General features: G+C 39.1%; 49 protein-coding genes, 1 other RNA gene, 1 pseudogene and 1 other annotated feature (2 of these 52 running past the window's edge). Of the genes and pseudogenes, 2 read left to right on the top strand and 49 right to left on the bottom strand.

Annotation, left to right across the window (positions count from 1 at the left end; translation table 11 throughout):
- From gltB to queA, 34 genes and pseudogenes are all read right to left on the bottom strand, one after another.
- Positions 1-2,600, bottom strand: the 5' portion of a protein-coding gene (gene gltB / locus BM102_RS06395; protein ID WP_090480158.1) for a glutamate synthase large subunit. The gene continues 1,927 nt to the left of window position 1, outside the view; 2,600 of the gene's 4,527 nt are visible here — the first part of the coding sequence; it begins with the start codon at positions 2,598-2,600; its stop codon lies off the left edge, out of view.
- Between the two features lie 148 nt (positions 2,601-2,748).
- On the bottom strand, positions 2,749-3,615 hold the full coding sequence (sdaAA, locus tag BM102_RS06390; RefSeq protein WP_090480153.1) for an L-serine ammonia-lyase, iron-sulfur-dependent, subunit alpha: 867 nt from the start codon (positions 3,613-3,615) through the stop codon (positions 2,749-2,751).
- A 10-nt stretch (positions 3,616-3,625) separates the two neighbouring features.
- The gene (gene sdaAB / locus BM102_RS06385) at positions 3,626-4,285 is read right to left on the bottom strand and encodes an L-serine ammonia-lyase, iron-sulfur-dependent subunit beta (RefSeq protein WP_090480150.1); all 660 of its coding nucleotides are present in this window, start codon (positions 4,283-4,285) and stop codon (positions 3,626-3,628) included.
- Between the two features lie 11 nt (positions 4,286-4,296).
- Positions 4,297-5,295 carry an asparaginase gene (locus BM102_RS06380; protein ID WP_044933997.1) on the bottom strand — a complete coding sequence of 333 codons (999 nt, stop codon included), beginning with the start codon at positions 5,293-5,295 and terminating at the stop codon, positions 4,297-4,299.
- An 82-nt stretch (positions 5,296-5,377) separates the two neighbouring features.
- Complete coding sequence (locus BM102_RS06375) at positions 5,378-7,291, bottom strand: NAD(+) synthase (RefSeq protein WP_090480146.1); 1,914 nt, start codon at positions 7,289-7,291, stop codon at positions 5,378-5,380.
- Positions 7,288-8,004, bottom strand: a complete 717-nt coding sequence (locus BM102_RS06370; RefSeq protein ID WP_090480143.1) for a gamma-glutamyl-gamma-aminobutyrate hydrolase family protein — start codon at positions 8,002-8,004, stop codon at positions 7,288-7,290. The genes BM102_RS06375 and BM102_RS06370 overlap by 4 nt, the downstream gene beginning before the upstream one ends.
- A 64-nt stretch (positions 8,005-8,068) precedes the next feature.
- Positions 8,069-8,656 (bottom strand): cytidylate kinase-like family protein, encoded by a 588-nt coding sequence (locus tag BM102_RS06365; protein WP_090480140.1) that lies wholly within the window; start codon positions 8,654-8,656, stop codon positions 8,069-8,071.
- 9 nt (positions 8,657-8,665) lie between these two features.
- Complete coding sequence (locus BM102_RS06360; protein WP_074790579.1) at positions 8,666-9,406, bottom strand: amino acid ABC transporter ATP-binding protein; 741 nt, start codon at positions 9,404-9,406, stop codon at positions 8,666-8,668.
- Positions 9,396-10,067, bottom strand: coding sequence for an amino acid ABC transporter permease (locus tag BM102_RS06355; RefSeq protein ID WP_033153923.1), 672 nt, complete (start codon positions 10,065-10,067; stop codon positions 9,396-9,398). The genes BM102_RS06360 and BM102_RS06355 overlap by 11 nt, the downstream gene beginning before the upstream one ends.
- A 72-nt stretch (positions 10,068-10,139) precedes the next feature.
- A complete protein-coding gene (locus tag BM102_RS06350) occupies positions 10,140-10,940 on the bottom strand; it encodes a transporter substrate-binding domain-containing protein (RefSeq protein ID WP_044933991.1) in 801 nt (266 codons plus the stop codon).
- A 191-nt stretch (positions 10,941-11,131) separates the two neighbouring features.
- Entirely contained in the window at positions 11,132-11,698 is a 567-nt protein-coding gene (locus BM102_RS06345) for a biotin transporter BioY (RefSeq protein ID WP_090480138.1), read from the bottom strand.
- A gap of 99 nt (positions 11,699-11,797) precedes the next feature.
- Positions 11,798-12,361 carry an anthranilate synthase component II gene (locus BM102_RS06340; RefSeq protein WP_090480136.1) on the bottom strand — a complete coding sequence of 188 codons (564 nt, stop codon included), beginning with the start codon at positions 12,359-12,361 and terminating at the stop codon, positions 11,798-11,800.
- On the bottom strand, positions 12,358-13,854 hold the full coding sequence (gene trpE, locus BM102_RS06335; protein WP_090480133.1) for an anthranilate synthase component I: 1,497 nt from the start codon (positions 13,852-13,854) through the stop codon (positions 12,358-12,360). Before trpE ends, BM102_RS06340 begins: the two co-directional genes overlap by 4 nt.
- Positions 13,844-14,620, bottom strand: coding sequence for a tryptophan synthase subunit alpha (gene trpA / locus BM102_RS06330; protein ID WP_090480131.1), 777 nt, complete (start codon positions 14,618-14,620; stop codon positions 13,844-13,846). Before trpA ends, trpE begins: the two co-directional genes overlap by 11 nt.
- The gene (gene trpB / locus BM102_RS06325) at positions 14,613-15,842 is read right to left on the bottom strand and encodes a tryptophan synthase subunit beta (RefSeq protein WP_242942909.1); all 1,230 of its coding nucleotides are present in this window, start codon (positions 15,840-15,842) and stop codon (positions 14,613-14,615) included. The genes trpA and trpB overlap by 8 nt, the downstream gene beginning before the upstream one ends.
- Positions 15,837-16,406 (bottom strand): annotated as a pseudogene (locus BM102_RS14700) (phosphoribosylanthranilate isomerase); the annotation flags it as partial. The pseudogene BM102_RS14700 and the gene trpB, both read right to left, overlap by 6 nt.
- Entirely contained in the window at positions 16,393-17,187 is a 795-nt protein-coding gene (gene trpC, locus BM102_RS06320; RefSeq protein ID WP_090480125.1) for an indole-3-glycerol phosphate synthase TrpC, read from the bottom strand. The pseudogene BM102_RS14700 and the gene trpC, both read right to left, overlap by 14 nt.
- Positions 17,153-18,220, bottom strand: coding sequence for an anthranilate phosphoribosyltransferase (gene trpD / locus BM102_RS06315; protein ID WP_090480122.1), 1,068 nt, complete (start codon positions 18,218-18,220; stop codon positions 17,153-17,155). Before trpD ends, trpC begins: the two co-directional genes overlap by 35 nt.
- 144 nt (positions 18,221-18,364) lie before the next feature.
- Positions 18,365-18,608, bottom strand: a binding site (T-box leader).
- 51 nt (positions 18,609-18,659) lie between these two features.
- A complete protein-coding gene (locus BM102_RS06310) occupies positions 18,660-19,415 on the bottom strand; it encodes a DUF4097 family beta strand repeat-containing protein (RefSeq protein ID WP_090480120.1) in 756 nt (251 codons plus the stop codon).
- A 3-nt stretch (positions 19,416-19,418) separates the two neighbouring features.
- On the bottom strand, positions 19,419-20,384 hold the full coding sequence (locus BM102_RS06305) for a permease prefix domain 1-containing protein (RefSeq protein WP_090480117.1): 966 nt from the start codon (positions 20,382-20,384) through the stop codon (positions 19,419-19,421).
- A 10-nt stretch (positions 20,385-20,394) separates the two neighbouring features.
- Positions 20,395-20,733, bottom strand: coding sequence for a PadR family transcriptional regulator (locus BM102_RS06300; RefSeq protein ID WP_090480115.1), 339 nt, complete (start codon positions 20,731-20,733; stop codon positions 20,395-20,397).
- An 830-nt stretch (positions 20,734-21,563) separates the two neighbouring features.
- The gene (gene ftsZ / locus BM102_RS06295; RefSeq protein ID WP_044934923.1) at positions 21,564-22,799 is read right to left on the bottom strand and encodes a cell division protein FtsZ; all 1,236 of its coding nucleotides are present in this window, start codon (positions 22,797-22,799) and stop codon (positions 21,564-21,566) included.
- A 139-nt stretch (positions 22,800-22,938) separates the two neighbouring features.
- Positions 22,939-23,703, bottom strand: coding sequence for a cell division protein FtsQ/DivIB (locus BM102_RS06290; protein ID WP_143085467.1), 765 nt, complete (start codon positions 23,701-23,703; stop codon positions 22,939-22,941).
- Positions 23,690-24,847, bottom strand: a complete 1,158-nt coding sequence (locus tag BM102_RS06285; protein ID WP_044933971.1) for an FtsW/RodA/SpoVE family cell cycle protein — start codon at positions 24,845-24,847, stop codon at positions 23,690-23,692. The genes BM102_RS06290 and BM102_RS06285 overlap by 14 nt, the downstream gene beginning before the upstream one ends.
- 18 nt (positions 24,848-24,865) lie before the next feature.
- Positions 24,866-25,813, bottom strand: coding sequence for a phospho-N-acetylmuramoyl-pentapeptide-transferase (mraY, locus tag BM102_RS06280; RefSeq protein WP_044933969.1), 948 nt, complete (start codon positions 25,811-25,813; stop codon positions 24,866-24,868).
- A gap of 42 nt (positions 25,814-25,855) precedes the next feature.
- Positions 25,856-27,889, bottom strand: coding sequence for a peptidoglycan D,D-transpeptidase FtsI family protein (locus BM102_RS06275; RefSeq protein WP_090480109.1), 2,034 nt, complete (start codon positions 27,887-27,889; stop codon positions 25,856-25,858).
- A 15-nt stretch (positions 27,890-27,904) separates the two neighbouring features.
- Positions 27,905-28,402 carry a hypothetical protein gene (locus BM102_RS06270; RefSeq protein WP_044933965.1) on the bottom strand — a complete coding sequence of 166 codons (498 nt, stop codon included), beginning with the start codon at positions 28,400-28,402 and terminating at the stop codon, positions 27,905-27,907.
- 64 nt (positions 28,403-28,466) lie between these two features.
- On the bottom strand, positions 28,467-29,408 hold the full coding sequence (gene rsmH, locus BM102_RS06265) for a 16S rRNA (cytosine(1402)-N(4))-methyltransferase RsmH (RefSeq protein ID WP_044933963.1): 942 nt from the start codon (positions 29,406-29,408) through the stop codon (positions 28,467-28,469).
- A 7-nt stretch (positions 29,409-29,415) separates the two neighbouring features.
- Entirely contained in the window at positions 29,416-29,847 is a 432-nt protein-coding gene (mraZ, locus tag BM102_RS06260; RefSeq protein ID WP_090480106.1) for a division/cell wall cluster transcriptional repressor MraZ, read from the bottom strand.
- A 244-nt stretch (positions 29,848-30,091) separates the two neighbouring features.
- Positions 30,092-30,973: a prolipoprotein diacylglyceryl transferase gene (lgt, locus tag BM102_RS06255; protein WP_090480104.1), complete on the bottom strand. Its 882-nt coding sequence runs from the start codon at positions 30,971-30,973 to the stop codon at positions 30,092-30,094.
- 21 nt (positions 30,974-30,994) lie between these two features.
- On the bottom strand, positions 30,995-31,342 hold the full coding sequence (locus tag BM102_RS06250) for a PilZ domain-containing protein (protein ID WP_044933957.1): 348 nt from the start codon (positions 31,340-31,342) through the stop codon (positions 30,995-30,997).
- A gap of 30 nt (positions 31,343-31,372) precedes the next feature.
- Positions 31,373-33,733, bottom strand: coding sequence for a phenylalanine--tRNA ligase subunit beta (gene pheT, locus BM102_RS06245; protein WP_090480102.1), 2,361 nt, complete (start codon positions 33,731-33,733; stop codon positions 31,373-31,375).
- 15 nt (positions 33,734-33,748) lie between these two features.
- The gene (gene pheS, locus BM102_RS06240; protein ID WP_049960231.1) at positions 33,749-34,804 is read right to left on the bottom strand and encodes a phenylalanine--tRNA ligase subunit alpha; all 1,056 of its coding nucleotides are present in this window, start codon (positions 34,802-34,804) and stop codon (positions 33,749-33,751) included.
- A 96-nt stretch (positions 34,805-34,900) separates the two neighbouring features.
- Complete coding sequence (queA, locus tag BM102_RS06235; RefSeq protein WP_044933954.1) at positions 34,901-35,938, bottom strand: tRNA preQ1(34) S-adenosylmethionine ribosyltransferase-isomerase QueA; 1,038 nt, start codon at positions 35,936-35,938, stop codon at positions 34,901-34,903.
- 185 nt (positions 35,939-36,123) lie between these two features.
- Here queA and BM102_RS06225 point away from each other — a divergent pair, with 185 nt between their 5' ends.
- Positions 36,124-37,932 (top strand): methyl-accepting chemotaxis protein, encoded by a 1,809-nt coding sequence (locus BM102_RS06225; RefSeq protein WP_090480098.1) that lies wholly within the window; start codon positions 36,124-36,126, stop codon positions 37,930-37,932.
- A gap of 35 nt (positions 37,933-37,967) precedes the next feature.
- Here the strand turns inward: BM102_RS06225 and BM102_RS06220 are convergent, their stop codons facing one another.
- The 3 genes from BM102_RS06220 to pckA all read right to left on the bottom strand — a co-directional run bounded on the left by BM102_RS06220 (position 37,968) and on the right by pckA (position 40,881).
- Positions 37,968-38,822: a YihY/virulence factor BrkB family protein gene (locus BM102_RS06220; protein ID WP_090480096.1), complete on the bottom strand. Its 855-nt coding sequence runs from the start codon at positions 38,820-38,822 to the stop codon at positions 37,968-37,970.
- A gap of 126 nt (positions 38,823-38,948) precedes the next feature.
- A non-coding RNA gene (gene ssrS / locus BM102_RS06215) (6S RNA) lies at positions 38,949-39,131 on the bottom strand.
- Between the two features lie 136 nt (positions 39,132-39,267).
- Positions 39,268-40,881 carry a phosphoenolpyruvate carboxykinase (ATP) gene (pckA, locus tag BM102_RS06210; protein WP_090480091.1) on the bottom strand — a complete coding sequence of 538 codons (1,614 nt, stop codon included), beginning with the start codon at positions 40,879-40,881 and terminating at the stop codon, positions 39,268-39,270.
- 314 nt (positions 40,882-41,195) lie between these two features.
- On the opposite strand from pckA, the gene BM102_RS06205 reads away from it, so the two are divergent.
- Entirely contained in the window at positions 41,196-42,569 is a 1,374-nt protein-coding gene (locus BM102_RS06205) for a citrate/2-methylcitrate synthase (RefSeq protein ID WP_044933941.1), read from the top strand.
- A 39-nt stretch (positions 42,570-42,608) separates the two neighbouring features.
- On the opposite strand, the gene BM102_RS06200 is transcribed toward BM102_RS06205, so the two are convergent.
- The 12 genes from BM102_RS06200 to BM102_RS06145 form a co-directional block, all read right to left on the bottom strand.
- On the bottom strand, positions 42,609-43,298 hold the full coding sequence (locus BM102_RS06200; protein WP_090480088.1) for a hypothetical protein: 690 nt from the start codon (positions 43,296-43,298) through the stop codon (positions 42,609-42,611).
- 805 nt (positions 43,299-44,103) lie between these two features.
- Entirely contained in the window at positions 44,104-45,465 is a 1,362-nt protein-coding gene (gdhA, locus tag BM102_RS06195) for an NADP-specific glutamate dehydrogenase (protein ID WP_074790623.1), read from the bottom strand.
- 122 nt (positions 45,466-45,587) lie between these two features.
- Positions 45,588-46,688, bottom strand: coding sequence for an AI-2E family transporter (locus BM102_RS06190; protein WP_090480085.1), 1,101 nt, complete (start codon positions 46,686-46,688; stop codon positions 45,588-45,590).
- 90 nt (positions 46,689-46,778) lie between these two features.
- Complete coding sequence (locus tag BM102_RS06185; RefSeq protein ID WP_090480083.1) at positions 46,779-48,233, bottom strand: DUF4340 domain-containing protein; 1,455 nt, start codon at positions 48,231-48,233, stop codon at positions 46,779-46,781.
- Between the two features lie 13 nt (positions 48,234-48,246).
- A complete protein-coding gene (locus BM102_RS06180; RefSeq protein ID WP_090480080.1) occupies positions 48,247-49,713 on the bottom strand; it encodes a GldG family protein in 1,467 nt (488 codons plus the stop codon).
- A complete protein-coding gene (locus BM102_RS06175; protein WP_044933935.1) occupies positions 49,713-50,579 on the bottom strand; it encodes an ABC transporter permease in 867 nt (288 codons plus the stop codon). Before BM102_RS06175 ends, BM102_RS06180 begins: the two co-directional genes overlap by 1 nt.
- Position 50,580: 1 nt before the next feature.
- Positions 50,581-51,582 carry an ABC transporter ATP-binding protein gene (locus BM102_RS06170; RefSeq protein WP_090480075.1) on the bottom strand — a complete coding sequence of 334 codons (1,002 nt, stop codon included), beginning with the start codon at positions 51,580-51,582 and terminating at the stop codon, positions 50,581-50,583.
- A 129-nt stretch (positions 51,583-51,711) separates the two neighbouring features.
- Complete coding sequence (gene purB, locus BM102_RS06165; RefSeq protein WP_044933931.1) at positions 51,712-53,163, bottom strand: adenylosuccinate lyase; 1,452 nt, start codon at positions 53,161-53,163, stop codon at positions 51,712-51,714.
- Between the two features lie 46 nt (positions 53,164-53,209).
- Positions 53,210-54,655, bottom strand: coding sequence for an amidophosphoribosyltransferase (gene purF, locus BM102_RS06160; RefSeq protein WP_090480073.1), 1,446 nt, complete (start codon positions 54,653-54,655; stop codon positions 53,210-53,212).
- 37 nt (positions 54,656-54,692) lie between these two features.
- A complete protein-coding gene (locus BM102_RS06155; RefSeq protein ID WP_033153895.1) occupies positions 54,693-55,559 on the bottom strand; it encodes a phosphoribosylaminoimidazolesuccinocarboxamide synthase in 867 nt (288 codons plus the stop codon).
- Between the two features lie 68 nt (positions 55,560-55,627).
- On the bottom strand, positions 55,628-57,172 hold the full coding sequence (gene gpmI, locus BM102_RS06150; RefSeq protein WP_044933925.1) for a 2,3-bisphosphoglycerate-independent phosphoglycerate mutase: 1,545 nt from the start codon (positions 57,170-57,172) through the stop codon (positions 55,628-55,630).
- Between the two features lie 42 nt (positions 57,173-57,214).
- Positions 57,215-57,671 carry the end of a CapA family protein gene (locus BM102_RS06145; protein ID WP_090480070.1) on the bottom strand. The gene runs 923 nt beyond the window's last position, so only the last 457 of its 1,380 coding nucleotides appear in the window; its start codon lies off the right edge, out of view; it ends in the stop codon at positions 57,215-57,217.

The following is a 57,671-nucleotide window of genomic DNA, read 5'->3' as shown; positions in this document are numbered from 1 at the left end:
AATCGCTTTACGATTGAATCCACTGACTCAACTTCATCGATGCTGATTCCCTTCTTAGGGTATTTAAAGTCTATAAGGCCACGAAGATTTCGAACCGCATCTTCATCGTTAATTAAAGCTGTATACTCTTTGAATGTATTATAGTCACCTGTTCTTGTAGCAAGCTGAAGTAAATGAATGGTAGCAGGATTATATAAGTGTTCCTCTGCTCCCGCTCTCATCTTATGTACACCCTTCGAATCAAGTGTCTTATCAACAGACAATCCAAGTGGATCAAATGCCATAGAATGCTGTCTTTCCACATCAGCCTGAATATCCTCAATAGTGATTCCACCAATACGGCTGATTGTGCCAGTGAAATACTTATCGATTACATCGGAGCTGATTCCTATTGCCTCAAAAATCTTTGCACCTTGATATGACTGTACAGTAGAAATACCCATCTTTGATGCAATCTTAATGATGCCTGTAATAATAGCCTCGTTGTATGAATCAATGGCTGCATGTACATCCTTCTGCAACTGCCCCTTCTCCACGAGTTCTTCGATTGTTTCCTGGGCAAGATATGGGTTAATTGCAGATGCACCATAACCAAGCAAGGTTGCAAAATGATGCACTTCTCTTGGCTCGCCCGACTCGAGAATAAGTGAAAGGCTTGTTCTCTTTTTGGTCTGTACCAAGTGATGCTGCACTGCTGCTACCGCAAGAAGTGATGGTATTGCAACATGATTCTCATCCACACCTCTATCAGATAGGATGATAATATTTGCACCCTCTCTATTTACTCTATCTACCTCTACATACAGGTGCTCAATAGCCTTAGCCAATGATGTATTTTTATAATATGTGATAGGTACAGTCTCAGCCTTAAGTCCTGGCACCTTCATAGATTTAATCTTCATCAAATCTGTCACTGTAAGAATAGGGTTGTTAATCTGCAACATATTGCAGTTTTCTTCCTTTTCCTCTAATACATTGCCAGCTGTACCGATGTATACAGTTGTTGCTGTAACAATCTCCTCACGGATTGAATCGATTGGTGGATTTGTTACCTGGGCAAAAAGCTGCTTGAAGTAGTTAAATAATGGCTGATGCTGATTTGAAAGAACTGCAAGCGGAGTATCAATACCCATAGCAGCTGTGCTCTCAACACCATTAAGGGCCATTGGAAGAATTGATTCCTTCACCTCACCATATCCATATCCAAAAGCCTTTTGAAGTCTGTCACGCTCTTCCTGTGAATGCTTTGGAACAGGCTCGTTAGGAATCTTGATATCAGCTAAATGAGCAAGATTTGCATCGAGCCACTGACCATAAGGCTGGCTGTTAGCATATTTCTCCTTTAGCTTTGCATCATCAATAAGCTTACCTGCTACAGTATCAACAAGAAGCATTTTTCCTGGACGAAGTCTATCCTTCTTAATTATTCTCTCCTCCTCAACAGGAAGTACACCCACTTCTGAAGAAAGAATTAGATAATCGTCGTTTGTAATATAATAGCGGCTTGGGCGAAGACCATTTCTATCAAGGACAGCACCCATAATATCGCCATCAGAAAACAGGATAGACGCTGGGCCATCCCATGGCTCCATCATTGTTGAATAATACTGATAAAAATCTCGTCTTGCCTGGTCCATAGCCTTATTTTTATACCAAGGCTCAGGAATAGTAATCATTACCGCAAGAGGAAGTGGCATGCCATTCATTACCAAAAACTCTAACGCATTATCAAGCATTGCGGAGTCGGATCCTGCCTGATTACAAACTGGTGTAATCTTTGACATTTCTGGCTCAAGCACCTGAGAAACCATTGTCTCCTCACGGGAAAGCATTTTATCTGCGTTACCCTTGATAGTATTAATCTCACCATTATGAACTATAAATCTATTTGGATGCGCTCTCTCCCAAGATGGATTTGTATTAGTAGAGAAACGAGAATGTACTGTTGCAATTGCAGACTCGTAATCTGGATCCTCAAGATCTTCGAAAAACAGTCTGAGCTGATTAACTAGAAACATTCCCTTATATACAATAGTTCTACTAGAAAGAGATGCTACATAAGTATCCTCTGCTGTCTGTTCAAATACACGTCTTGCCACATACAGTCTTCTATCGAAATCCAATCCTTTTTCGCAGTCTGCAGGCTTTTTAATAAATGCCTGGCAGATATATGGCATGCAGTCTAAGGCCATCTTTCCTAATATTTCAGATTTAGTAGGAACTTTACGCCATCCTAAGAATTCAAGTCCTTCCTTCTCGACACTGATTTCAAACATCTTCATTGCCTGTTTTCTCTTCAACTCATCCTGAGGGAAGAAAAACATACCAATTCCATATTCTCGCTCATTGCCGATTGCAATCTTTTCTTTTTCACAAACCTTCTTGAAAAATTTATGAGATATCTGAAGTAGGATTCCAACACCATCGCCAGTCTCACCTGATGCATCCTTGCCAGCTCGATGCTCCAAGTTTTCTACAATCTTTAATGCATCTGACACAGTCTGATGGGTCTTGATTCCCTTAATAGATACAACTGCACCTATACCACAGTTGTCATGCTCAAAAGATGGGTCATAAAGACCTTGCATTTGATTACCCATGTTAGCTACTCCTTCCACATAGTAGTTTTAATAAACAAAAAAAGAAAAGGCATCTAAAGAGACTCCCCATAAGGGAATTTCTTTAGACGCCTTTGTCTTGAGAAAAAATATACAACTAATTAAAAGATAATGCAAGCACTTTTTTAATTTAATGTGCTAAAGCATCCTTAATTTTCTGTCCAGTTACTGTTCCAGCGACTCCACCTTTACCAGTTTCCTTTATATTAGGATTCATATCTTTACCTACAGCACTCATAGCATCAAACACTTCATCTGCAGGAATTCGACTTTCAATACCAGCCATAGTAAGTTCTGCTGATGTAACTGCATTCATAGCACCACAAACATTTCGCTTAACGCATGGAACCTCTACTAGGCCTGCCACTGGATCACAAGCAAGACCAAGAAGATTTTTTAAAGCAAGTGCTGCCGCATTAGCACTCTTTCTGCCATTACCTCCCTGAAGATATACAAGGCCCGCTGCTGCCATTGAGCTGGCTGCTCCGATTTCCGCCTGACAGCCACCTTCAGCACCGGCAAGTGATGCTCTGGCTGCTATTACCTCACCAACTCCTGCTGCTACAAAAAGAGCCTCTGTCATCTTTTCATCAGTAAGTCCTAATTTCTCCTGAGCTGCTATAAATACTGCTGGAACAACTCCACATGAACCGGCTGTAGGTGCAGCTACAATTCGCTTCATACATGCATTACCCTCAGCAACACGAAGAGCCAATTCCATAACACGGCCTGCAAAATCTCCAACTAAAGCATTACCACTGTCAAGGTATTCTCTAAGAAGACCTGCCTCACCGCCTACTAAGCCGCTGTTGCTTTTCACTGTCTTGTCGTAATTAAGGGCAGACTCCTTCATTGCTGTGTACATGCGCTTCATATTTTCAAAGGATTCTTCCTCTGAAACTGCGCGTTCTTTGCAATCGTCCTGCTGAACTATCTTCCAGAAATGAACTCCGCTATTCTCTTCTAATTTACAAATCTCTTCTACTGAATCAAACATCTATAATCCTCTACTCTGGACAGTAATATGAAACCTTCATAATACCTTCTAGTTTTTCTAATTCCTTGATTGTGCTATCTGGTACACACTCATCACACTCAATTACCATAACAGCTTCTCCACCACGCTTTTTACGATAGAGCTGCATAGTGGCAATATTAATATGTTCTATACCAAGAAGTCTTGTAACCTCAGTAATGTATCCTGGCTTATCAACATTATGAACTATAAGTGTAGGGCTTTCTCCGGAGAAGTTGGCCTTCACGCCATCAAGCATAACTACCTGAATACGTCCACCACCGATGGATGATGCCACTACCTCCAAGCTGTGACCTGAAACGCCATGCATAATCACCTTTGCTGTGTTTGGATGAACATCTCCCAAGTCAGCTGCCTGTATTGTATATTTAAAGCCCATCTCCTGTGCCACTGTAAAGCTATCTGGCAAACGCTCATCATCGCAGGCCATTCCTAGCAAACCACCTACGATAGCCTTGTCAGTACCGTGACCTTTGCCTGTTTCAGCAAAAGAACCGTGCAAATAAATCTCCGCACTTTCGATTTTTTCTGCCATAAGCTTATTACAAACATTTCCAATTTTGGCTGCTCCTGCTGTGTGAGAGCTGGAAGGACCTACCATAACCGGTCCAATAATATCAAATAGATTCATTAAAAAATCTCCTAATAATTTTTAAGCTCACCGGCAATATTTAAAGAAAAATAATCCTTTATTTCAGATGGATTACTGGTCTTTCCAAGAATCCACATGAGCTTTGTAAGGGCCGCTTCACTTGTCATATCCTGAGCCTGGAGTACTCCGCTTTCGAGAGCTCTCTTACCAGTCTCGTAAACATCCATCTTTGAGCCTTCGTATCTGCACTGAGTACCAACTACAACAGTCATACCATCAGCAATAACCTTCTCGATTGTGCTGATAAAATCATGCTTTAAAAATGGCATGCCACCAATTCCAAATGCCTCAATGTAAAGTCCCTTATATCCCTGCGCAGCGATTGATTCAACAAGGCTTCTATGAATGCCTGGGAACATTTTCAGCATACAAACTTCTGTAGAATAATTGTTTTCCAGGTGGAATACACCGTTTCTAACAGGGATTGTACTATCATCAATATTCATACCAAGTGAGCTGATTTCAGCTACATTGGGATAGTTGATGCTCTCAAAAGCATCAAAGCTAAGAGAACGAACCTTTGAAGCACGACAGCCAAGCATTACCTTACGATTGAATGCAACAAACACTCCTGCTCTGCCACTTGCTGCCATATGAATGGCGCATCGCAGGTTTTCCATAGCATCTGCAATTGGATTTGTAATAGAAAGCTGTGAGCCAGTAATTACAACCGGAATATTTATGTTTTGAAGCATAAAAGAAAGCATAGATGATGTGTATGCAAGTGTATCTGTTCCGTGGATTACAACAATGCCATCATAGTCATTACGTATACCACCAATATGCTCAGCAAGCTTGCTCCAATCCTCTGGAAAAATATTGGCACTATCAACAGCCATAAAATCTTCTATTTCAAAATTAATATCACCTGACACCACATGCAATTCACGCTTCATATCCTGAGTAGACAGCCCAGGTGCCAAACCACTTTCCTTCATAACCGAAGACAATGTTCCGCCAGTATTAATAATAAGTATGTTCCTGCTCAATGCTTTCTCTCCTTTTTCTTAGGAATATAGAATACACCTTTTAAAAAGCTTAGTCTAGATTTAACTACTGGTATTTATTCTCTTATTGTATCTCCTCTAACTCCTTCATCCAAATACTATAGCTTGCATCACTTGGCATTCTGAAATCGCCCCTTGGGGAAAGGGTAACTGTTCCCACTTTAGGAGCATCTGGCATACAGCTTCTTTTAAACTGCTGGCTAAAGAATCTCCTATAGAAGGTCCTCATCCACTTAAGTATAAATTCCCTGCTATAGTCCTCTGCAAAAGAAATAGTTGCAAGTCTATATATCTTCCTTGGAGTAAATCCGAAGCGTAACATATAATATAGGAAAAAGTCGTGCAGTTCATATGGTCCTACTAAATCTTCTGTCCTCTGTGCAATATTCCCCTTCTCATCAGGTGGAAGTAATTCAGGACTTACAGGTGTATCTAATATATCATTAAGAATCATTCTAAGATTTTCAGTTGCATTTCTTGATTCATAATCCACCAACCATCTTACGAGCGTCTTTGGAATAGATGCATTAACTGCATACATGGACATATGGTCTCCATTGTAAGTGGCCCATCCAAGAGCAAGCTCAGATAGGTCCCCTGTTCCAACAACGATTCCTCCGTACATATTAGCCTTATCCATTAAAATTTGTGTACGTTCCCTAGCCTGGGAGTTCTCATAGGTTACATCGTGAATGTTCTCACTCTGACCTATATCCTTGAAATGTTGCATTACACTGTCCTTAATAATAATCTCCTCAAGGGATGTGTGATACTCTAAAGCCAGCTTACAAGCATTATTGTATGTCCTATCCGTAGTTCCAAAGCATGGCATGGTTATAGCTCTAATACCTGACCTATCTAACCCTAATCTGTCAAATGCATGGACTGCTACTATAAGAGCTAAAGTAGAATCCAACCCTCCTGAGAGTCCAATCACAACATCTTTACAACCAATATGCTTTATTCGTGTGGCAAGTCCTACAGATTGCATTGTGAGGATTTCTTTACATCGATTGTTTAGATTGCTTTGTTCAATCGGTACGAAAGGAAGTTTTGCTGGGTCATGTTCTAATACTGTATTCTTTTTGGTTAAAACAAAATTAGCTTCTTCAACACATGTACCACTTTTAAAGGTATTCATTCTCCTTCTTTCATGTGCCAGTTTATCAACATCTATATCTGCAATAATCATATCGTTTTCAAATAGTTCAGATTCAGCAAGAACAGAACCATTTTCGACTATTATGTTATTTCCAGCAAATACCATATCCTGAGTAGATTCTCCTATTCCAGCATCCGCATATACGTATCCACAACACAAACTGCCAGATTTAGCTTTTATCAAATTTTTTCTATAATCTCTTTTTCCTATAACCTCGTCGCTAGCCGATAGATTAAAAATAATTGTAGCCCCGTTTTCTGCTAATCTAACAGACGGAGTGTCTGCAACCCACAGATCTTCGCAGATTTCTATACCAAATTTAAGGTTAGGCATGGATTCCAAAGAATAAATCTGATTACAACATATAAAGCATGACTTTTCCTTTCCAAAAGAAACCGATTCTTTAAAGTCAGCTTCTGCTGGAGTGAAATGTCTCATTTCATAAAACTCGCTGTAATTAGGTAGATTCTGTTTTGCAGTTCCTCCTATGACCTTTCCACAGTTAAGTACTACAGCTATGTTGTACAGCTTCTGTTTGATAACACATGGTAATCCAACAATAGCCACTATATCTAAATGCTTAGTTTCATAAGCAATATATTCAACAGCCTCCTTTGCACCTCTAAGTAGGGTATCCTGCAGAAATAAGTCTCCACAGGTATAGCCCGTAATACAAAGTTCAGGAAAGCAGATAATATTTACACCTCTATCAGCTGCCTCTTTTATCTTTTCCACAATCACATCTGCATTATGTTTTGTATCAGCCACTTTTATATCACATGTTGCACTTGCAACTTTAATAAATCCGTCAGTCATATTGTTCCCTTCCTTCTACATGCATCTACAAAAGCCTGCATAATCTTTTTACTGTCATCACTACTGTCATATGAAAATTCTGGATGCCACTGTACCGCAATTGCGAATTTCTGATTTTTAATCTCTATAGATTCCACTAGCCCATCCTCAGATATCGCCATAGCTTCAAGTCCATCTGCCAACTCTTTAATTGCTTGGTGATGATAGCTATTAACTCCATGTATACCTGCCCCAATAATGTTCGCCAATTTGGTATTTCCTCTTACGTCAATATTGTGAATCACATTATCATAAGGTGGCTTCATATGATGCTCTACATCACTTTTATACTCTGTAGGCAAATCCTGATATAGCGTACCGCCCAAATATGCATTTATAAATTGGATGCCTCTACATATTCCTAGTAACGGCTTATTATCCGATACGCATAAATCTAGCAAAAATCCTTCCATTACATCTCTTGTTTCGCAAGCCATTCCACACTTATCTGATATGACCTGACCATAAATTGTAGGATTAACATCATGTCCTCCAGTAAACAAGATTCCATCACATAATCCATAAGCGACCGTTAACTCGTCTTTATCTTGTGTAAAAGGAAGCATAATAGGGACTCCCCCTGATTTCTCTACCGCCTTCATGTATCCTGGAAGCATCCAATAGCTTTCCTTCTCATCATCATATAAAGGTATTAGTCCAATAATAGGTTTCATAATAATCTCCATAAAAATAGGCGCCTGCTATTTATTAGCAGACGCCTTTGTCTATTAAACAATATTAAAACTTCGCTGTATCACAAATGATATCAACGCATTTTTCAAGCCCAAGTGTTGAGCTCTTTAAGCACAAATCGTAGAACTGGGCATTGCCGAATTCTGTTCCAGTGTAGTGCTTGCAATATTTCTTTCTTGCCTTGTCCACGTTGTGAAGCTCCTCGCGAACCTTTTCCTCTGTGGTGCCTGGCATTTTCTCCATCATTCGCTTAACACGGAAGTGCTCTGTACCTGAAACGAATACATGAAGAGAATGATCAAATTCCTTAAGAATGATGTTGGCATTTCTGCCGACTATTACACAATTGCCTTTTTCAGCAACCTTTCTGATTGCTTCCTTTTGAGCATTGTAAAGACGCTCATCAAGTGGCTTATTGTAGAAGTCAAATAGACTCTGTCCCAAGCCAAACTCTCTTGGTACCTTCTCATCAAAGTATCTAACTTCTTCAGGACTAAGATTACCTGATTCGATTGCTGCTCTGATAATCATATCCTTATCACAGTAATAGTAGCCTAAACGCTCAGCTACCTCTTTACCGATTGTACCGCCTCCAGCACCAAACTGACGGCTGATTGTAATTATGTTTTTCATACGCCCCTCTTATAATACTTTATTTAAGAAATCGATGGTTCTAGCTTCCTTTGGATTAAGCAATACCTCTGAAGGTGTGCCTTCCTCGATGATGTAACCACCATCCATAAAAATTACTCTATCTGCTACTTCTCTAGCAAATCCCATTTCGTGAGTAACAATAACCATTGTCATGCCATCTGCAGCCAAATCCTTCATAACCTGAAGAACCTCTCCTACCATTTCTGGATCAAGAGCTGATGTTGGCTCATCGAAAAGCATAATATCTGGCTCCATGCATAGTGCACGAGCGATAGCAACACGCTGCTTCTGTCCACCTGAAAGCTGACTAGGGAAGCTTGATGCCTTGTCTTCAAGACCAACCTTTGCAAGCATCTTTTTAGCACGCTCCTCTGCCTCAGCCTTAGAACACTTCTTAAGCTGAACAGGTGCAAGTGTAAGGTTATCAAGTATGTTTAAGTTGTTGAAAAGATTGAAATGCTGGAATACCATTCCAATGTTTTCTCTAACTTTATTGATATTGATATGTTTATCTGTGATGTTGTTTCCGTCAACAACAATTGAGCCTGCAGTAACAGTCTCAAGTCTATTTAAGCAACGTAAGAATGTAGACTTACCAGATCCTGAAGGACCGATTACACAAACAACCTCGCCCTTAGTAACATCTGTAGAGATATCCTTTAATACCTCTAAGTCGCCATAGCACTTCTTAAGATTTTTAACACTGATTTTAATTTCTTTATCTGCCAACGTTTAATCTCCTTTCAAGAACCTTTGCACTACGTGAAAGGATTGTAATAACTATAAGATACATAACACCAACAATAGCCCATGTCTGGAATGACATGAATGTGTTTGCCTGTACGTTCTTTGCTGTGTTAACAAGTTCTGGGAAACCGATAACTGAAAGAATTGATGTATCCTTAAGTGTAATAATGAACTGGTTGATGAATGTAGGAATCATAGTCTTGATAGCCTGAGGTAATACGACTTTGCGCATAGCCTGACCATATGTAAGACCAAGAGATCTTGCAGCTTCCATCTGACCTTTATCAACAGACTGAATACCTGCTCTAATAATTTCTGCCATATAAGCACCACAGTTTAAAGCAAGACAGATTGTACCTGCTTGAAGTGCTGTCAAACTTACAGAGAAACCTCCAATGATGGTATTAAATAAGTAAGGAATACCAAAATATACAAAGAAGGCTAATACAATCATCGGAACTCCTCTGATTACATCAACGAAAATCTGTGAGATTACATTGCTTACTCTGTTCTTAACTACACCCATAATACCGAAAAGCATACCGATAATGCAGGCAAAGAATAAGCCTAGTAATGCAAGAAGCAATGTTCTGCCCATAGCAATTAGAAGCATAGGACCATAAACTGAAATAATAGTTAACATAAAAAATAAACCCTTTCTAACTGGTTTTATAAATAATAAGGGCAGGAAAACCCCTGCCCCTTTAATCTAATACTATTCGCCTAAGTACTTTGCAATGATTTCATCGTATGTACCGTTTGCCTTGATATTTGCAAGACCTGCATTAAACATATCAATAAGCTCCTGGTTGTCTGAGTTGAAAATTGCAAATCCGTATTCAGCAGGATCGTTACCAGTGTTCTCAAGAATCTTCATTGAGATACCAGTATCTTTAATATTGGAAGCCATAATTGGAGTGTCATCGAAGCAAGCTGCAACCTGACCACCTACAACTGCCTGATACATTGTAGGAGAATCCTCAAAGTATGTAACAGTGAAGCCATACTCACTTGAAAGGCTCTCAGCATAAGAAGCACTCATTGTACCTGTCTTAACTGCAACTGACTGTCCCTTTAAATCTTCAAAACCTGCAATATCAGAAGATGCCTCCACAGCCATAGACTGATTTGCATCATAATATCCATCAGAGAAAACCCATCCAGATGCCTTTCTTTCATCTGTAATAGAAGCACCTGCAATCATTCCATCAGCCTGTCCTGCCTGGCATGCTGCAATTGAAGCATCCCATCCAAGAGACTTAAGCTCGTAATCGAATCCCTGATCCTCAGCGATAGCTGCAAGGATATCTACATCAATACCTACGAAATCCCCATTGTCATCTGTGTACTCAAATGGCTTGAATGAAGTATCTGTAGCGATAACCCATTTCTTATCTGAACTAGTAGCAGCATCTGCACCTTGTTCAGTTGCGCCCTGTTCTGATGCGTTTCCACATCCAACCATTGCAAACATTGTTGCAAATGCCATTAATAATGCTAGTGACTTTTTCTTCATTTCAAAATCTCCTTCCTGAAAACTGTGTTAATAAACACAGAAATTATTTTAGCATTTTTGTAGCTTTAATGCACTACTATTGCTAATTTTAGAAAAAGCGCCTGCTAAACCTATAGCAGACGCCTTTGTCTTCGTTACGCAATAATATACCTTTTTTTAGAAAGGATTTCAACCCAAATTTATTTCATAACTTATTTAATTACTGGTCTAACTCTTCTTGCAAGTACAAGTGCAAGTGCAAGCTTTACTAAATCAGGAATGATGAATGGGAAAACACACCATGAAAGTGCTGTCATTGCCCCAATTGCACCAGCATCCCTAGAGTAAACAACCATGAACCAAACTGTTCCAAGTGCATAGCAAGCTGCAAGTCCAATGACAAGTGCTACGATTTCAACTACAAGTGTCTTCTTGAAGAACTTAGTAGCCACAATGTATACAAGACCTGTAAGTAAGAAACCAATAATGTAGCCACCTGTTGAACCAAGAACTACACCAATTCCCCCCGAAAAACCAGCAAATACTGGAGCACCTACTGCTCCGATTAAAATGTAAACCAATACTGAGAGTGTTCCTCTCTTGCCCCCAAGAAGGGAAAGCATAGCAAATACTGCAAATGTCTGTAGAGTAAATGGCACTGTTGTAGGAATGCTAATCCATGAGCATACTGCAATAAGTGCTGCTCCAAGAGCAATATATGCAATATCAAGTGTTTTAAATGCTGATTCTTTTGTTGTTAATGTGCTTGTGTTATCCATATTGCCTCCCTGTAATACTTTAATTTTTTCACCTGAATAACAATATCAAAACACTAGCTCATTGTCAACCATATATATTATTAAAGGTGACAATCTGCATTAAGCAATGAAGTTTTCAATCATATTTTTTCCATTAGAAGTCAAAATTGATTCTGGATGAAACTGTAATCCATATACTTCATATTCCTTATGAGCAACAGCCATAATCTCCCCATCTTTAGTAATTGCAACGGCTTTAAGCATCTCTGGTAAAGAGTCTTTATCTGCAGCTAACGAGTGATATCTGGCAACATCCACTGTATCTGGAAGCCCCTTAAATAACTTGCAGCTATTGTCAACCTGAACCTTTGATTGTTTACCATGCATTAATTCTTTTGCATAGGTAACATTTGCGCCAAAGGCTTCGCAGATAGCCTGATGTCCCAAACACACCCCCAGAATTGGTATCTTTCCTGCAAAATAGGTGACAATCTCCTCGCAAATTCCGGCTTCACTAGGCTTACCTGGTCCCGGTGAAATAATAATATGGCTAGGATTTAGTTTTTCAATATCGGAAATACGAATTTCATCATTTCGGCAAACCTTAATATCTGGCTCAATTTCCCCTACCAGCTGAAAAAGATTGTATGAAAAACTATCATAATTATCTATTAGTAAAATCATGCCAAACCTCCCTCAGCCAGGCTAACAGCATTTACTACAGCCTTTGCCTTATTGATACATTCAATTGCTTCGTTTTCTGGAACTGAATCATAGACAATGCCTGCTCCTGAACGAATACAAATTTTATCGTTCTTTTTATATACAAGTCTTATTGCTATGCACACATCAAGATTTCCTGAGAAATCTATATAGCCAAGGGCGCCTCCGTATATGCCACGTTTGCTCTGTTCTAGCTCTTCGATTATCTGGCAGGCTCTAAACTTTGGCGCACCTGACAATGTGCCTGCTGGTAGAATTGCGTCCACTGCATCAATAGCATCCTTATCATCTGCCAAGTGTCCAACAACTGTGGAACCTATATGCATTACATGGGAATACCTTTCTATTTCCATATATTTTTCCACATTTACAGAACCAATACTGCTTATTTTTCCAATATCATTTCTGCCCAAATCAACAAGCATATTATGTTCTGCACGTTCCTTATCATCTGCCAAAAGCTCTTTCTCAAGAGCTATGTCCTCTGCCTGATTTTTCCCTCTTGGTCTTGTTCCAGCAAGAGGAAATGTGCTCACCTGCTTTTGTTCTACCTTGACCAGTGTCTCTGGCGATGCACCAGCAATTTCGATATCATCACTTGAAAAATAAAACATGTATGGAGATGGATTGCTAGCTCTTAGAAGACGGTATGTATCAAACAGACTTCCCTCTGCTTTTGCTGTAAGAGGATTGGATAAAACGACCTGGAAAATATCACCTTCTTTTATGTAATTCTTTGCCTTTTTTACCATCTCACTGTACTCTTTATTAGTGAATTTAGGCTTGATATCCGTTATAAGCGAAAGAGGCTGAAATTGTTCTTTCTTTCCACTCTGCAATAGGCTTTTTATCTTTTCCAGTCGAGTTTTAGCTTCATTATATAAGCTTTCCAAATCATCCGATTCATCCAGCATTACGCCAGTAATCAAATAGATTTTTTGCTTGAAATTATCAAATACAATTACATCGTTAAAAAGCATCAAATCCATATCTTTAAAATCGTCTTCTCCATGATTTTCAAGCTTTAGCTTTGGCTCAGCATATTTGATGTAATCATATGAAAAATAACCTACTAATCCACCTGTAAAAGTTGGAAAATCCGATAACACTGGACTTTTATACATCCTAATAATTTCACGTAGTGTTTCACCTGGATGTGCAACTGTTTTTTCCTGAATTAGGATTTTACTGTCACCCTTATTTTCCTTTATTAATAGATGTCCGTCTTGGCAGGTCACCTCCAAATTAGGGTTGAATCCAAGAAACGAATATCTTCCCCAGGTCTCTGTCTGGCTTGCACTCTCCAATAAATAACACTGATGACTGGCAGCTTTCAGTATTCGTACCATCTCTATTGGTGTAAAACTATCTGAAAGCATTTCTATCATTACAGGTATTCTTCTATATTCGCCATTTTTAGCAAGCTCTTTAACCTGCTCTAAACTAGGATGCATGATATGCCTCCTTCATTGACTTAACAAACTCTCCCACATGTTTTGGAGCCTCTTTACCGTACTCCTCTACAACTCTAACAATTGCAGAACCAACAATTGCTCCATCCGATATATCAGCCATCTTTGCAGCCTGCTCTGGAGTTGATATACCAAATCCTACCGCACAAGGTACATCTGTGTTTTTTCTAACTCTATCAACTACTGTTTTGATGCCTTCATTAAGCTCACTTCTTGTACCTGTCACCCCAAGGCTGGAAACAATATAAATAAATCCCTTTGCTTCTTTTGTAATCATATCAATTCTATCCTCAGAAGTAGGTGCAACCATCGATATAAAGTCTACTCCATATTCAGATGCCACTCCTTCAAACTCTTCCTTCTCTTCGAAAGGAACATCCGGAAGGATGATGCCGTCAATTCCAACCTCCTGGCACTTGCAAAAAAATCTGTCTGAACCATAAGAAAAAACAACATTTGCATAAGTCATAAAGCAAAGCGGAATCTTCACTTCCTTTCTGACCTCTCTTACCATTTCAAATACATCATCGGTTGTGATTTTATTCTTCAAAGCTCTAATATTTGCACCCTGTATTACAGGACCTTCAGCAGTTGGATCAGAAAAAGGTATTCCAAGTTCAATCAAGTCTGCGCCGTTTATCTCTAGCTCCTTGATTATTTCTTTTGTTGTCTCTAAATCAGGATCTCCACATGTAATAAATGGAATAAATGCCTTTTTATTCTTGAATGCTTCTGAAATCTTACTCATGGATATCCTCCCCTCTGTAACGTGCAATTGCTGCACAATCCTTATCGCCTCTACCTGAAACAGTAACTATAATAATCTGGTCTTTTCCCATTGTTGGAGCAAGCTTCTTCGCATATGCGATAGCGTGACTTGACTCTATAGCAGCAATTATTCCCTCTGTCTTTGCAATATACTCAAAAGCATCAACAGCTTCGTCATCAGTTACTGGCACATATTTTGCGCGTCCAATATCGTGCAGATAAGCATGCTCTGGACCAACACCAGGATAATCAAGGCCTGCAGAAATAGAATATACAGGAGCAATCTGACCATATTCGTCCTGGCAGAAATATGATTTCATTCCATGGAAAATACCAACCTTTCCAGTATTTACAGTTGCTGCAGTTTCAAATGTATCTATTCCTCTACCTGCTGCCTCACAGCCTATCAGCTCCACATCCTTGTCATTGATATAGTGATAAAAACTTCCAATAGCATTGCTTCCACCACCTACGCAAGCAATGACAGCATCTGGAAGTCTTCCTTCTTTCTCAAGAATCTGAGCTCTGCTTTCCCTGGAAATAACTGCCTGGAAATCTCTAACAATTGTAGGAAATGGATGAGGTCCCATTACTGAACCAAGGCAATAATGAGTATCATCAATACGTGTTGTCCATTCTCTCATGGCCTCTGAAACTGCATCCTTCAATGTGGCAGTACCGCTTGTTACAGGGATAACTTCTGCTCCAAGAAGTCTCATTCTATATACATTAAGTGCCTGACGCTCAGTATCTTCCTTACCCATAAATACAACGCACTCCATTCCAAGAAGCGCCGCAGCTGTGGCGGTTGCCACACCATGCTGTCCAGCTCCTGTTTCTGCAATGATTCTTGTCTTGCCCATCTTTTTAGCAAGAAGAGCCTGTCCCAATACATTGTTAATTTTGTGGCTTCCAGTATGATTTAAATCCTCACGCTTAAGATAGATTTTTGCTCCGCCCAGGTCTTCAGTCATCTTCTTTGCGTAGTATAAAAGGCTTGGTCTTCCCGCATACTCATCAAGAAGCTCCTTCAACTCTCTATTAAACTCTGGATCATCCTTGTAGTGATTGTAAGCTTCCTCCAGCTCCATAACCGCATTCATAAGAGTCTCTGGAATATACTGGCCACCGTGAACACCAAATCTACCTTTGCTCTTTGCTGGAACCACATCCTCTCTTACCGCTTTTACGAATTGATCCATTTTGTATCCATCTTTAAGATGGTCTGTCTCAATACCAGAACTAACATCAACGCCATATGGTTTTACAGTATCAATTGCTTCAGCAACGTTCTCCTGGTTTAATCCGCCTGCAAGAATAAAAGGTCTATCTATATAGGTGAGAAGATTTAAATCCTTGATACGATTACCCTCTCCATTTCCTGCATCAAACATAATCATGTCTGCGCTGGACTTTTCTGCCTTTATAAGCTCCTCCGCAGATGTAACCTTGAAAGTTTTGATAACAGGAATGTTGTTATCCATAAGTGATTTAATGTAATCCTCATCCTCGTTTCCATGAAGCTGGGCCACATCAATAATGTTTTCTTCAAATAAGCTTTCAACTTCCTGCTCTGGTGCATCAACAAATACACCTACAGCTTTTATTTCAGGATTTAACATACTCTTTAACTTTTTTGCCTGCTTTCGACTAACGTTTCTTTTGCTTTTCTCACAAAAAACAAATCCAACATACTCAGGCTTAAGCTCATTTGCCTTTATGATATCTTCTTCTCTTGTAAGACCACATAGTTTAATTGTTGTCATCTTCATCACCTCTTAATTCTTTAAGCTTTCCCTTCTTGTCAGTTGCTTTCATAAGTGTTTCACCAATTAAAACTGCATCAACACCTGCTTCTTTCAGCTGAGATATATCCTCTGCTGTTTTAATTCCACTCTCTGATACAAATATCACCTTGTCATCTACAAGTGCTTTTAATCTCCTGCTATTTCCCGTATCTACTGAAAAATCCTTTAGGTTTCTGTTATTTACACCTATTATTCTAGCCCCTGCCTTTGCTGCCATCTTTACTTCAGCATCATCATGGGCCTCCACCAAAGCACTGATTCCAAGACTATCGCATATACGAATGTATTCTCTAATTTGCTCTTCTGTCAGGATGCTACAGATTAGAAGTACAGCGCTAGCGCCTAATACCTTTGCCTCGTATATCATGTACTCATCTACAGTGAAATCTTTTCTTATAATCGGAATTGAAACCGCATTTGCGATATCCTCTAGATACTTGTCACTTCCCAAAAACCACTTTGGTTCAGTCAAAACAGATATGCAATCAGCTCCTGCTTCTTCATATGCCCTGGCTATATCCAAATAGTCGAATTTCTCGGCTATGATTCCCTTTGAAGGGGATGCCTTTTTGCACTCACAAATGAAGCTCATACCTGGCATTGCCAATGCTTTTTCAAATTCAAAAGCTCCCCTTGGAAGAGTTAATGCCTCTGCTTTTATTTCTTCAAGTGACTTATTCTTTTTATTTTCTTCAACACGAAACCTAGCATGCTCCGCTAACTGCTCCAGTATGTTCATCGCTATTGTCCTCTGAAATCTTGTTGCTTAATAGTATGAATTTTTCCAATGTCTCAAGTGCTTTTCCAGAATCAATTATTTCTCCTGCAAGCTCTACTCCAGCTTTAAAACTTTCAGCTTTTCCACCGATGTAAAGAGCTGCTCCTGCATTAAGAAGAACTGCATTTCTTTTATGTCCCTTTACTCCATTTAAAATGTCCCTTGTAATCTTTGCATTTTCTTCTGGAGTACCACCCTTCAAATCTTCTTTAGCGCATTTTTCAAATCCAAAATCCTCTGGCTCAATGATGTAAGTTTTATACCATCCATCTCTAATCTCACAAATCTTTGTTGGACTGCTTAAAGAAATCTCATCTAGCTTATCCAGGCCATAAACTACCATGCCACGCTTAACCCCAAGGTTAATAAGTACCTGCGCAAGTGGCTCAACTAAATATTCGTCGTAAACCCCAAGCAACTGCATTGATGGAACAGCTGGATTTGTAAGAGGTCCCAGGATATTAAATACTGTTCTAAATCCAAGCTCTTTTCTAATTGCTCCTACGTATTTCATTGATGTGTGATACTTCTGAGCAAAGAAGAAACACATGCCTACTTCCTTAAGAAGTTCTACACATTTTTCTGGATCCTGGCTGATGTTTACTCCAAGAGCTTCCAAGCAATCAGCTGTACCAGATAGTGAAGAGGCCGCTCTGTTTCCATGCTTTGCTACCTTCATTCCACCGGCCGCTGCCACTAGTGCTGATGTTGTTGAAATGTTGAAGCTATGTGCATTGTCTCCACCTGTTCCAACAATCTCAAACACATCCATGCCTGTATCAACCTTAACAGCATGCTCTCTCATAGCAGCTGCACAGCCAGCAATTTCATCAGTTGTCTCCGCTCTTGCACTTTTTGTAGAAAGTGCAGCCAAAAAAGCCGCGTTCTGTGTTGGTGAGCTTTCACCATTCATAATCTCATTCATTACAGTGTAGGCTTCCTCGTATGTAAGGTCCCCCTTGTTTACAATTTTCTCAATCGCTTCCTTAATCATCTCTTCTCCTCCTTTTTTTTATTTCAGTTACGTTGACAAGCCTTGGTATTACTCCGTCACGAGATTGGTTCCTTGAGTAACACCAAGAGCTATTCAACTACTGAAATAAAAAAAGCCCTTGATAGAAACCATCTCGTAGTTTCCATCAAGGACGAAAATTCTTTTCCGCGGTGCCACCTTGAATTCATAGGATAATCCTATGCGCTTAACAGGATACCATCATATCCCTGGCAACTAACGTATGCCTTACGTCGTGCAATACTCTGACCAAAGTCATTTCCTCACGCCCTCAGGAGTCCATTCCCAAATTGCTATCATACCGCATCCCACCATCGCGGCTCTCTCCTATGAATCACAAAGAGGTACTCCTCTCCCTCATCGGTTTATTACTTTATTGTGTTGAAGTAATACTACCATTCCGTAATTCTGTTGTCAACAACTAATTTTTCCATCTAGATCCATTTACTTTGATGCTACCAAGCTCACAATCTAAATCAAAATCTACTTTATTTGCATCAGGAACTGTAATATCAATGTCTCCCATCTCACAGCTAGCTGTAATCTTTTCAAAATTTCCGTCAATATCAATGCTTCCCATATCAGCATCAAAAGTACCACTTGTTGCAGTAACATCATCCATTTCCACAGCTCCTGCATCTGTGGTTACCTTTACTGTGTCAAAAACAGATTTACTAACATCTATGTCGCCTGCATCTGCCTCTATAACAAAGTCATTTGCAGTTACCTCATTGATATCGATATCCCCAGCATCAGCATCAATCTTCAATGTATCGAAGTTAACTCCGTCAATATCAATATCTCCTGCGCTAGCAGTAATATCAGCTGTGTCAATCACTGTACCCTTAGGTAAAGTAATTTTGATGTAGCAATCTTTCAGGTTTCTTACATTAACAGAATATTTCTGCTCGATTGTTAAACATTCATCTTCCAATGTAACCTTTGGTTCAACATTCTTTTGATAGTTTGTATTTACCTTAAACTCATCACCATATTCAATATATAAATCTGCGGCATCTGCATCCACTTTTACAGTTGCTACACTGTATTTAGAAAAATCATATTCTGACTCTTCACTACGACCACTCGAAAAAGGAGCAAAACGAATAATGCAAGAGCCAACAACAATAATCAGAGTAACAATCCATATTATTAACTGAAATTTCTTTGTAGTCATTTCTTAATCCTCCTTTACAAGTGCAATCTTAAATACTTTATGAGCAATAGCTGCTATAACCCAAATTATCCATGTAGAACCCCAATTAAAGGTTGTGAAACTGATAATAAGATATAAGCATGTAACTATTGACCAATATGATTCCATAAGAATCTTTGCACCTTTGCTTACATATTCCACATCTTCCTCATTTCCATTTGACTTTATGTCTTTGCGAGCAACATTGCCTGCATCCAACAAAGTTTCAAAGCTGCTATTAATTATTCCGGAATAAACAAACAACCATACACCTATGCCAACCATGATAAATATAAAAGTTGCAAATATATCGATATCGAAAATCATAATTGGCACAACAGCGCATATGCACAAAGCACATCCAAGTGTTATTGCAGCTGCTGTAATAGGCTTAAACTCAGCTTTCTTTTCTTTAATCATATCTGTTGTAGCCATATCCATCTGGCATGGCTCTTTTCTAAGAAAACTGAAATCAGAACTAACAAAACTACTATAAATGAACAATCCTACACCAACTGCTATCCATACAAACCTCATAGCTGCGCCATAATTGTCGATATTCATAAAGCCCCAAACAGCATCTGTAACTATTGGCCAGCAAACGCATGTGATGCAAAGTAAAACGCCTGTAGCTACTAGAAGAGCTCTCTTTTTCTCACATCTAATGAACTCAAGTGCCTCATCCATTGATACAAATCTCTTAGGCTGCTGCTCTCTCTCGTGAACTTCCTCAACCTCTTTAGTAAGCCCTAAATCCTGAGCCAACTCATCAAGATTGCCAAACTCAGAAATAACTGTACCAACAGCAGTATTCTCATTAACACCCTCTGCAATAAGCTCGTTATACTTATCCTCCATCATTGAAAAAAGCTCAGCCTTTGCTTTTTTAACCTCAGGAGTGTTTGGCATACTACTAAACATTGCATCTAAATAGCTCTTAATTGTTTCCATATCTTCTCTCCTATTTTGAAATAAACTTTCCAACTACTTCTTTTGTAAGCTCCCACTCATCACATTTATCAATATAATACTCTTTACCTTTATCCGTGATTCTATAATAGGTCCTTTTCTTTCCATTTCCCTCAGGATCCGGATTAGCCACAAATGATTCGATAATACCATTCTTTTCCATTCTGGTAAAAGCAGAATACAGAGTCGTTTCTTTAATAACATATTTCTCTTCCGAAATACTCTTTATCTGCTTAGAAATCTCATAACCATAAGAAGGCTCCTTCATAAGAATGGAAAGTATCATGGTGTCATTGTAGCCTCTAATTACATCACTACTTATTTCACCCATATAATCCTCCTACGTCTATCGTACTATGTCTGCCGTACTACGTCTGTCGTAGTACGTTTGATGTAGTAAATATACTACGACTATCGAAGTAAGTCAACCCCTTTCACAAAAAAAATCCATCCCTCCATAGCAATGTACGTATATGACTTCCTACTTTATGTAACCGAGCGCCCTTACTTATTTACGCCGACAGCGCAAGGATTATAGTTTTTCTTAGCATCACAAGGGAGCATTAAGTGCGTGTCCTTTAATTGGTTTTGCACTTCGAAGCCACTGTAGGTAGAGGGCAGACACATGAAGTCTACGTATTAGTCTCCACACAAGGCTTAGGATAATTGCGCTCATACTCCGTTTGCCAAGAAAATTATGAAAGGGGATTTTGGATGCTTAGGCGCCGCCCTTTAACTCAGTCCGTTTCGTTGTCGGGCTCTCGGCGCCGTCCGTGGCGCCTCACGCCTATTCATCGCAAAATACCCCTTTCTAATTTTCTAGGCTCACTACAAATGTCGCGTCAATTATTCCTAAGCTTGTTGCGGAGATTAATACTCATAAATAGTGTGTGTCTGCCCACTCTACCAACAGAGGTGTTAGAAGTGCAAAGAATTTAAAGAACACGCACCATAAAAAATGCGACACGTGATGCTTAGAAAAACATAATCCGCAGACGATGCAAGTAAATAAGTAAGGGCGCTCGGTTACTACATAAAGTAGGAAGTCACTAGAATGATTAGGCTATGGAGGGATGGAATGTAGACCTGGCTGGGGTTGACTTGGGGCGTACGGGTAATAAAAAAGGCACTGCGTAATGCAGTGCCTGTAAGGTTTGATTATTATTTTTTGATTGAGTTCATGAAGTCTGGCATTTTGATGTTTAATTCAGGTACAGTGCTCTCTGTAGGTACAGTTGGAGCTGTTGGACGCTGAATTGGAGTTGTAGCAACAGGTGTAGGTGTAACAGGTCTGTTAACTACAGGAGGTGTATTTGTAACACCTGACTGGCTAGCTGGAGCAGCTGATCCTCTCATGCCTGCAAGTAAGTCAGCGCTTGACTGTCTAGGCTGTGAGCCATAAACCATACCTGTTGAGCTGCGGAATGCGCCTGTTGTAGCTGTGTTTGGCTCGCCAAGTCCAGTAGCGATAACTGTAACTGTAACTTCATCGTCCATTGTGTCATCTTCTGTAACACCGAGGATGATGTTAGCGTCAGCACCAGTCATATCCTGAACATAAGATGTAGCCTCTGATGTGTCGTTAAGTCCAACATCACCACAGATGTTGACGATGACATCAGTAGCACCCTGAATGCTTGTCTCAAGAAGAGGTGAAGCAACAGCCTGCTTAACAGCCTCAAGAGCTTTTTCGTCACCCTTAGCTGAACCGATACCAATATGTGCAAGACCCTTGTCCTTCATAACTGTCTGAACATCAGCGAAGTCAAGGTTAATAAGCGAATTCTTTGTGATAAGATCTGTGATACCCTGTACAGACTGGTGAAGTACCTGATCTGCAATACGGAAGCTCTCACCGATTCCCATGCTCTTGTTTGTGATTTCAACAAGCTTCTGGTTAGGAATTACGATAAGTGTATCAACATTTTCCTTTAATCTTTCAATACCATTTAAGGCATTGTTCATACGTGGCTTTCCTTCAAACTGGAAAGGCTTTGTAACGATACCTACAGTAAGGATACCCTGCTCCTTTGCAATTTTAGCAACAACTGGAGCTGCACCTGTACCAGTGCCGCCACCCATACCACAAGTAACGAATACCATATCTGCGCCCTTGATAGCTGCAGAAATATCCTCTGCACTCTCCTCTGCAGAACGCATGCCAACCTCTGGGTTAGCACCAGCACCCTTTCCACCTGTAGTCTTCTCACCTATAGCTAAAAGAGTAGGCGCTTTACATAAATCAAGTGCCTGCTTATCAGTGTTGATTCCAATGAACTCAACTCCCCCAATACCCTCTTCAACCATACGCTTTACTGCATTGTTGCCAGCTCCGCCGACACCAACAACAATGATTCTGACAGGAGCCCCTGTCTCGTCAGTCGTAATGTTAATCAAAACCATATCCTCCTTTTATTAAACCTCGAAGGGAGGTCGAAAATCTCTAATACCAAAAAAGCATACTATACTTGTACACTAATAACATATTATAGTTTTTCACCTTATTTCGCAACTGTTTTTTACCAAAAATTGCATTTTATTCGACCACCTCAGTATCTTTTTCGAATACAATATCTGTGTTTTGGGTTGAGTAATTCTCAAGATGTAGTGTACCTTGCAATCCTTCGATTTGTGGAAGAATCTTTAATGCGCGGTCTATCTTCTCTTCCAGGTAAACGCTACTTCCCAGTGAAATATTGTATGTGTCATATTTAAGCGTAATGTGGCTATTTTCATCATATGAAACCACATTAGGCATAATATCATTTTTTTGAAGAATCTTTATCAGCGATGTAAGATATCCTATTTGATCATCACCGATAGGGAGTGTCATTCCTACTTCTGGTTCCTCACAAGTAACTCCTTCGACCTGCATATATCCTCGGTCAATATAGCTCTCGCTGATTTCAGTAATGGAACCATCATAATTGAAATATATGTATTTGCCATCTTCTTGACTAATGTAGCCTAGAATTGGCTTTTCATTACAAACAATTGTAATGCTATGCATTCCTGTTATCTTTACATCAAATGACTCAATAAACTCAGCATCACCCTTTGGAAACAGCTTATTTTTCAAAAATGCATATATCGTATTAGTCGAATACTTGTCATCTAAAATATATTCTGAAACCTGATCAGAAGTATATAAATCAGTGCCTTCTACTGATACATCCGTTAAAGGACATAAGAAATAGGCTAAAATGCCAAGTATTACTAAGAGTAATATCAACGAAAATAAAATCTCAATAATAGCCAGTACATGGCTTTTTCTATTTTTACGGCGTCTAGACATCTTCATCACCTTCGAATTCCATATTCTTTGATACGCTAAGCGCCAAGCCCAGTTCCGTTAAAAGTATGGCTACAGATGTACCACCATAACTAATAAGCGGCAAAATAACACCTGTGTTAGGTATTGAATTTGTAACAACGGCAAGGTTTAAAATAACCTGAAGAGCAATATGACTCATAATGCCAATACAAATATAAGAACCAAACATGTCCTTTGAATGATTGGCAATATATAAAAGTCTGTACAGGAGCAAAATATAAAGAAGAATAATACAAACTGCTCCAAATACACCTAGCTCTTCGCAAATGATAGAAAAAATCATATCGTTTTGGGCCTCTGGAACAATGTACTTTTGCATACTCTCTCCTAAGCCCTTTCCAAAAAGACCGCCACTACCAATGGCATAAAGTCCCTGAAGTGTCTGGAAACCAGATCCTGTAACATAATCCTCTGGATGAAGCCATGTGGCAACACGATCAGAACGATAACTAGCTAATGAAATATATAAAATAATGAGTAAAACTCCTCCTGCAGCTGCCCCCACAAAATACCAAAACTTTGGAGATGCAATAAATACCATTATGAAAGAAATACCCATAATGATAATAGCTGTAGAAAGGTTGTTATAAGCAACTACTGCGAAAATCGGAAGTACAAGACACATAGTCTTGATGGAACCTTCAAATGTTCTTTGAGCTTTCGGTGCTCTGTCTATTACATTGGCCAGCAGCAAAATAACTGCAACCTTTGCAATCTCTGAAGGCTGAACTGAAATACCACCAATGCTAAGCCAACGTGCCTGACCATTGATTGTTGTACCTACGAAGATAACCATGACGCAAAGAACCATTGAACCAATATAAAATGGCCAAACAAAATGAGACCATCTACGGTAGTCTATCTTTGTAGAAAAAAACATACCTACAAATCCTAAGCCTGAGGCAAACATCTGACGCTTAAGATAATATGCCGAATCTCCTCTTTTCAAAGATGCAGCATACGCTGATGTGCTGTAAAGCATAACTAGTCCTAATGCAAGGATGAATATTATGATTAGTAAAAGCGTATAGTCAAAGTTTAATAGCTTTTTAATTTTCTTACGCCGCTTTGCTTCTTTTCTGGAAGCAACCAGCTCTTGATCTCTTACCATAAACTCTTCCCCATCCCTTTAGACCATGTAGTATGCAAGCACGCACAAGAAAATAGTAACGGTAGTAAATACAGCAACTACCTTTACTTCAGACCAGCCACCTAATTCATAGTGATGATGAATTGGAGCCATTCTAAATATTCTTTTACCATGAGTAAGCTTGAAATAACCTACCTGAAGAATTACAGATAAAACTTCTACTAAATAGATAATAGCAACAATAATAATGAAAATAGGCATCTGAAGCATATAAGCGCAACTTGCAACAAAGGCGCCAAGTGCCAAAGAACCTGTATCTCCCATAAAGATTTTTGCTGGGTGAACGTTAAACATTAAGAAACCAAACAATGCACCAATCATGGCAGCTATTGCTGGTGTGATATCTGAATAAAGCTGTACTGAAGCAATTCCAAAGAATGCTGCAATTGCAAGAGTTACAGATGTAGCAAGACCATCCATACCATCTGTAAAGTTAGCACCGTTTACTGTACCAAGAACTGCAAGATATAAAAGTGCGATAGCAACCCAACTGATGTCAACAAATGCTCCTGTAACTGGAATTCTAAGTTCAAGTGAAACATCTGAAAACTTAACCATATATACAGCGAAGCAAGTTGTAAGACCGATTTGCCCAAGCATCTTCTGCCAAGCCTTTAAGCCGTCTGAGCTTTTCTTGAGGGCTTTTAATAAGTCATCAACAAAACCTAAAACACCAAACCCTAATGTCAACAATACCACTGGATAAATGTGAGGTGCCTTTGGTGCATAGTAAAGTCCTACAATTGCAAATGCAATAAGAATCATAATTCCACCCATAGAAGGTGTTCCATTTTTTACCTTGTGCTCTTTGATATACTCTCTTTCTGTATTTCCCATCTTAAGGCGTCTTAAAACAGGTATGCATATTGGTCCTAAAATAAGCACAATAACAAAAGATACCAACATTGGTAAAAAAACTTCTAACATAATAAAACTCCAATTCTCTAACTTTAATTCTCTAAAAATTCTCTATTGTTCCTCTTCGACTTCAGGAGTCTCTGCAGGATCTGCTGTAGATTCTGAGCCTTCCGGTGTATCCTCTGTTCCACCTTCGTCTTCTGTAGCCTGAGCAGCTTCAGTAAGACTAGCTGCAGCTGCAGCCTCCTCTTCCTCTGTCAAAGAAGATTCGATTCCCATGTATGGGAGAATCTGTTCAAATATATTATGACAAATCTGCTGAGCGAAACTACTGTGGGCCTGATTATCACCAACAGCACCTACACCAGGTTCATCAACAATTACATATACTACAACCTGTGGATTATCAACAGGAGCAAAACCAATAAATGAAACTAAATATTTGTGATTTCCACGAGGAAGTTTCTCGGCAGTACCTGTCTTACCACCAATGCGATAACCATCAACACCAGCAGTCTTTCCTGTACCATCAGAAACAACGTACTCAAGGTAGCTTTTAAGAAGATCACCAGTCTCCTCTGAAATAGTTCTCTTTAAAATAGTAGGTTCAACCTCTTCTACTGTATTACCGTTTGGGTCGGTAATCTTTGTAACAAGGTGAGGCTCATAGAGATATCCACCATTGATAAGCGAACTAAAGCCACTTGCCAACTGTACCATTGTAGTATTAAAGTTCTGACCGAATGAATTTGTAGCAAGGTTGATAGCTGAATTCAAATCCTCTTCGCTATAGATAAGACCTGCTGTACTAGCTTCTCCTGTAAGGTCAATACCAGTCTTTTGACCAAAGCCAAAAATTGACTGATAGTCAGCAAAAGTCTCTGGGCCAATAACTCTAACCATCTGCATCAATGCATCGTTGCAAGAATTTGAAAGTGCCTCTGCAATAGTCTGTGTTCCATGGCCACCTTTTCTATAGGCAACACACTTAACCAGATTTGGATAACCTGTAATCATCTCTCCACCATCGCAGTAGTATGTCTCATCGCCTGTAAGAACTCCAGTCTCAAGTCCCATTGCAACAGTGAAAGGCTTGAAAGTAGAACCTGGCTCGTATGTGTATGTGATACAGAAATTCTGCCAGATTTGGTTCAACGCATCCATTTTCTCATCGGTTGTCATCACTTCCAAATCTTCGTCTGAATAATAACCTGTCAAATCTCTAGGATTGTTCAAATCGAATGTAGGATACTGAGCCATGGCAAGAATCTCGCCATTGTTTGGATTCATAACAAGCACTGCTGTGTGTTTTGAACCAAATGATTCTGGCTCATCAGGATGCTCCGCATTGTAAGCAGTCATCGTTTCATTGTTCCAATCTGCAACAGCCTTTTCGACTATTGTCTGGATATTAACATCCAGGGAAAGAACAATGTTATTACCATTTGTAGCATCTATCGTAGTCTGTTCAAGATTGCTATCAGAATTTAAATAGCCATAGGTACGACCATTAACTCCATTAAGAACACTGGAATATTTATTTTCCAGGCCGATAACACCTACATTACCACCACTGGCATATCCGATTGTAGCTGCAGCCAAGCTGCCATATGGATACTGTCTGATGTATTCCTTTTCAAACCAAATACCAAAAACCTTGCCTTTGTATGACTCTGTTGTTTTGAGCTCTTCGAAAGCTGCCATCTCTTCATAGGAAACTTTCTTAGCAAGGATATAATACTGAGATGTGGGATTGTCTGTAAGCTGTGTTTTAACTGTATCCGCATCTATTTCGTCGAAACATTCTGTAATAGCACTGATTGTAGTACTGATAGCATCCTCATTCGCATTAAGAACCTTACAATCCAGAATTACATTGTAAACATCTACGCTAGTAGCAAGAACTGTTCCTCTTGCATCAATGATATTGCCTCGCTGAAAAGGGATAGTTGTACTATCGTAATCCTGCTGGGCAAGAACAATTTTTTCGTATTTGTCACCACTAGTGTGCTGAATGTACATTACTCTGCCTATCAGAACGACAAAAAGAATACAAACAATTCCAAATACTACCCAGAGCTTGCGTTGCATTCTTTTTAAAATCTTATTATTCGGTTTTACTCTTCGTCTTTTATTCTCAGCCATTTTGTATCTCTATTCTTATGGAATATCCTGGTACTGACTCATGTAGTCCGAACCATCTACACTATAATACACTATTTGGCTGCTAGTTGCATACACCATACCAAGGTCATTTATGGCTTTATCCTTAATATCTGAAAGATTGGTAGTTGTTGCAATTCTGCTCTCTGCTGCGCTGTTGTCAGCGTTTAATGTTGAAAGCTCGTTCTCTAAATCTGCGATTCTGCTCATTCTAGTAGTAACGTTTGTCTGTAATGCTACATATCCAACAAGCATAACGCATGTTAACATAACTGCTACAATCATATAACCAGTTAATAATCTGTTCTTTCTAAGGGCTGCTGCGCGTTTTCTGTCTGTAATCTTCTGGCGACGAATAGCATCCTCGCGCTTCTCACGCTCGCGCTGCTCTCTTGTAGGTAAAACACGAACTGGACGATATGGCTGTGCGTAAGGATCAACTTCCTTGCGTACTGCATTTCCCTGGTTGTAATAATATGTCTGTAACTGTTGCATTCTCTAACTCCTCATTCTCGCAATTAAAACTAGCATTATTCCCCATTACTTTTGTCTTATCCGATTAGCTATCTTTTCTCTCAAAAACCCTGAGCTTTGCGCTCTTTGATCTGGAATTCTCTTCCAGTTCCTTCTCACTAGGTAAGATTGGCTTTCTCGTAACCACCTTACCTTTTGATTTCTTACCACATACACATACAGGAAAATCCTTTGGACATGTGCATGGGTCTTCATTTCTTTTAAATGCCACTTTCGTGATTCTATCTTCCAGCGAATGGAAAGTGATGATGCATAACCTTCCATCTGGATTAAGCAAATCGATCATGTCATCGATGTGGTCTTCTAAAACAGTAAGCTCTCTGTTGAGCTCAATTCGAAGTGCCTGGTAGGTTCTTTTAGAAGGATGACCCTGACCTACCTGAGCTTTCTTCGGAATACTTTCAGCTATTATTTTATTTAACTGTCCGGCTGTAAGTATTGGTGCGATTTCTCGCTGTTTAATAATGTTTTTAACAATTTGCTTGGAAAATTTTTCCTCGCCATATGTAAACAGGACTCTGGTCAAATCCTCAGCTGAATAAGTATTAACTATATCAGCTGCCGTCATAGGATTATCCTTGTCCATTCTCATATCAAGTGGTGCATCGTCAACTCTGTAGGTGAATCCTCTGTCTGCTTCATCAAGCTGGAAGCTTGATACTCCAAGGTCAAGCATGATTCCATCTACCTTTGTGACGCCCTGCTCTAAAAGCTTTTCTTTCATGAATTCATAGTTGCTGTGAATTCTGGTGACTTTGTCACCAAACTCTTTAAGTCTTTCACCAGCAGCTTTAAGAGCATCTGTATCCTGATCAAATCCGTAAAGATGACCAGTGGTGAGGCGTTTTGCTATTTCATAAGAATGACCGCCACCTCCCAGTGTTCCGTCAACGTAGATTCCGTCAGGCTTAATATTCAAATTATCAATTGTCTCATTTAAGAGAACTGAATAATGATTAAATTCCATTTGACTCCTAAATTCCAAGGCCAAGCTCAGCCATGTGTTCTGCTATCTCATCCATATCATCGTAAGCGCCTTCATCTGTCCATCTCTCCTTAGACCAGATTTCAATTCGGTTCAAGACACCAACAGAAACAACTTCCTTATCAATTCCTGCGTATTCCTTTAGGTTACCAGGAATAAGTACTCTTCCCTGTTTGTCGATATCGCATTCTGCCGCTCCTGCGAAGAAGAAACGAGAGAACTTTCTAGCATCTTTGGTGGTAAGTGGAATCTCTCTAAATTTTTCTTCGATGGTTTTCCATTCGCTCATAGGATAAACGAACAAGCATCCATCAAGTCCCTTAGTGGCTACGAAGTGCTCTCCCAACTGTTCACGAAACTTTGCAGGCATAATAAGACGGTTCTTCGCGTCTATATTGTGACTGTATTCACCCATGAACATGAAAGCCGTTCCTCCTTTCCACCACTTTGTGACACTTTTCTTCCACTTTCCTCCACTTTTAAATACATTTTATACCATTTTCCCTTATTGCGCAACCCAAAAACCGTGAAAAATCAATGTTTTTCGGCATTTTCTATATGTGGTATAAGGTGGAGGGCCAGACCACAAAAAGTGCAATTTTTGATAAAAAAAGGCATAAAAAAAGACATTGGAAATTCCAATGTCTTAAAAAAAATACAATTTCTTATGAATTTATCTCCTGTGGGGTGGAAAGTGGATGATTCTTTTTATAGTAAAAAAACAATCCACTACCAAGAACAATACATACAGCAGCTATAAGCTGAGATACTGCAAGATTTGTTCCCCAGAGCTTAAGCTGGTCTGTTCTAACTCCTTCTATCCAGAAACGGCCAGCACCATATACTATGAGGTATGTAAAGAATACATAACCATTAAATGTTTTCTTTTTTCTAGTAAGCAATAAAAAGATTAATAAGGCAAGATTCCACAATGACTCATACAAGAATGTTGGATGAACACTTATATAAGTAACACCATCAATCTGCACCAGATTAGCAAGCATTTCAGCAGTCACATCGCTCTGCGAACGAATTGCATCGATAGGAAGTAACATTGCAAACAAGCCATCTGTATACTGTCCAAAAACCTCTCTATTAAAGAAATTGCCCCATCTGCCAAATATCTGACCGATGATTACGCCAAAGATAGCTACATCCATTACCTTAAGGAAGTCAAGGTTCTTTCTTTTAGAAAGGATATACACACAAGCTATACCAGCAAGCACACCACCATAGATTGCAAGACCGCCCTGCCTGATATTGAGTGCACTAATAGGATTGTCCTTGTAGTAATCCCAGGCAAATATAACATAATAAATACGAGCACCGATAACGCCCACTATAATAGTGATAATGCAAATATCTAGAAATGAATCTTCATCAAATCCTACTCTTTTTGCCTCTTTTAAAATAAAACCTACCCCAACCAGCATACCAATTGCGATAATAACTCCGTAAAAAGCAATGAAAAAGGATCCAATATAGAATCCTTTTCCAACATTATCTAATGTAATATGCAAATTAGGGAAAATAATACTTGTATTCACAGCAATTCTCCCTGTTAATAATTACTCTGCGTTGCTAAATAACTGATAGATTTCAATCTTGAGTGCATCAGTATCTGTCATTCCAACAAAGATACATCCATACTCATACATACCATCTTCAAGCTTGTTTACACGAACAACCTTAAAAACTGTGTCGATTGTTTCTTTTGTCCAAATCTGAATTCGAGCATCAAAGCATGCTCCTTCTTCAAATTCAACATCCTTTACTCTAAAAGCTAAACCAGTCTTTGAGATATTGGTAACTTCTACCTCCATGTATTTAACGGTGGTAATGTTAGCCTCATCGATACGTTCAATTTCGACCTTTACATCAATATCCAAACGCTTATTTCTTCTCTTCTCTTCCATGCTCCTGACCTCCCAATCTTATTTTGTAGATTACATCTTAAGATTAATGCCTTTGTTCTTAAGCTTTTCAATGATATCATCGACTACCTTCTGTACTTCGTCATGTGTAAGAGTTCTCTCATCATCACCAAAGAGAAGTCTAACTGTAATCGACTTTCCAGTGCTATCAGAATATACATCGGCAACTCCTACCTTTTTCAATATACTCTGTGCGCTCTCTTTTATTGTATCATTTATCTCAGAAAATTTCTCTGCTACAAATGATAAATCTACTTCAATTGAAGGATATTTTGAAGGCTCAACATATGAAATGTTCTCCTGCTTGATATCTGCAAGTGCTTCAACATCGATTTCCGCAAATACGATAGCAGCCTTCTTATCAATTTTCTTTGAAACAAGTGGATGAGCAACACCCATCTCACCAATTACTACATCATCAAGAACTAAGCTGTAAAGGTTCTTTGGATGCTCATATGAATGAGTAGCCTCAAGCTTCTTGTATGTAAGAGACTTATGTCTAACATCAGCAATTGTCTCAGCAATCATATCGCGAAGCTCAAAGTAAAGTGTCTCAAGTGACTTTGTCTTTGAGAATAATGTAATGCAAAGCTTCTTGTGCTCATCACAAAGGCCATCTTCTTTTAAGCCTTCAACTACACGACCAACCTCGAAAATACCAAAGTCAGTAGCATAACCAGTGTTGTAGTTTACCTGGCAAAGCTGTGTAGGAATGATTGAGCGACGAAGTGTTTCGATATTAGGGTTTGTAGAGTTAGCAAGCTTAATGTTCTCCTCTACTTCCATACCAAGCTTCTTGTACTCATCAGCATACTGCCATACATAAGAATGAACCTCATGAAGCTGGAATCTCTTAACAAGGATATCCTTAATTCTATCTTCTACATTTTTGTCCTCTGCCATACGAACTGGGTAAAGAGGCGCATTTGTTGTAGAAAGCTCAAAGTTATCATATCCGTAGATACGTGTGATTTCCTCAATAATATCTGCCTTAAGGCTGATGTCCTTTGTGGCACGATATGAAGGAACCTCTACATGGAAGTTTGCTCCATCCTGAGATACTCCAAATCCAAGTGATGTAAGTGTATCCACAATATGCTCATCACTGATTTCAATTCCTGTATACTTATCCACAAAATCCTTGTCAAAATCAAGAGATACCTGTGGATAATGGAATGCATATTCATCTGTAAGTGCGGATACAACCTTTACGCCATCATCAATATCAGAAAGAAGCTTCATAAAACGAGCAATAGCTACTGTAGTCATCTCTGGATCAAGGCTCTTTTCATAACGAGCAGAAGCATCTGTTCTGTGAGAAAGACGAACTGCACTCTTTCTAATAGAAGCAGCATTGAATGTAGCTGACTCAAGAGTAAGTGTAGTTGTATCTTCAACAATTTCAGAATCAAGACCACCCATGATACCAGCAATAGCAACAGGTGTGTTGTCGTTGCAAATCATAAGAGTGTTCTCGTCGATATTTCTTTCGATACCATCAAGAGTTGTGAAAGTGAAAGGCTTATCAAATCTCTTGATACGAATCTTTTCAACCTTACGTGAATCAAATGCGTGCATAGGCTGTCCCATTTCAAGCATGATGTAGTTTGTAAGGTCTGCAAGAAGGTTGATTGCTCTCATGCCACAGTAGAAAAGTCTGATTCGCATGTTAACAGGAGCAACTTTTGTATTAATATTCTCTACCTTTAATGATGAATATCTCTGGCAGAGCTCATCTTCGATTTTTAAATCAATCTTTTCAAGATTGTCATATTTGCTAAGGTCAAGTGTAGGAAGCTCCTTGAGCGGACGCTTTGCAATTGTAGCAAACTCTCTTGCAATTCCGTAGTGACCCCAAAGATCAGGACGGTTTGTAAGTGACTTGTTATCAACCTCAAAAATAATATCATCGATTTCATATAAATCCTTGATATCTGTTCCATTTGGAGCATCGTCAAGAATATCCATGATACCGTCATTGTTATCAGAAATGCCAATTTCCTTTTCAGAACAGCACATTCCGAATGAATCATAACCAGCAAGTGGTCTTGGAGCGATTGTGATGTCGCCAATCTGTGCTCCCACCTTAGCAAAAGCTGTCTTCATACCAACGCGTACATTAGGTGCACCGCAGACAACATCTGTAAGCTTGCCATCTCCAGCATCTACCTTAAGAAGGTGAAGCTTCTTAGACTCTGGATGCTCCTCTACTGATTTGATTTCAGCAACAACAACTCCAGATAAATCCTCGCCTTTATGGAAAATATCATTTTCAACCTCTGCTGTTGCAAGAGAGAACTTTGAAATAAGCTCCATCTTGTCGAGACCTTCAAGGTCAACGAAATCAGAGATCCAATTCATTGAAATAAACATGGTTATAGTCCTCCCTTACTGCTCATCATCAGTGAACTGAGCTAAGCTTGAAAGATTTCCGCTGTTCAGATCACGAATGTCTTTAATTCCGTATTTCATCATTGCAAGTCTTGTAAGACCAAGTCCAAAGGCAAAGCCAGTGTACTTGTCAGGATCGATACCACCCTCTTCAAGAACCTTTGGATGAACCATACCACATGGGCAAAGCTCAAGCCATCCAGAGTGCTTGCATGATGGGCAGCCTTTACCGCCACAGTTAAGGCAGTTGATATCAAGCTCGAAACCAGGCTCCACAAATGGGAAGAATCCTGGACGAAGACGAACCTTTATATCACGTCTAAATACTTCTGAAAGCATTGTCTTCATGAAGTAGATAAGGTTTGAAATAGAGATATCCTTTCCAACCATAACACCTTCCATCTGGAAGAATGTGTTTTCATGGCAAGCATCTGTAGCCTCGTTTCTAAAGCAACGTCCTGGGAAGATAGCCTTGATAGGTGTGCCATCCTCGATAAGCTGCTTACGATACTTTTTATAGATAGCGTTCTGTGCAGCTGTTGTCTGAGACTTAAGAAGCTGTCCATTTTCAAGATAATATGTATCTTGCATATCACGAGCTGGGTGATACTTTGGAATATTTACAGATTCGAAACACTCATAATCAGTAACTACCTCGCTATAATCCTCAACAGTAAAGCCCATAGACTTAAAGATAGTTTCGCACTGACGCTGTACAAGTGTGATTGGATGATAACTTCCCTGTTCAAAATGCTCTGGAAGTGAAATATCAAACTCAGGAACCTTGTCAATTTCCTTTTGGAGCTCAAGTGCTGCGATTTCTTCTTTCTTTTCAGCAATCTTGTCAGCAACAGTATTTTTTAATACGTTAATCTTCTGGCCAAACTCTTTCTTTTCTTCAGCAGAAAGCTTGCCCATTTCCTTCATTGCAGCTGTAACACTACCTTTTTTACCTAAGTATGAAACACGTATATTTTCAAGTTCTTCAGAATTTTTGATGTTCTGAAGCTCTTCTTCAAACTTTGTGCTCAATTCAGATATGATATCTATCATGGCTTCCTCCGTAAACTAAATTTTGGCCTGTGGCCAATACTACTAAATCAAAATTTTAGCTTTTATTTCTCTTGAATTCAAGGAAAATGCGCTTAATTATTTAGATAAATCTGTAATTAACATCGCATCTCCAAAAGAGAAAAATCTGTATTTTTCCTGAACTGCTTCTTCGTATGCTTTAAGCACATGCTCTCTGCCTGCTAAAGCCGAAACAAGCATGATAAGTGTTGACTGTGGAAGATGGAAATTAGTGATAAGTCCATCTATTACCTTAAACTCGTATCCAGGATAAATGAAAATCTGAGTCCAACCGCTCTTTGGTGTAAGAGGCTTTCCTGCCTCAGCTGCAGACTCAAGGGTACGTGTACTTGTTGTTCCAACAGAAATAATTCTGCCTCCGTTAGCCTTTGTTTCATTAATAATATCGCAGGCTTCCTGATTGAGCTCATAGTACTCAGAGTGCATATGATGCTCAAGAACTTCCTCCTCTTTTACAGGACGGAATGTACCGAGACCTACATGAAGAGTAACCTCAGCAATCTTAACCCCCATAGCTCTCACTTCATCAAGAAGCTCTGGTGTAAAATGAAGGCCTGCTGTAGGAGCAGCTGCCGAGCCATCGTACTTAGCATAGACAGTCTGATATCTGTCTCTATCCTGAAGCTTGTGAGTGATGTATGGTGGAAGTGGCATCTCTCCTAATTTGTCGAGAATCTCCTCAAATATTCCCTCATATGAAAACTCAATAATACGATTACCCTCATCAACGATATCGATAATCTTACCCATTAAAAGGCCATCGCCAAATGAAATTTCCATTCCTGGACGAGCCTTTTTGCCTGGCTTTACAAGACACTCCCACTGATTGTCGCTAATGCGCTTCAAAAGGAGAATCTCAACTTTTCCGCCAGAACCAACTCTGGCACCATATAATCTTGCTGGGATAACTTTTGTGTTATTGATAACCAGGCAATCACCTGGCTTTAAATAATCTTTGATGTCATAGAAATGACGATGAAATGTTTCTCCAGTATTTTTATCCAAGACCATAAGCCTTGAATTACTTCTTTTTTCAAGTGGATCCTGAGCGATAAGCTCCTCAGGAAGATCGTAATCAAAATCCTTTACTTTCATGATAAATCCTTAAAACTAAATCTTATTTTTCCAATAGATAATAGCATAAATATACCTTATAAGCAAAAATCTATTATAAAAAAATTCTATTACAAAAAGCGTTATGTTTTGCACAATATAATTTATTTCTATTTTGTTTTGTGCTATAATTCCGAATTGTTTACTGTTTTTAGGAGGAATATAAAATGAAAAAGTCAACAAAAAGGTTTTCCTTTGTTCATTCAATGGTTTTTAAAATGGTTCTAACTATTATCACTGCTCTTACGGTTATTTTGAGCGTGATTGGAATCCTCACTCTTAACAACTCAAGGTCTACTCTAACAAATACCTACGATAACTACACACAAAACCTTGCAGAGGTGGCAGCCATTGCAATTAACACTACAATGGAAACTACAGCTCACAACACTACTATTGAAGGTTATAGCGATTTAAATGGTATCGTAGTTGAAAAATATCTTATTTCTCAGCTAAAATCTTACCCTACTGAAAAGAAGCAATCTATGTTCGATACTCTTGATGTGGCATTAGGCACAGTCAACATCACCGGTGTTGACGGTTCTTATGCTTACTATGTATCCAATGAAGGCTTAATGCTATACCACCCAACCTTAGATAAGATTGGTAATCCAGTAGATAATACAGCAATCGATGATTTAGTAGCGCGAATTCAGGCCGGTGAGACACCAGAAGAAATTGGAAGTGGTTCTCTCAAATATAATTATGAAGGAACTAAGCATTATGCAGGCTACGCTTTTACTGCCGCAGGAAATATTGTTGTTGTAACTGGTGACTATGATTTAATTATGGCTCCAGTTAACAAGCTTATTTCTGCTATGTCATTACTACTTATTATTGTAATTATCGCGTCTGCAGTATTGTTCTTTATCCTTATCAGAACAATGCTTAGCCCACTTGCAACTATTACTGACATTATCGACCATACAGCCCATCTTGATTTCAGAAAGACATGTAATGCCGATGCGCTTATGAAACGAAAGGACGAAATAGGTGAAATCACTCGTTCAGTTAGCCTTATGCGCAATTCCCTTAGAGATATGGTTGTAAACATCACTGATACAGAAAGTCGTATCAACGATAATGTAGACGGACTCACATCAACAGCCAATAATGTTAACACAATGTGCTCCGACAACTCTGCTACTACACAGGAAATCGCAGCATCTATGGAAGAAACTTCTGCTGCTACAGATGAAATTAATCAGAATGTAATTACTATTAAAGATGAAGCTGCAAGCATTGATTCTATGGCTCAGTACGGCGCTAACCTTTCTCAGGATATTATGTCTAGAGCCCAGCAGTTACAAGCTTCCACAATTCAAGCTTCAAACAAGACAAAAGAAACTTACAACAATGTTAGACAGCAAACTAACACAGCTATGGAAAATGCAAAGGCTGTAGAAAAGATAAATGAGCTTACAAGCACAATCATGCAGATTTCGTCTCAGACTTCTCTTCTAGCACTTAACGCTTCCATTGAAGCTGCCCGTGCCGGTGATGCAGGACGTGGTTTCTCTGTTGTAGCTACAGAAATTGGAAATCTTGCAAATCAAACCAGCGATGCTGTGTCAAACATCGATAACATTGTATCCGCAGTAAATAATGCTGTAGCAGACATGTCAAACTGCCTCGAAGAAACCACTACTTTCCTTGAGGAAAACGTATTGGTTGATTACGAAGGATTCAGCAAGGTATCCGAACAGTACTACGCTGACGCAGAAGTATTCCACTCTAGCATGAGCTCAATCAGTGAGGGTGTTGAACAGCTTACAGGTTCTATTGCTCACATATCAGAAACAATCGAACACATCAACGCAACAGTAAACGAATCTGCAAACGGCGTATACGACATTGCAGAGAAAACAACAAACATTGTAAATGGTACAGTGGATGTAAACGACAAGGTCGGCGACACAAAGCAGGCTATCGACGCTTTAACAAACATTGTAAATCAATTCCAAATGGACGAATAAAAAGAAAGGGACAGTGATTAATCACTGTCCTTCTTTTATAAAGATCCTTCTTTTATTTTTCTTTTAAAATTATCCCACGCCATTCCAAATGCTTCTTTAAAAAATACATTTGCTTCCGCCGCCATCAGCATGAAATACATACAAAAATACAGCCAGAACATAAACATCATCATAGTTGCAAAGGCGCCATACATTGAAAAGTTATTGAATATCTTAACCCATATAGCAAGCAACATACTGAATACATACCAACTAGCGGCACAAATAATACCTCCTGGCAGCTGACTAAAAAAAGTAAGGTTTTTATTTGGTAACACAGTAAATAAAAACGTAAATACGATAACCAAAAAGATAAATACAAATATCCCTCTGAATAACGGACGAATACCAACTACATATGCAAGGAAACCATAATAGTTTTTAGCATAGTACTGAAGCTTTTGTGTAAATACAAGCATAAGCATAATTACAACAATAACAAACAACAAAACAAGAGTATAAAAAATTGCTCTTAATCTTCTTCCGAACCAATTTCTAGTCTCTTCTATTTTGTTCACCTGATTAAGGCCTACCATAAGATTCTGAAAGGCTTTTCCTGATGACCAGATTGCCATGACAGCAGAAATAGAAATAGCACCAACTGACGCCTGTGTAACAAGCCTGATAACCCTTTCCATATATGGCAGAAATGTTTCTGGAAGCACATCAAAAATAAGCTCATTCATGTACTCATTTATCGAAGGCACATAACCTGCAATCCATACCAAAAGCATCATAAAAGGAATAGCCGACATAATCATAAAATACGCCGTCTGCGCCGCATAAGCACCGATATTATCCCTTCCGCATTTATCTAAATATGTTTTTCCATAACCTAAAAATGTCCACATAATAATCTCCTCTAATCACAGATTCTATCAAAACCGTGCGGCATTTTAAAGAGGTTAGATTTTTTATTGCAAATTACTAAATAAAAAAACACCTTGTGATACACAAGGTGCTCTTAATTCTAAAGAATCTAACCCAGAGTGCCGGGCCTATCAATTGACTCCTAGCTCTAGCTAGGTGGATCGCCGCAACTAATCTTTTGTCTTCCTCTGCGCAATGAAGGCCTGACAGCCAATTAGAAATATAGGCATTCCGTTTAAAGTAAATGTAGGTTCAAAAAGGATAAGTTAAATCGTACATCCCAGGTTAGAAATAAAGTCGGTATATTTACTACCTGCAATTATATTACAACAGATTTGTGATAAAATAAAGAACTGATTTTTCACAAAAACAGGTCCAGAGTGTTTTTTAACTCTGGACCTTTGTTTGTTAAATATACATTATATTCTATAACTGTGGACCTGCAGAAACAAGTGCCTTACCAGCTTCGTTTGTCTCATACTTCTTGAAGTTCTTCTGGAAACGTGCAGCTAAGTCCTTAGCCTTCTCTTCCCACTCAGAAGCATTTGCATATGTATCTCTAGGATCAAGGATTGCTGGATCAACTCCTGGAAGCTCTGTTGGTACCTCGAAATCGAAGAATGGAATCTTCTTTGTAGGTGCCTTAAGAACATCGCCAGAAAGGATTGCATCGATGATACCTCTTGTATCTTTGATAGAGATTCTCTTGCCTGTTCCGTTCCAACCTGTATTAACAAGGTAAGCCTTTGCACCAGACTTCTCCATCTTCTTAACAAGCTCCTCAGCGTACTTTGTAGGATGTAACTCAAGGAATGCCTGTCCGAAGCAAGCTGAGAATGTAGGTGTTGGCTCTGTGATACCACGCTCTGTACCAGCAAGCTTAGCTGTAAATCCTGAAAGGAAGTAATACTTAGTCTGCTCTGGTGTAAGAATAGATACTGGAGGAAGTACTCCGAATGCATCTGCTGAAAGGAAGATAACATTGTCAGCATCTGGACCAGAAGAAACCTTGTTTACCTTCTGTGCAATCTTGTCGATGAACTCGATTGGGTAAGATACACGAGTGTTTTCTGTAACGCTCTTGTCATCAAAATCAATCTTGCCATCATCAGCAACTGTAACGTTCTCAAGAAGAGCATTTCTCTTGATTGCGTTGTAGATATCTGGCTCAGACTCTTTGTCAAGTCCGATAACCTTTGCATAGCATCCACCCTCAAGGTTGAATACACCGTTGTCATCCCAACCGTGCTCATCATCACCAATAAGGAGACGCTTTGGATCTGTAGAAAGTGTAGTCTTACCTGTACCAGAAAGACCAAAGAAAATAGCTGTGTGCTTTCCATCCATATCTGTGTTAGCTGAGCAGTGCATTGAAGCCATGCCCTTAAGTGGAAGGAAGTAGTTCTGCATAGAGAAGAGACCCTTCTTCATCTCTCCACCATACCATGTATTAAGAATAACCTGCTCTTTGCTTGTTACGTTGAAAAGAACTGCTGTCTCAGAGTTAAGTCCAAGCTCCTTGAAGTTCTCAACCTTAGCCTTTGATGCATTGTAAACGATGAAATCTGGCTCAAAGTTTGCAAGCTCTTCCTCTGTAGGACGGATGAACATGTTCTTTACAAAGTGTGCCTGCCAAGCAACTTCCATAATAAATCTAACTGAAAGACGTGTGTCCTTGTTAGCTCCGCAGAAACCATCTACAACGTAGAGTTTCTTGTTAGAAAGTTCCTTAACTGCAAGTTCCTTACATGCCTTCCATGCTTCCTCTGAAGCTGGGTGGTTGTCGTTAGGATATTCTGGAGTTGTCCACCATACTGTATCCTTTGATGTCTCATCCATTACGATAAATTTGTCTTTAGGTGAACGACCTGTATAAATACCTGTCATAACATTTACAGCGCCAAGCTCTGTAACCTTACCTACTTCATAGCCTGTAAGATCTGATTTTGTCTCGTCTTCAAACAACTGCTCGTATGAAGGGTTATAAACAACTTCTGTTGCCCCTGTGATACCATACTTTGTCAAATCAACATTAGCCATCTGTCTTACCTCACTTTTCTAATTTATTTAATTAGCCTCCCTTTATTGGGATAAAAACTAATTTTCGCTGATTATCATTTTAAATTTTCGTTAAAATAAAGTCAATCTTTTTGAGCAAAAATTGTTTTCAAATCTATACAATTTTCTGAGATAATTTTTAGCAGATTGCCATGTATTAATTTTTTCTTAAATATGCCCATATTTTCTTGAAATCTTGTTAAAAAAAATGTCACAATAAACCTTGAGTTATAAAAGACAGTTTAGTAAACTAAAGTGTGAAACTGAACCCGATAAAAACAAGGAGGAAAATGTTTATGGCAATTGATAATTTCAGCGAGATTACTCCAGAGCTTGAAAAGCTTGCGGAGCTTTCGAAAAAATCCTCATATATAGATCCTGATTTATATACGACCTACGATGTCAAAAGAGGTCTTCGTGATCTTAATGGTAAAGGTGTGCTTGTAGGTATTACAGAAATATCTGAGGTTAACTCAAAGAAATTTGTAGACGGAAAAGAAGTTCCTTGTGATGGTCAGCTTTTTTATAGAGGCTACAATGTTCAAGATTTAGTTAAAAATCTTCCATTAGAACAGCACTTCGGATTCGAAGAGTGTACATATTTATTATTGTTTGGCACTCTCCCAACCAAAGAACAATTAGAAGAATTCAAAGCTCTTCTTGCAAGCTATCGCTCTCTTCCACCAAACTTCGTTAGAGATATGATTATGAAGAGCCCATCTAAAGATATGATGAACTCACTTGCAAGATCAGTACTTGCTTTATATTCAAATGATGAGAAGGCAGACGATACATCTGAGCCAAACGTTCTTAGACAATGTTTGCAGTTGATTGCCAGCTTCCCATTGTTATCAGTATACAGCTATGCTGCCTACGACTATTACTACAATGACGCATCATTAATCATTCATCAGCCAAAGCCAGAATACTCTACTGCAGAGAATATTCTTCATTGTCTGAGACCTGATAGCAAGTTCACTCCACTTGAGGCAAAGCTTCTTGATGTTGCTCTTATTCTTCATATGGAGCACGGTGGTGGTAACAACTCTACATTCACCACTCACTTGGTGTCATCATCTGGTACAGATACATACGCTGCTATTGCAGCTGCTTTAGGTTCTCTTAAGGGGCCAAAGCACGGTGGTGCCAACATCAAAGTTGTCCGAATGTTTGAAGATATGAAAGCTCATCTTAATAATTGGGAAGACGAAGAAGAAGTTAGCACATACTTGCGTGCCTTACTTCACGGTGAAGCATTTGATAACGCAGGTCTTATCTATGGTATGGGTCATGCTATTTACTCAGTATCTGATCCTCGTGCCATCACCTTCCACTCTTTCGTAGAAAAGCTTGCCGTTGAAAAAGGCATGGAAAAGGAATACAACCTCTACGAAACAGTCGCTCGTCTTGCTCCAAAGATAATCGCCGAGGAGCGCAAGATTTACAAAGGTGTTTCACCAAACGTGGATTTCTACTCAGGCTTCGTTTATCAGATGCTTGGCATTCCAGGAGAGCTCTTCACTCCTATTTTCGCCATCGCTCGTATCGCTGGTTGGAGTGCTCACCGCATGGAAGAAGTTTGCCACAAGGGCAAAATCATGCGTCCTGCATACATGACAGTATGCCCACACAAAAAATACATTCCAATCGAAGATCGTAAAGTAGATTAAAAATGTAATCCCAGCAATTTAATTTGCTGGGATTTTTTACTAGAACTTTATTATTTTCAATTCCGCCTCTGCATCCGCATATGTAAAAGGATTATTCTTGGTTTCAAAAGTATAAATCACATTGTGCCCTGGTATCAGACCATAATCATAAAATACTTTCATTTTGTTAAATGCATTTCTGGCATAATCAGCATCATCCATTCTTCCAAAATGCTCCCAATATATTATCTTTCCAGTATCTGGAATCCTCAAGGTAAAATCTGGATAATAAGCCTGGCCTCCCAACACCAACTCGCATTCGTACCTAAAAGGAATCCCACGCTGAACTAAAGCCATATCTATAAAAGCTTCAGATTTAGAACGTACCATATGTCCTGACAAACACGAAACATTGCACTGTTCTGGATAATATGGATTAGTTTTATATTTCTGATTTTCCCAATCTCCCTCCCTATTAACACTCAACTCTCCTAGTAAATCACAATAGTTCTTGTTCCTTAGAAAATCTTCAAATTTCTTCTGTGCATTGCATGGAAATGCACTTTGACTTTCTATTTTATATTTCTTTTCTAATAGTAATTGTTTTTTTAATAAATAATACTTTTTCATAGCAAGCTTCTTTGCTATATCTTTATTGGACCTAGATAAATAAACTCTCTTATCGCCATTAATGCAAAACCACCTGCTTGAACCATTATTATTATATGCCTTAAGTTCTCCTTCTGGCATTTGCTTTAAATATTTATCAATTTCTCTTAGTTCTTTATCAATTGAATTTAATTGTACTTTGTAAAATGTTTCTATAACTATTCCTCCATAAAACTTATTTTTTAGGAAACAAATAATACTTCATCCAATATCTATTTTGTTACTCATAGGAAAAATAAAATCGATTGAAAAATACGAAAAAGACATATACATACGATTAGATGTATAGAAAATAATAGATGTACAAAAACAAAAAGATTTTATATTGTTGTAAGTTCGATATCAATGGTTAAACAATCTATTCTGTCCATTATCTGACACTTCATACTTCAAAGCTCACTACTATTATTATGTTTGATAGATGTTTTATCACAAGCCAACGCAAGTACAAGCTTTGCGATACTACCTGTGATAAAATTCTTCAGATTATCTCTATTATTTATCACATGTCAACGTAGTTATAGGCTTTACAAGCCTTCTTGTGATAAATTTGTCCTGATTTTCTCTATTTTTTATCACAAGTCAACGTAGTTATAGGCTTTCCTGAACTTATTGTGATAAATACTCTCTAATTTTCTCTATTTTTTATCACAAGCCAACGTAGTTATAGGCTATATTAACCTTCTTGTGATAAACCACCACTCTCCAATGCCAATCAATAAGATGTATTATCTCAAAAAACAAAAACCTCAAGTAGATATCAAATAAGATATCTACTTGAGGCTTTATAAGAACAAGGACAGTCGCAGCTATTGATAATTTGCCTTCGGCAAAAGCTGCTCCAGTATAACTTAAATCAAAATCAAGTTTTGATTTAAGTTATATTTTAGTATGCAATACCCTGTGCCATCATAGCATCTGCAACCTTTTCGAAGCCTGCGATGTTTGCGCCAGCAACGAAGTTGCCTTCCATACCGTACTTCTTAGAAGCATCATCACATGCGTGGAAGATTCCTTCCATGATTCCCTTAAGCTTAGAATCAACTTCTTCGAATGTCCAGTGAAGTCTCTCAGAGTTCTGTGACATCTCAAGAGCAGATGTAGCAACACCACCTGCGTTTGCAGCCTTAGCTGGTCCAAAGAGAACGCCAGCTGCCTGGAATGCTGCAACAGCTTCTGGAGTTGAAGGCATGTTAGCACCCTCTGCTACTGCTGTAACGCCGTTAGCGATAAGCATCTTTGCGTCTTCTTCGTTAAGCTCGTTCTGTGTAGCACATGGAAGAGCGATGTCTACCTTGTACTGCCATACACCGTGCTCGCCGTTCTTCTTCTCATGGTACTCAGCTGATGGTCTAGCTGCAGCGTACTCAGAAAGACGTGCTCTCTTAACTTCCTTGATTTCCTTAAGAAGGTCAAGGTCGATTCCCTCTGGATCATAAATCCAACCTGTAGAATCTGAACATGTAACTGGCTTAGCGCCAAGCTGATATGCCTTTTCGATAGCGTAGATAGCAACGTTACCAGCACCTGAAACAGCTACTGTCTTGCCCTCGAATGACTCGCCCTTTGTAGACTTAAGCATCTCCTGTGTGAAGTAGCATACGCCGTAACCTGTTGCCTGAGTACGAGCAAGTGAACCGCCGTAAGAAAGGCCCTTACCTGTAAGAACGCCTGTGAACTCGTTACGAAGTCTCTTGTACTGACCATACATATAACCGATTTCACGAGCACCTACACCGATATCACCAGCTGGAACGTCTGTATCAGCACCGATGTGCTTTGCAAGCTCTGTCATGAATGACTGACAGAATCTCATGATTTCCATATCTGACTTGCCCTTAGGATCGAAGTCAGAACCACCTTTACCACCACCGATTGGAAGTGTTGTAAGTGAGTTCTTAAAAATCTGCTCGAAGCCTAAGAACTTAATAACTGATAAGTTTACTGAAGGGTGAAGTCTAAGACCTCCCTTGTATGGTCCGATGGCTGAATTAAACTGAACTCTGTATCCACGGTTTACCTGAACCTTGCCCTGATCATCAACCCAAGATACTCTGAACTGGATAATACGCTCTGGCTCAACGATACGCTCAATAACGCCAAGCTCCTCAAGCTTTGGATTTGCAGCTACAACTGGCTCTAAAGACTCTAAAACCTCGCTAACTGCCTGAAGGAATTCCTTCTGCTCTGCGTTTCTAGACTCAAGTCCGTCATAGACACGCTGTAAATAACTACTCTTAAAATTCATTACAAAATCTCCTTTCAGAATATGTCGTTCAGAAAATGCCGACTCTTGCCACCCGACACAATCTAGAAAAGATTTTACTGCATTCAGCACTTTAATGCAATAAAGTTTTTATAAATTTCTACTTAAATGGAGTCTTTTTCTTTGTCAGCTAAAAACCGGTCAAATTCTAGTTTTAAAAGTGCTGCAACTGGTACTGCAACAAGCATTCCAACAAATCCTCCCAAAGCACTTCCACCTATTAATGCGGCAACCACAAGCAGCGGATGGATTTTAATATTGGAGCTAAGCAGGCGAGGATTAATCACATTGCCATCTATAATCATAATTACAACAAGTGCTATTATTCCCGAAATTAGCTCTGTAAATGCCTGTTGTGGCACGCATATCAATAAAAGAGATGCATACCCCACAATTGGTCCCACATAAGGAATAAGATTTCCAATGCCCACCAGTAACGCTATTAATAATGCATCAGGAATACCAAGGATTAAAAATACAACTCCAGTGATTACTGAAACCAACAATGCATCTATAAATTGGCCTCTAAGATATCCTGAAAAGATTCTATCTGCATCACTCCAAAATCTTTCAAATCGCTCTTCTTCTTTTTTGCTTGTGATAATTCTAAATGCTCTCTTCCAATATCTATTGATTCTTGCTCCATCAATCATGAAATAAACAGAAAAAATGCAACCAAAGAACAAGGTTGTAATTACATTCTTCACGCCACTCAAAAAGCCTGTCACATATCCACCAAGCTGATTCATAGAAATGCCTATATTTTTAAGCTGCTCCTCTATGGTTGATATCAAGCTTTGTACATCACTCTGAACTAAATCTGCTATTGATAAGAGAGATTCAAAGTTAATAGCTGAAATGTTCTTGTAAATGGTCAGAATAAGTATGATTAAAATACACGCAATAACAGCAAGTACAATGATAAAGCTTAGTAGAATAGCCAGCGGTCTATCCCACTTGTGGCTTTTTCTTCTGCTAAATAATCCTTCGATTCTATCCACAATTGGTGAAAGCAGAAAGCTTATTATTCCACCCACAACCAAAGGCTTTAACACTGCCGTAAATATGGTCCATAATCTAGACCAAAAGCCTGTAGTCCAGTACAAAAGGCATACCACAATCAGTGTTACTATAACAGTTACACTTGCATATAAGCATACCTTTGCATACTTCTTATCCAGTGATGACCAGAACTTTTTCAGCATATACTTCCTCCTTATGTAAATCTTACTTTTAATTCAGTATACAAAAAATGGTTTCCAGAATCATCTGAAAACCATTTTCTTTACATAATTTTAATAATTATAATCTGTTGTTAATTCATCATCTGTTGTAGAATCCTCTTCTGTCTCTTCCACTTCCTTGCCCTTATTTAAAATAGAGCTTGTGATTTCCTCACGAAGTGAAGACATTGATGTTCTGCTGCAAAGACCAACAGTCTTGCCATCAACAGCAACCACACATGAGTCGCCATCATACTGATAAAGAACAACATTGACCACAGTAGCATCCTCATCGTTAAGAGTGATAGCAAATGCCAGCTCTTCTGTTCCCTTGCTGTAATCATCTCCAACTTCTGTCAAAGATAAACTGTCGATAAGTGATGTTGCGGTAACAAAATCTACTGTCTCATCATCAACTGTATATGTGTTTCCGTCGTCCTCATCATACTCAACATTTACAATATAAGTTTCATCATCAATATCTACTGAAAGCTGTGCTACATTTGTCCAATCTACAGAAACAACCTCTGTAGGTCGAAGTGTTGAATAGCTAACATCTGCTATATCATCATAATCGTCAGCTGTTATAGCATATACGATAGTTGAACCATCAAAGTAAAGATATGCTGTATCAGCATCATCTGCCTTTGCAAAATAAATTGTCTGAGTCTGTGACTCTACTGCTGCATCATCAGAATCTTCCTCAGAATCATCTGCAGGAATCTCCCCAGTGATTGTTACTGTAAGTGTTGGATTATCTAATCCGTAATCTGCTAAGTCATCCTCAGTTGCCTTGTAAGTTTCATACTCTGTTAAATCCATAGATAAAAGCTTATCTACAAAAGATGTCACCTTAGACTCTGATACAGGACTATATGTCTTTCCATCAACATAATAGAAATCATAATCATCTGTATATGTGTAATCGCCATCAGGGTCATATACAACATTTGCTTCACCATCACCAGATACAACAACTGATATTATCTGTGAGTAGTCGTTGATTTCATCTCTATCAAGGAAATCGTCCTGACTAGCAGATACATATTGAAGGATATCATCATCTATCAGATATACGCTCTTTTTATCAACGCAGATATATCGCTTTTCATCGATTGTAGAGAAATCACCGAATGTGATAACACTATCCCCATCTGCTGTAGTAAATGTGATAGTAGCCTCAGGACTATCAAGTCCATACTGAGCGTAATTCTCTACGTCATCGATAATAAAGCTTGCGTGTACCGATTCAAAATAAGAAAGCATATCAGCTACGTAATCCTGATCTACAGGAAAATCTGTATCATCTGAAATCTGCCACTGAGAATCATTTTGAATAAGTGTCACACTGTCATCGTTATACTCTATCGCTACCTGTGTCAGGTCATCTTCATCAATTGTAAATACTTCTTCGTCTATGGTATTTACGGTGTCGATATGTTGCTTTACTGCCTTTTCCACTACAATGGCCACAATTGCAATAACAAGAATGGCACATAGAATAAGCAGTGTTTTTCCTCTTTTCATTTGATAATCCTCCCTATTCCAGGCTAACCTTTCTTCGTCTTACAACTTCATCAATTCCATAAAGTAAATATCCTACTGGTAATACACCAATCATAATTACCTTAAGAAGTGTTGCTGCTGAAGCACTGATTGTCAAATAGTTGTAATCAAGTGACTTTGATCTGATAGAAAGTGATTCTGTATCAGTCATCTTCCATGACATAGCGTTCATGAAGAAGTCCTCATTTGCACCTGATGAATAAGAGTTATACTGGTCCTCTAACAAGTAGTCAGAAGCAATCCATACAAGTGAACCATCGTTGCTGTTTTCTGCTGCAATTGCAAGTGAGAATGGTCCATCAACATCTCCATCTTCTTTCTCATATGTGCTGATATCGTAGCCTGCAGCCTTTGAGTATGCTGAAGAGGATGTATCAAGAAGTGATGTTACTGTATATGCGCCTGCTGCATTATCGATAGTTAAACCTGCTGCAATTGGCATAATAACTTTGCTGTTCTCATCAATAAGAGCATCTGTAATATCAGAAGACTCAATTGTTGGAAGAAGGAAATATGGATAATCAAATGCATAGTTATCTCTGTTTGTATCGATGACAATACCGTCAGTCATAGATACACCTACATAAGCTAACAAAGCTTCAAAGTTTGTAAGCTCACCCTCCTGCTGTGTACCAGAAAGCACTACAATATGTCCACCATTATCAATATATTCCTCAAGGATTGTTACCTCTTCTTCAGATAAATCGCTTGAAGGAGAGTTGATTAAGATTACATCAGCATCCTCTGGTATTTCATCCTCATTAAGTAATGAGAACTCTGTTGTCTCCATATTGCCGCTTTCAAGAGCAGATTCCATAGTTGTAGACATATCTGCCTCGCCGTGTCCTGTAAGAACATATACCTGTGGAAGCTCATCAGATACAACATAATCAATTGCTGTTGTAATCAAGCTTTCACCATCAAATGACTGTGAAACAGAACCTGTTGTGTAGTAAGAGCTACTGTCTACTTCATACATTGATTCATAGCTTATATATCTACTCTTATCTCCTGAAACTACAATCAAAGAGTTATTTGTAACAGTTTCTGATGTATAGTTAGACGCAAATGTTGGATAAGTATCTGGGTCTTTCTTTTCTACTGTAAGTTTATCTGAAAGGGAATCGTAAACATCCAAAAGCTTTTCTATAACTGTCGACTCCTGGCCAGACTGACATATCCAGTAGATAGTAACGTCGTCCTCCAAGTTACCAACTACCGCCTTACTTGAAGATGTAAGGGAATATAGCTGAGCGGCTGATATATCAAACTGAGTAACTGTGGCTGGAAGTAATGACATAAACACATTTATAGCAATTACAATAGCAAGAACTATAACGGAAATAACAAAACTGTAGCCACCGATTTTGGCAGACTTTGTATTTAATTGCTGTTTATTTTTATCTATAAACTTTTTAAAATCAGGTTTCTTAATCTTCATTATCCGTTATACCTCCTCTTCTCTAATGATTGCACACATAAGAACAAGAAGAAGGCTATGATACTTATGTAATAAACTATTGCAGTCAAATCGAACACGCCATTGTAAAACATAGTAAATCTTTCAAATAATGAGATTTGATTCATTACCTTTGGAAGCAAGTCCTCAAGTAACTCTGGCTTTGCAAAGAAAAGGATGATTGCAACTAAGCATGTAATAAATGAAAAACCATATCCCATCACATCGGACTTTGTCATATATCTGATTATTAGTCCGAGGATTATCATTATTACTACTATCGTAAATACGGAACCAACAGCAGATGATGATACCGCATCAGCAAGTGTTGTGCAGTAATAATTAAAGAGCATTACAACAACGCAGATACCTGCTGCCATTCCTTGTGACTCAGTTAATGATGATATAAACATTCCTATGCTGATAAGGGCAAGTCCCAAAAATATAAAAGCAAATATAGTGCCGTAGCTTGTTGGCAAATATACCTCTCCATACATAGAAAAGATTAATGGATAGGCGCAGATAAAAATCATAGGCACTACAAAAACTACAAGAAGCGCCATAAACTTACCTGCCACAATTTCTGTTGTGCTAATAGGTAATGAATAGAGAAGCTGATCAGTTTTCTGCTTCTTTTCATCTGCTATTATCCTCATAGTAAGTATTGGTACAATGATGATAAATACAATTTGAATAAAGCTTAATACATACTCAAAATTTGCTACCGATGCATTGATGTTATATATAAGGGCTCCTATTCCTGTAAAGGCAAGTAGGAAGGCGCCAAAAACATAGCCTGTAAGGCTGTGATAATACAATGACAATTCGTGCTTTAATACTGCCACCATCTTACTCTTCCTCCTCTTCTTCATATTCTTCGTATTCCGAATCCATCTCTTCTAACTCACTCTCCTGTTCAGAAGAAGTCAGTTCAATAAAGATGTCCTCAAGTGATGTCTGAACTGGATTAAGCTTTACAAGAGGAACTGAATTGGCAACAAAAGCTCTAAATACAAGCTCACATACCTCGTATGGATTCTCCATTGCTGTAGAAAGTTTGTAACAATGATACTTTTCAAAATCCTCAACATGCTCAAAGCTAGAGATAGCATCAATGTGATTAATCACCTCTGATACCTTTTCTTCTGTAGCTTCTGTCGTAATCTCAATCTCGTTTTCTGATGACAATGACTTACCAAGATTCGATATGTCGTCAAATACAACAAGCTTTCCCTTGTAGATAATAAGTACCTTCTCACATATTGCCTGTATCTCAGAAAGAATATGCGAACTTAGAATAACTGTATGCTTCTTTCCTAGCTCTGATATAAGGTCCCTTATCTCGATAATCTGCATTGGATCAAGGCCAACAGTTGGCTCATCTAGAATGATTACAGAAGGATTTCCAAGGAGTGCCTGGGCTATACCTACTCTTTGTCTATATCCTTTAGAAAGATGCTTTATAAGTCTGTTTTGCATCTCTTCGATATGGGTTTCTTGTATTACTCTGTCTATTTCTGACTCCAAATCTGCCTTAACAATACCCTTAGCCTCTGCAACAAATTTAAGATATTCTCTTGGAGTCTGTTCTACATAAAGAGGTGGAATTTCAGGAAGGTAGCCGATAAGCTTTTTGGCCTCCTTCTCCTCCTCATAAATATCATGTCCGTCAATTTTTATATCACCACTGGTTGCAGCGAGACAGCCAGTTATAATATTTAGTGTAGTAGATTTACCTGCACCGTTTGGTCCAAGGAAACCATAAATATGACCATCTTCGATGGTAAATGACAAATCATCTACGGCAAGTACATCACCATAGCGTTTCGATAGATGTTCTACAGTTATCATTTCGCATATTCTCCTTTATTTTTAGTCTATAGTACTGTAGAACATGAATATTACGTCTATCTGACATCTATGTGAAATGTAAGTGAAAAAAAGAGCCCACATTTCTGTGAGCTCTAATAATTATATCGTTTATACGTTAATCTCAGCTTTTACACCAAGTACTTCTTTGTTTGCCTCAAGAATAGGATTGATAACATCACGAAGGTAAACCTCAACCTGACGTGGGCTACGTCCTACGTATCTTGCAGGCTCCATAGTAGCCTCTAGTTCCTCAAGTCCCATTGGGAATTCATCGTCAGCCGCAATAAGTTCAAGAAGGTTATTGTCCTTACCCTCTACCTTAACGTTCTTGCCTGCCTCCATAGAAAGTGTACGAATCTTCTCGTGAAGCTCCTGTCTATTTCCACCAAGCTTAACAGCATCCATCATAATGTTTTCTGTAGCCATGAATGGAAGCTCAGACATAAGACGCTTTGTAATAACCTTGTCATATACAACTAGACCATCTACTACGTTCAAGCAAAGATCAAGAACACCATCTGTTGCAAGGAAGCCCTCAGCAATTGACAGACGCTTGTTTGCTGAATCATCAAGTGTACGCTCAAACCACTGAGTAGCTGATGTAATCGCTGGGTTAAGTGCATCAATCATAACATAACGAGAAAGTGATGCAATACGCTCTGAACGCATTGGGTTGCGCTTGTAAGCCATAGCTGAAGAACCAATCTGGCTCTTCTCAAATGGCTCCTCTACTTCCTTAAGATGCTGAAGTAAACGAATATCGTTTGACATCTTGTGAGCAGATGCTGCTATACCTGCAAGGATATTGCAAACTCTAGTATCTACCTTTCTAGAATATGTCTGACCTGAAACTGGGTAGCATGCCTTGAATCCCATCTTCTCAGCTATCATTGGATCAATCTTGTCGATTGTTTCGTTGTCTCCGTTGAAAAGCTCAAGGAAACTAGCCTGTGTACCAGTTGTACCCTTTGAGCCAAGAAGCTTAAGAGTAGAAAGTACATAATCAAGATCCTCAAGATCCATTACAAACTCATTAAGCCAAAGTGTTGCACGCTTACCAACTGTTGTTGGCTGTGCAGGCTGAAAATGTGTAAATGCAAGTGTAGGCTGTGCCTTATACTTGTCAGCGAATGCTGCAAGCTCAGCAATAACATTCACAAGCTTTGTACGAATAAGCTGTAAAGCATCTCTCATAATAATGATATCTGTGTTGTCACCAACATAGCAGCTTGTAGCGCCAAGGTGAATAATACCTGCCGCCTTTGGACACTGCTGTCCGTATGCATATACATGACTCATTACATCATGTCTAACTTCTTTCTCACGAGCCTTTGCAACATCATAATTGATATCCTCAATGTGCTGCTTCATCTCATCAATCATATCCTGAGTTATGACAGGCTTTCCATCCTGTGAAAGACCTAACTCCATCTCAGTTTCTGCAAGGGCAATCCAAAGTCTTCTCCAGGTTGAAAACTTCTTATCCTGTGAAAAGATGTACTGCATCTCCTTGCTTGCATATCTCTCAGAAAGTGGGCTTGTATATCTATCTGTACTCATATTCTCTCCTTAAATCGTGTAATCTATCCGAATATCAATCGGGAAGTTACTTTTCATAATCCCCACGAATATCTTCAGTTGGTGGCTCCATAGGATAGGTACCATCGAAGCAACCATGACATATCTCAAGGCCATCTACCATTTGAGGGAGGCGATTGAAGTCGAGGTACGCTAACGAATCCGCTCCGATGATATCCTTTATTTCATCTACTGAATGATTGTAGGCAATAAGCTGCTCGCGACATGGCACATCAGTACCAAAGTAGCAAGGCCACAAAAATGGTGGTGATGAAATACGAACATGTACTTCTGTAGCCCCAGCATCACGAAGCATCTTTACAATACGGTCTGATGTGGTGCCTCGTACAATTGAATCATCAATCATGATAATTCGTTTACCCTTAACTACTTCTTTAAGAGCATTAAGTTTTACCTGTACTGAGGACTGTCTGCTTGCCTGCTTAGGCTTGATGAAAGTACGTCCTACATAGCTGTTCTTGATAAATGCTGTTCCGTATGGAATACCTGATTCTAATGAATATCCCTGTGCAGCTGCATTTCCAGATTCTGGAACACCAACTACAAGGTCAGCTTCAACTGGTGAATCCTGTGCCAAGAATCGACCAGCTCTGATACGAGCATCATATACAGACTGCCCATCAATAATACTATCTGGTCTGGCAAAATAGATATATTCGAATATGCATCTACCATGCCTGCTCTTATCGATACATCTGCTCTTATCAGATTTGATACCAAACTCAGGTGAAATAGTTACGATTTCTCCTGGCTCTACATCTCTGATGTATTCAGCACCGATTGTATCAAGAGCACATGTCTCTGATGCAATTACATATGCATTATCGCGTTTTCCAATGCAAAGTGGTCTGAATCCCTGAGGATCACGGGCAGCAATAAGCTTTCTAGGAGACATAACAACAAGTGAATATGCTCCTTTGATTTTGTCACAAGCTCTCGCAACTGCTTCCTCAACTGTTGCACTTTTTAAACGCTCTCTTGCAATAAGATATGCGATTGTTTCTGAATCGATTGTTGTTTGGAAAATGGCACCTGTCATAGAAAGCTCATCTCTAAGTTCCTCTGCATTGATTAGGTTACCATTGTGGGCCATTCCAAGAATACCCTTTATATAAGATAAAACAAGTGGTTGTGCGTTCTCTCTTGTAGAAGAGCCTGCTGTAGAATAACGAGTATGTCCTACACCAATATCTCCGTGCATGCCCTCAAGTATTTCCTGATTGAATACTTCATTTACTAATCCCATATCTTTGTGAAGGGCAAAATTGCGTTTTGGACCATTAGTGTCAGATACTGCAATACCACAACTCTCCTGTCCTCTGTGCTGTAAGGCAAAAAGGCCATAATAAATCGAGGAGGCAACATCTCCACCGTCAAAATCGTACATGGCAAAGACGCCGCACTCCTCGTGCAAATCGTCCCATGGCATGTCCTTTACTTTCAAATCTGTCATAAAATCTCCTAATACATAATCTACGCTATAAGGTATTTTACACTTCAAGTGCTTTGCCAGTTAATAGCTTGTAAGCTTCAAGATATTTGTCGATTGTCTTATCGATAACATCCTGTGGAAGAAGGTAATCTGAATCTGGATTAGCTTTGAGCCAATCACGTACGAACTGCTTATCAAATGATGGCTGTCCATGTCCTGCTTCATAACCCTCAAGTGGCCAGAAACGTGAGCTATCTGGAGTAAGCATCTCATCTGCTAAAACAATGTTACCATCCTCATCAAGACCGAACTCAAACTTTGTATCAGCAATAATAATGCCCTTAGTAAGTGCATAATCTGCACACTTCTTATAAAGAGCGATTGTGTTATCACGAAGTGCAGTTGCGTATTCTAAGCCATGACCAGGGAATTCCTTTTCAAGAACTTCAATGGAACGCTCGAAAGAGATATTTTCATCATGATCACCAATTTCAGCTTTAGTAGAAGGAGTATAGATAGGTTCAGGAAGTTTATCTGATTCCTTTAACCCTTCTGGAAGTTTAATGCCACAAACAGTACCGTTCTCTTTGTAGCTGGCCCATCCAGAGCCTGTGATGTAACCACGTACGATGCACTCGATTGGAAGCATTGTAAGCTTCTTGCACATCATTGACTTGCCCTTGTACTCATCGTTCTGGAAGAACTCTGGCATGTCTTTTACATCAGTTGAAAGCATGTGATTTGGAACAATGTCTTTTGTAAGTTCAAACCAGAACTTGGACATCTGTGTAAGCACTGCACCCTTGTTGACAATTTTGTTTTTGAGAATTACATCGAATGCAGATATACGATCTGTTGCTACCATAATAATGCTATCGCCATTATCGTATACTTCTCTTACTTTTCCTTCTTTAATTGGTTTCATAATCAAATCCTCTCTCTTTTTATTCTATTTTATTTATAATCATGTCGCCCCCCTGAGGGGGCTAATGACTACTTTCTAACTAAAAGTGACTTTCCAGTCATCTCCTTTGGCTGCTCAAGACCCATGATCTCGATAAGTGTAGGAGCGATATCACAAAGAGCACCGCCCTCGCGGAGTGTATAGTCACTATCGTAGTTAACTAAGATAAATGGAACAGGATTTGTTGTGTGAGCTGTGTGTGGCTCTCCTGTCTCATAATCAATCATCTTTTCTGCATTACCGTGGTCAGCACAGATGAATAATGCTCCATCCATCTCCTTAACTGCCTCTACGGCTTCACCTACAAGTGAGTCAACACGCTCTACAGCTGCAACAGCTGCCTCTATGACGCCAGTATGACCAACCATGTCTGGGTTAGCAAAGTTGATAACGATAACATCGTACTTGTTAGACTTAATAGCATCTACAAGCTTTGCTCCAACCTCTGGTGCCGACATTTCAGGCTTAAGGTCATATGTAGCTACATCCTTTGGAGAGTTTACAAGGATTCTTTCCTCGTCCTTGTTAGGCTCCTCAACACCACCGTTGAAGAAGAATGTAACGTGTGCGTATTTTTCTGTCTCAGCAAGTCTAAGCTGCTTTAAACCATTGTTAGCTAAGAACTCACCGAATGTATTTGAAATGCTCTCCTTTTCGAAAGCAATGTGCTTGTTAGGGATTGTCTCATCGTAATCCTTGAAGCAAGCATAATAGAGATTTAAGAACTCTCTATCGAAGCCTGTGAACTTGTCATCACAGAATGCTCTAGTAATTTCACGAGCACGGTCTGGACGGAAGTTAAAGAATACAACCGAATCGCCATTCTTAACAACTGAAAGAGGCTTTCCATCAGCATCTGTGATAACTGTAGGAAGAACGAACTCATCAGTTACACCATCATCGTAAGATGCCTGCATAGCATCAGGTACTGAAGTAGCCTGAACGCCTTCACCCTTAACAAGTGAATTGTAAGCCTTCTCAACACGATCCCAGTTGTTATCACGGTCCATTGCGTAGTAACGACCAGAAAGTGATGCAATCTTACCAACTCCGATTTCGTCCATCTTTGACTGAAGTGCTGCTAAGAAATCCTTACCAGAAGCAGGTGGAGTATCACGTCCATCAAGGAACGCGTGAACGAATACATTTGTAAGACCGTTCTTCTTGCACATCTCAAGCATACCGTAAAGGTGCTCGATGTGGCTATGTACACCACCGTCTGAAAGAAGACCCCAAAGGTGAATGTCTCCGCCAGTCTTTTTAGCATTGTCGATAGCTTCAAGTAAAACCTTGTTCTCGAAGAACTCGCCATCATTGATAGCTTTTGTAATACGTGTTAAATCCTGGTAAATAATGCGGCCTGCGCCGATGTTCATATGTCCAACTTCTGAGTTACCCATCTGTCCGTCTGGAAGTCCAACAAACATTCCAGATGCTTGACCTGCTACGAATGGACATTCAGCCATAAGTTTGTCCATAACAGGTGTCTTTGCCATTGCAATGGCATTTCCCTTTGGATTGTCATTAAGACCATATCCGTCGAGAACCATAAGTACTACAGGTTTCTTACTCATAGTAAATCCTCCTTATATCTGGCAAACGCCAGAAAAAACTATTTATTTTTTACTAATACGTCCGTCCTTACCAATCTTTGCTGATGATGATAAGGAATTCAGACCATCTATGATATTGCTGTAAGCCATATCTTCTGAACCAAGCAGGCTTGTAACTCCTGCGTTAAAATTACATGGAATAAAGTATGAATCTACGCTTCCATCTTGTTTTATACGAATCTGTGCTAATCCTGTATCGTATGATGTTGGCATGTTGCTGGTTGTAGAGAACCAGTAGTTGCCCAAGCTATAGTAGATAGGCACATCATCCATATACTCAATTGTTTGAAGGCAATGTGTATGCCCTCCTATTATTACATCTGCACCAGCCTCAACAAATGCTCGAGCAAGTGCCATCTGATCACCGCCATAATTGGCAGTGCCTTCTGTACCCCAATGAGGAAAAACAATAACAAAATCTGCATTTGCTTTTGCCTCTGATATAGTTTCACAAAAAGCT

It is taken from the genome of Pseudobutyrivibrio sp. JW11 (assembly GCF_900115355.1).
Taxonomy (GTDB): Bacteria; Bacillota; Clostridia; order Lachnospirales; family Lachnospiraceae; genus Pseudobutyrivibrio; species Pseudobutyrivibrio ruminis.
Note: the sequence above shows the minus strand (reverse complement) of the source record. Positions and strands in the feature narration are given on the sequence as shown.

Coding starts and splice junctions, on each gene's coding strand:
- BM102_RS06345 (WP_090480138.1), bottom strand. CDS start 11,698: ATGGATAACACAAGCACATTAACAACAAAAGAATCAGCATTTAAAACA.
- trpC (WP_090480125.1), bottom strand. CDS start 17,187: ATGAACATACTGGAGCAGTTAGCGGAGCATGCTAGGTTTCGTGTTGAA.
- gdhA (WP_074790623.1), bottom strand. CDS start 45,465: ATGAATTTTAAGAGTAGTTATTTACAGCGTGTCTATGACGGACTTGAG.
- rsmH (WP_044933963.1), bottom strand. CDS start 29,408: ATGGAATTTAATCATTATTCAGTTCTCTTAAATGAGACAATTGATAAT.
- BM102_RS06155 (WP_033153895.1), bottom strand. CDS start 55,559: ATGAAACCAATTAAAGAAGGAAAAGTAAGAGAAGTATACGATAATGGC.
- gpmI (WP_044933925.1), bottom strand. CDS start 57,172: ATGAGTAAGAAACCTGTAGTACTTATGGTTCTCGACGGATATGGTCTT.
- BM102_RS06365 (WP_090480140.1), bottom strand. CDS start 8,656: ATGAAAAACATAATTACAATCAGCCGTCAGTTTGGTGCTGGAGGCGGT.
- pheS (WP_049960231.1), bottom strand. CDS start 34,804: ATGATAGATATCATATCTGAATTGAGCACAAAGTTTGAAGAAGAGCTT.
- BM102_RS06190 (WP_090480085.1), bottom strand. CDS start 46,688: ATGCTGAAAAAGTTCTGGTCATCACTGGATAAGAAGTATGCAAAGGTA.
- BM102_RS06300 (WP_090480115.1), bottom strand. CDS start 20,733: ATGGGTGAAATAAGTAGTGATGTAATTAGAGGCTACAATGACACCATG.
- mraY (WP_044933969.1), bottom strand. CDS start 25,813: ATGTTAGAAGTTTTTTTACCAATGTTGGTATCTTTTGTTATTGTGCTT.
- BM102_RS06355 (WP_033153923.1), bottom strand. CDS start 10,067: ATGTTAACTATTATTTCAGTTTATGGTCCTATGCTTCTAATTGCTATG.
- BM102_RS06225 (WP_090480098.1), top strand. CDS start 36,124: ATGAAAAAGTCAACAAAAAGGTTTTCCTTTGTTCATTCAATGGTTTTT.
- purF (WP_090480073.1), bottom strand. CDS start 54,655: ATGACAGATTTGAAAGTAAAGGACATGCCATGGGACGATTTGCACGAG.
- BM102_RS06270 (WP_044933965.1), bottom strand. CDS start 28,402: ATGCAACAGTTACAGACATATTATTACAACCAGGGAAATGCAGTACGC.
- BM102_RS06290 (WP_143085467.1), bottom strand. CDS start 23,703: ATGAAGATGTCTAGACGCCGTAAAAATAGAAAAAGCCATGTACTGGCT.
- BM102_RS06310 (WP_090480120.1), bottom strand. CDS start 19,415: ATGACTACAAAGAAATTTCAGTTAATAATATGGATTGTTACTCTGATT.
- BM102_RS06175 (WP_044933935.1), bottom strand. CDS start 50,579: ATGGTGGCAGTATTAAAGCACGAATTGTCATTGTATTATCACAGCCTT.
- sdaAB (WP_090480150.1), bottom strand. CDS start 4,285: ATGAATCTATTTGATATTATTGGACCGGTTATGGTAGGTCCTTCCAGC.
- purB (WP_044933931.1), bottom strand. CDS start 53,163: ATGAGTACAGATAGATATACAAGCCCACTTTCTGAGAGATATGCAAGC.
- BM102_RS06170 (WP_090480075.1), bottom strand. CDS start 51,582: ATGATAACTGTAGAACATCTATCGAAACGCTATGGTGATGTACTTGCC.
- pheT (WP_090480102.1), bottom strand. CDS start 33,733: ATGTTTATTTCAATGAATTGGATCTCTGATTTCGTTGACCTTGAAGGT.
- trpB (WP_242942909.1), bottom strand. CDS start 15,842: ATGGATCAATTCGTAAAAGCGGTAAGAGAGGATGTGGTTCCAGCAAAG.
- BM102_RS06220 (WP_090480096.1), bottom strand. CDS start 38,822: ATGTGGACATTTTTAGGTTATGGAAAAACATATTTAGATAAATGCGGA.
- mraZ (WP_090480106.1), bottom strand. CDS start 29,847: ATGTTCATGGGTGAATACAGTCACAATATAGACGCGAAGAACCGTCTT.
- BM102_RS06375 (WP_090480146.1), bottom strand. CDS start 7,291: ATGACTGACGGATTTATTAAAGTTGCAAGTGCAACATGTGATATAAAA.
- BM102_RS06275 (WP_090480109.1), bottom strand. CDS start 27,889: ATGGCTGAGAATAAAAGACGAAGAGTAAAACCGAATAATAAGATTTTA.
- pckA (WP_090480091.1), bottom strand. CDS start 40,881: ATGGCTAATGTTGATTTGACAAAGTATGGTATCACAGGGGCAACAGAA.
- BM102_RS06370 (WP_090480143.1), bottom strand. CDS start 8,004: ATGAAACCTATTATTGGACTAATACCTTTATATGATGATGAGAAGGAA.
- BM102_RS06285 (WP_044933971.1), bottom strand. CDS start 24,847: ATGGTAAGAGATCAAGAGCTGGTTGCTTCCAGAAAAGAAGCAAAGCGG.
- BM102_RS06250 (WP_044933957.1), bottom strand. CDS start 31,342: ATGGAAGAGAAGAGAAGAAATAAGCGTTTGGATATTGATGTAAAGGTC.
- BM102_RS06180 (WP_090480080.1), bottom strand. CDS start 49,713: ATGAAGATTAAGAAACCTGATTTTAAAAAGTTTATAGATAAAAATAAA.
- queA (WP_044933954.1), bottom strand. CDS start 35,938: ATGAAAGTAAAGGATTTTGATTACGATCTTCCTGAGGAGCTTATCGCT.
- trpA (WP_090480131.1), bottom strand. CDS start 14,620: ATGAGTAAGATTTCAGAAGCATTCAAGAATAAAAAGGCATTTATTCCA.
- BM102_RS06350 (WP_044933991.1), bottom strand. CDS start 10,940: ATGAAGAAAAAGTCACTAGCATTATTAATGGCATTTGCAACAATGTTT.
- BM102_RS06305 (WP_090480117.1), bottom strand. CDS start 20,384: ATGGAAACAATTAAGAGCTATTTAGATGCAATGTTTAGTAGTATGCCA.
- sdaAA (WP_090480153.1), bottom strand. CDS start 3,615: ATGTTTGATTCAGTAGAAGAGATTTGTAAATTAGAAGAGAATAGCGGA.
- BM102_RS06340 (WP_090480136.1), bottom strand. CDS start 12,361: ATGATTTTACTAATAGATAATTATGATAGTTTTTCATACAATCTTTTT.
- BM102_RS06185 (WP_090480083.1), bottom strand. CDS start 48,233: ATGAAAAGAGGAAAAACACTGCTTATTCTATGTGCCATTCTTGTTATT.
- trpE (WP_090480133.1), bottom strand. CDS start 13,854: ATGCATCCTAGTTTAGAGCAGGTTAAAGAGCTTGCTAAAAATGGCGAA.
- BM102_RS06205 (WP_044933941.1), top strand. CDS start 41,196: ATGGCAATTGATAATTTCAGCGAGATTACTCCAGAGCTTGAAAAGCTT.
- trpD (WP_090480122.1), bottom strand. CDS start 18,220: ATGATTAAGGAAGCGATTGAGAAAATTGTAAACAAGGGGGACCTTACA.
- BM102_RS06200 (WP_090480088.1), bottom strand. CDS start 43,298: ATGCCAGAAGGAGAACTTAAGGCATATAATAATAATGGTTCAAGCAGG.